Source organism: Gordonia malaquae NBRC 108250 (assembly GCF_000344135.1).
Taxonomy (GTDB): domain Bacteria; phylum Actinomycetota; class Actinomycetes; order Mycobacteriales; family Mycobacteriaceae; genus Gordonia; species Gordonia malaquae.
In genome coordinates, this window is record NZ_BAOP01000026.1 from 1 (window position 1) to 56,171 (window position 56,171).

General features: G+C 66.6%; 56 protein-coding genes and 1 tRNA gene (1 of these 57 running past the window's edge). 26 read left to right on the forward strand and 31 right to left on the reverse strand.

Annotated elements, in window-relative coordinates; all coding sequences use genetic code 11:
- Window positions 1-94: 94 nt before the first annotated feature.
- The 3 genes from GM1_RS15885 to GM1_RS15895 all read right to left on the reverse strand — a co-directional run bounded on the left by GM1_RS15885 (window position 95) and on the right by GM1_RS15895 (window position 3,504).
- Window positions 95-1,468 (reverse strand): MFS transporter, encoded by a 1,374-nt coding sequence (locus tag GM1_RS15885; protein WP_008380487.1) that lies wholly within the window; start codon window positions 1,466-1,468, stop codon window positions 95-97.
- Window positions 1,469-1,687: 219 nt separating this feature from the next.
- A complete protein-coding gene (locus GM1_RS15890) occupies window positions 1,688-2,929 on the reverse strand; it encodes an oxidoreductase (protein ID WP_008380489.1) in 1,242 nt (413 codons plus the stop codon).
- Entirely contained in the window at window positions 2,926-3,504 is a 579-nt protein-coding gene (locus GM1_RS15895) for a TetR/AcrR family transcriptional regulator (RefSeq protein ID WP_008380491.1), read from the reverse strand. The genes GM1_RS15890 and GM1_RS15895 overlap by 4 nt, the downstream gene beginning before the upstream one ends.
- An 81-nt stretch (window positions 3,505-3,585) precedes the next feature.
- Between GM1_RS15895 and lpdA the strand changes: the two genes are divergently transcribed.
- Window positions 3,586-4,992 carry a dihydrolipoyl dehydrogenase gene (gene lpdA / locus GM1_RS15900; protein WP_081604302.1) on the forward strand — a complete coding sequence of 469 codons (1,407 nt, stop codon included), beginning with the start codon at window positions 3,586-3,588 and terminating at the stop codon, window positions 4,990-4,992.
- A gap of 73 nt (window positions 4,993-5,065) precedes the next feature.
- Here lpdA and GM1_RS15905 read toward each other — a convergent pair whose 3' ends face one another.
- Window positions 5,066-6,310, reverse strand: coding sequence for an NAD(P)/FAD-dependent oxidoreductase (locus GM1_RS15905; protein WP_008380494.1), 1,245 nt, complete (start codon window positions 6,308-6,310; stop codon window positions 5,066-5,068).
- A complete protein-coding gene (locus GM1_RS15910) occupies window positions 6,307-7,674 on the reverse strand; it encodes an amino acid permease (protein ID WP_052005440.1) in 1,368 nt (455 codons plus the stop codon). The genes GM1_RS15905 and GM1_RS15910 overlap by 4 nt, the downstream gene beginning before the upstream one ends.
- 300 nt (window positions 7,675-7,974) lie before the next feature.
- Between GM1_RS15910 and GM1_RS15915 the strand changes: the two genes are divergently transcribed.
- The 3 genes from GM1_RS15915 (at window position 7,975) to GM1_RS15925 (ending at window position 11,568) form a co-directional block, all read left to right on the forward strand.
- Window positions 7,975-8,559 carry a TetR/AcrR family transcriptional regulator gene (locus GM1_RS15915; RefSeq protein WP_008380497.1) on the forward strand — a complete coding sequence of 195 codons (585 nt, stop codon included), beginning with the start codon at window positions 7,975-7,977 and terminating at the stop codon, window positions 8,557-8,559.
- A gap of 143 nt (window positions 8,560-8,702) precedes the next feature.
- Window positions 8,703-9,926 (forward strand): Glu/Leu/Phe/Val dehydrogenase dimerization domain-containing protein, encoded by a 1,224-nt coding sequence (locus tag GM1_RS15920; protein ID WP_008380498.1) that lies wholly within the window; start codon window positions 8,703-8,705, stop codon window positions 9,924-9,926.
- 43 nt (window positions 9,927-9,969) lie between these two features.
- Window positions 9,970-11,568: a thiamine pyrophosphate-binding protein gene (locus GM1_RS15925; RefSeq protein WP_008380499.1), complete on the forward strand. Its 1,599-nt coding sequence runs from the start codon at window positions 9,970-9,972 to the stop codon at window positions 11,566-11,568.
- A gap of 292 nt (window positions 11,569-11,860) precedes the next feature.
- Here GM1_RS15925 and GM1_RS15930 read toward each other — a convergent pair whose 3' ends face one another.
- Window positions 11,861-13,339 carry a cytosine permease gene (locus tag GM1_RS15930; RefSeq protein ID WP_008380501.1) on the reverse strand — a complete coding sequence of 493 codons (1,479 nt, stop codon included), beginning with the start codon at window positions 13,337-13,339 and terminating at the stop codon, window positions 11,861-11,863.
- On the reverse strand, window positions 13,339-13,503 hold the full coding sequence (locus GM1_RS22640) for a hypothetical protein (RefSeq protein WP_008380502.1): 165 nt from the start codon (window positions 13,501-13,503) through the stop codon (window positions 13,339-13,341). Before GM1_RS22640 ends, GM1_RS15930 begins: the two co-directional genes overlap by 1 nt.
- A 125-nt stretch (window positions 13,504-13,628) precedes the next feature.
- On the opposite strand from GM1_RS22640, the gene GM1_RS15940 reads away from it, so the two are divergent.
- The gene (locus GM1_RS15940; protein ID WP_008380504.1) at window positions 13,629-15,017 is read left to right on the forward strand and encodes a flavin monoamine oxidase family protein; all 1,389 of its coding nucleotides are present in this window, start codon (window positions 13,629-13,631) and stop codon (window positions 15,015-15,017) included.
- A gap of 355 nt (window positions 15,018-15,372) precedes the next feature.
- On the opposite strand, the gene GM1_RS15945 is transcribed toward GM1_RS15940, so the two are convergent.
- The 4 genes from GM1_RS15945 to GM1_RS15960 form a co-directional block, all read right to left on the reverse strand.
- Window positions 15,373-15,966, reverse strand: a complete 594-nt coding sequence (locus tag GM1_RS15945; RefSeq protein WP_008380506.1) for a TetR/AcrR family transcriptional regulator — start codon at window positions 15,964-15,966, stop codon at window positions 15,373-15,375.
- Window positions 15,967-16,091: 125 nt separating this feature from the next.
- Window positions 16,092-17,252: an acyl-CoA dehydrogenase family protein gene (locus GM1_RS15950; protein ID WP_008380509.1), complete on the reverse strand. Its 1,161-nt coding sequence runs from the start codon at window positions 17,250-17,252 to the stop codon at window positions 16,092-16,094.
- Between the two features lie 33 nt (window positions 17,253-17,285).
- Window positions 17,286-18,722: an aldehyde dehydrogenase family protein gene (locus GM1_RS15955; RefSeq protein WP_008380510.1), complete on the reverse strand. Its 1,437-nt coding sequence runs from the start codon at window positions 18,720-18,722 to the stop codon at window positions 17,286-17,288.
- A 28-nt stretch (window positions 18,723-18,750) separates the two neighbouring features.
- Window positions 18,751-20,793 carry an acetate--CoA ligase family protein gene (locus tag GM1_RS15960; protein ID WP_008380512.1) on the reverse strand — a complete coding sequence of 681 codons (2,043 nt, stop codon included), beginning with the start codon at window positions 20,791-20,793 and terminating at the stop codon, window positions 18,751-18,753.
- A 206-nt stretch (window positions 20,794-20,999) separates the two neighbouring features.
- Here GM1_RS15960 and GM1_RS15965 point away from each other — a divergent pair, with 206 nt between their 5' ends.
- Entirely contained in the window at window positions 21,000-21,875 is an 876-nt protein-coding gene (locus GM1_RS15965) for a DNA-3-methyladenine glycosylase family protein (RefSeq protein WP_008380514.1), read from the forward strand.
- Window positions 21,876-21,925: 50 nt separating this feature from the next.
- On the opposite strand, the gene GM1_RS15970 is transcribed toward GM1_RS15965, so the two are convergent.
- From GM1_RS15970 to ramB, 8 genes are all read right to left on the reverse strand, one after another.
- Window positions 21,926-22,555, reverse strand: coding sequence for a helix-turn-helix domain-containing protein (locus GM1_RS15970; RefSeq protein ID WP_008380515.1), 630 nt, complete (start codon window positions 22,553-22,555; stop codon window positions 21,926-21,928).
- A 162-nt stretch (window positions 22,556-22,717) separates the two neighbouring features.
- Window positions 22,718-23,353: a helix-turn-helix domain-containing protein gene (locus GM1_RS15975; protein WP_008380516.1), complete on the reverse strand. Its 636-nt coding sequence runs from the start codon at window positions 23,351-23,353 to the stop codon at window positions 22,718-22,720.
- Window positions 23,354-23,365: 12 nt separating this feature from the next.
- Window positions 23,366-23,689, reverse strand: a complete 324-nt coding sequence (locus tag GM1_RS15980) for a cupin domain-containing protein (RefSeq protein ID WP_008380517.1) — start codon at window positions 23,687-23,689, stop codon at window positions 23,366-23,368.
- Entirely contained in the window at window positions 23,686-24,480 is a 795-nt protein-coding gene (locus tag GM1_RS15985; protein WP_008380518.1) for a class I SAM-dependent methyltransferase, read from the reverse strand. The genes GM1_RS15980 and GM1_RS15985 overlap by 4 nt, the downstream gene beginning before the upstream one ends.
- Window positions 24,481-24,542: 62 nt before the next feature.
- Window positions 24,543-25,199 carry a class I SAM-dependent methyltransferase gene (locus GM1_RS15990; protein WP_008380520.1) on the reverse strand — a complete coding sequence of 219 codons (657 nt, stop codon included), beginning with the start codon at window positions 25,197-25,199 and terminating at the stop codon, window positions 24,543-24,545.
- On the reverse strand, window positions 25,199-25,732 hold the full coding sequence (locus GM1_RS15995) for a carboxymuconolactone decarboxylase family protein (RefSeq protein ID WP_008380522.1): 534 nt from the start codon (window positions 25,730-25,732) through the stop codon (window positions 25,199-25,201). Before GM1_RS15995 ends, GM1_RS15990 begins: the two co-directional genes overlap by 1 nt.
- A 34-nt stretch (window positions 25,733-25,766) precedes the next feature.
- Window positions 25,767-26,705 carry an alpha/beta hydrolase gene (locus GM1_RS16000; RefSeq protein WP_008380523.1) on the reverse strand — a complete coding sequence of 313 codons (939 nt, stop codon included), beginning with the start codon at window positions 26,703-26,705 and terminating at the stop codon, window positions 25,767-25,769.
- A gap of 51 nt (window positions 26,706-26,756) precedes the next feature.
- On the reverse strand, window positions 26,757-28,181 hold the full coding sequence (gene ramB, locus GM1_RS16005; RefSeq protein ID WP_008380524.1) for an acetate metabolism transcriptional regulator RamB: 1,425 nt from the start codon (window positions 28,179-28,181) through the stop codon (window positions 26,757-26,759).
- A 79-nt stretch (window positions 28,182-28,260) separates the two neighbouring features.
- Here ramB and GM1_RS16010 point away from each other — a divergent pair, with 79 nt between their 5' ends.
- From GM1_RS16010 to GM1_RS16025, 4 genes are all read left to right on the forward strand, one after another.
- Entirely contained in the window at window positions 28,261-29,031 is a 771-nt protein-coding gene (locus tag GM1_RS16010; RefSeq protein ID WP_040520411.1) for a hypothetical protein, read from the forward strand.
- Between the two features lie 366 nt (window positions 29,032-29,397).
- Window positions 29,398-30,690 (forward strand): isocitrate lyase, encoded by a 1,293-nt coding sequence (gene aceA, locus GM1_RS16015; RefSeq protein ID WP_008380526.1) that lies wholly within the window; start codon window positions 29,398-29,400, stop codon window positions 30,688-30,690.
- Between the two features lie 125 nt (window positions 30,691-30,815).
- The gene (locus GM1_RS16020) at window positions 30,816-31,703 is read left to right on the forward strand and encodes a 3-hydroxybutyryl-CoA dehydrogenase (protein WP_008380528.1); all 888 of its coding nucleotides are present in this window, start codon (window positions 30,816-30,818) and stop codon (window positions 31,701-31,703) included.
- 231 nt (window positions 31,704-31,934) lie between these two features.
- Complete coding sequence (locus tag GM1_RS16025; protein WP_008380530.1) at window positions 31,935-32,687, forward strand: hypothetical protein; 753 nt, start codon at window positions 31,935-31,937, stop codon at window positions 32,685-32,687.
- Between the two features lie 289 nt (window positions 32,688-32,976).
- Here GM1_RS16025 and GM1_RS16030 read toward each other — a convergent pair whose 3' ends face one another.
- On the reverse strand, window positions 32,977-33,819 hold the full coding sequence (locus GM1_RS16030; protein ID WP_008380531.1) for a polyphosphate kinase 2 family protein: 843 nt from the start codon (window positions 33,817-33,819) through the stop codon (window positions 32,977-32,979).
- Window positions 33,816-34,589, reverse strand: coding sequence for a TetR/AcrR family transcriptional regulator (locus GM1_RS16035; RefSeq protein WP_157436107.1), 774 nt, complete (start codon window positions 34,587-34,589; stop codon window positions 33,816-33,818). Before GM1_RS16035 ends, GM1_RS16030 begins: the two co-directional genes overlap by 4 nt.
- Window positions 34,590-34,728: 139 nt before the next feature.
- Between GM1_RS16035 and GM1_RS16040 the strand changes: the two genes are divergently transcribed.
- The 5 genes from GM1_RS16040 (at window position 34,729) to GM1_RS16060 (ending at window position 38,689) form a co-directional block, all read left to right on the forward strand.
- A complete protein-coding gene (locus GM1_RS16040; RefSeq protein WP_008380534.1) occupies window positions 34,729-35,946 on the forward strand; it encodes a DUF445 domain-containing protein in 1,218 nt (405 codons plus the stop codon).
- Between the two features lie 90 nt (window positions 35,947-36,036).
- Window positions 36,037-36,489 carry a helix-turn-helix domain-containing protein gene (locus tag GM1_RS16045; protein WP_008380535.1) on the forward strand — a complete coding sequence of 151 codons (453 nt, stop codon included), beginning with the start codon at window positions 36,037-36,039 and terminating at the stop codon, window positions 36,487-36,489.
- Window positions 36,490-36,498: 9 nt separating this feature from the next.
- Complete coding sequence (locus tag GM1_RS16050) at window positions 36,499-36,825, forward strand: DUF2516 family protein (protein WP_008380537.1); 327 nt, start codon at window positions 36,499-36,501, stop codon at window positions 36,823-36,825.
- A 19-nt stretch (window positions 36,826-36,844) separates the two neighbouring features.
- Complete coding sequence (locus GM1_RS16055; protein WP_008380540.1) at window positions 36,845-37,591, forward strand: MerR family transcriptional regulator; 747 nt, start codon at window positions 36,845-36,847, stop codon at window positions 37,589-37,591.
- Window positions 37,592-37,615: 24 nt separating this feature from the next.
- On the forward strand, window positions 37,616-38,689 hold the full coding sequence (locus GM1_RS16060; RefSeq protein WP_008380541.1) for an alpha/beta fold hydrolase: 1,074 nt from the start codon (window positions 37,616-37,618) through the stop codon (window positions 38,687-38,689).
- Here GM1_RS16060 and GM1_RS16065 read toward each other — a convergent pair.
- Window positions 38,667-39,731 (reverse strand): UDP-N-acetylmuramate dehydrogenase, encoded by a 1,065-nt coding sequence (locus GM1_RS16065; RefSeq protein WP_008380543.1) that lies wholly within the window; start codon window positions 39,729-39,731, stop codon window positions 38,667-38,669. The genes GM1_RS16060 and GM1_RS16065 overlap by 23 nt on opposite strands.
- Window positions 39,732-39,755: 24 nt before the next feature.
- On the opposite strand from GM1_RS16065, the gene GM1_RS16070 reads away from it, so the two are divergent.
- The 6 genes from GM1_RS16070 to GM1_RS16095 all read left to right on the forward strand — a co-directional run bounded on the left by GM1_RS16070 (window position 39,756) and on the right by GM1_RS16095 (window position 44,458).
- Entirely contained in the window at window positions 39,756-40,244 is a 489-nt protein-coding gene (locus tag GM1_RS16070) for a DUF2505 domain-containing protein (RefSeq protein ID WP_008380545.1), read from the forward strand.
- A 22-nt stretch (window positions 40,245-40,266) separates the two neighbouring features.
- Window positions 40,267-40,779 carry a DUF2505 domain-containing protein gene (locus tag GM1_RS16075; RefSeq protein WP_008380547.1) on the forward strand — a complete coding sequence of 171 codons (513 nt, stop codon included), beginning with the start codon at window positions 40,267-40,269 and terminating at the stop codon, window positions 40,777-40,779.
- Window positions 40,776-41,561 carry a class I SAM-dependent methyltransferase gene (locus tag GM1_RS16080; RefSeq protein WP_008380548.1) on the forward strand — a complete coding sequence of 262 codons (786 nt, stop codon included), beginning with the start codon at window positions 40,776-40,778 and terminating at the stop codon, window positions 41,559-41,561. The genes GM1_RS16075 and GM1_RS16080 overlap by 4 nt, the downstream gene beginning before the upstream one ends.
- Before the next feature lie 64 nt (window positions 41,562-41,625).
- Complete coding sequence (locus GM1_RS16085; RefSeq protein ID WP_157436099.1) at window positions 41,626-42,513, forward strand: hypothetical protein; 888 nt, start codon at window positions 41,626-41,628, stop codon at window positions 42,511-42,513.
- A gap of 29 nt (window positions 42,514-42,542) precedes the next feature.
- Complete coding sequence (locus GM1_RS16090) at window positions 42,543-43,361, forward strand: carbon-nitrogen hydrolase family protein (protein WP_008380550.1); 819 nt, start codon at window positions 42,543-42,545, stop codon at window positions 43,359-43,361.
- Window positions 43,358-44,458, forward strand: coding sequence for an LmeA family phospholipid-binding protein (locus tag GM1_RS16095; RefSeq protein ID WP_008380551.1), 1,101 nt, complete (start codon window positions 43,358-43,360; stop codon window positions 44,456-44,458). Before GM1_RS16090 ends, GM1_RS16095 begins: the two co-directional genes overlap by 4 nt.
- Before the next feature lie 41 nt (window positions 44,459-44,499).
- On the opposite strand, the gene GM1_RS16100 is transcribed toward GM1_RS16095, so the two are convergent.
- Window positions 44,500-45,351: a DUF559 domain-containing protein gene (locus GM1_RS16100; RefSeq protein WP_040520413.1), complete on the reverse strand. Its 852-nt coding sequence runs from the start codon at window positions 45,349-45,351 to the stop codon at window positions 44,500-44,502.
- A 117-nt stretch (window positions 45,352-45,468) separates the two neighbouring features.
- Window positions 45,469-46,359: a formyltetrahydrofolate deformylase gene (gene purU, locus GM1_RS16105; protein WP_008380554.1), complete on the reverse strand. Its 891-nt coding sequence runs from the start codon at window positions 46,357-46,359 to the stop codon at window positions 45,469-45,471.
- A gap of 27 nt (window positions 46,360-46,386) precedes the next feature.
- On the opposite strand from purU, the gene deoC reads away from it, so the two are divergent.
- Window positions 46,387-47,064, forward strand: coding sequence for a deoxyribose-phosphate aldolase (gene deoC / locus GM1_RS22985; protein WP_008380556.1), 678 nt, complete (start codon window positions 46,387-46,389; stop codon window positions 47,062-47,064).
- Here the strand turns inward: deoC and GM1_RS16115 are convergent.
- Window positions 47,061-48,188, reverse strand: coding sequence for an ROK family transcriptional regulator (locus GM1_RS16115; RefSeq protein ID WP_008380557.1), 1,128 nt, complete (start codon window positions 48,186-48,188; stop codon window positions 47,061-47,063). The genes deoC and GM1_RS16115 overlap by 4 nt on opposite strands.
- Before the next feature lie 41 nt (window positions 48,189-48,229).
- Between GM1_RS16115 and GM1_RS16120 the strand changes: the two genes are divergently transcribed.
- A complete protein-coding gene (locus GM1_RS16120) occupies window positions 48,230-48,985 on the forward strand; it encodes an SDR family NAD(P)-dependent oxidoreductase (RefSeq protein WP_008380559.1) in 756 nt (251 codons plus the stop codon).
- Here GM1_RS16120 and otsB read toward each other — a convergent pair.
- Genes otsB through GM1_RS16140 form a run of 5 tightly spaced genes read right to left on the reverse strand, consistent with a single transcriptional unit; the run spans window position 48,972 to window position 53,632 of the window.
- Window positions 48,972-49,730 carry a trehalose-phosphatase gene (gene otsB, locus GM1_RS16125; protein WP_008380561.1) on the reverse strand — a complete coding sequence of 253 codons (759 nt, stop codon included), beginning with the start codon at window positions 49,728-49,730 and terminating at the stop codon, window positions 48,972-48,974. The genes GM1_RS16120 and otsB overlap by 14 nt on opposite strands.
- Window positions 49,727-51,193, reverse strand: a complete 1,467-nt coding sequence (locus tag GM1_RS16130; protein ID WP_008380563.1) for an alpha,alpha-trehalose-phosphate synthase (UDP-forming) — start codon at window positions 51,191-51,193, stop codon at window positions 49,727-49,729. The genes otsB and GM1_RS16130 overlap by 4 nt, the downstream gene beginning before the upstream one ends.
- A 6-nt stretch (window positions 51,194-51,199) precedes the next feature.
- Window positions 51,200-51,361, reverse strand: coding sequence for a hypothetical protein (locus GM1_RS22645; protein WP_008380565.1), 162 nt, complete (start codon window positions 51,359-51,361; stop codon window positions 51,200-51,202).
- A 10-nt stretch (window positions 51,362-51,371) separates the two neighbouring features.
- Complete coding sequence (locus tag GM1_RS16135; RefSeq protein WP_008380567.1) at window positions 51,372-52,148, reverse strand: MerR family transcriptional regulator; 777 nt, start codon at window positions 52,146-52,148, stop codon at window positions 51,372-51,374.
- Between the two features lie 41 nt (window positions 52,149-52,189).
- The gene (locus GM1_RS16140; RefSeq protein ID WP_008380569.1) at window positions 52,190-53,632 is read right to left on the reverse strand and encodes a threonine/serine exporter family protein; all 1,443 of its coding nucleotides are present in this window, start codon (window positions 53,630-53,632) and stop codon (window positions 52,190-52,192) included.
- Between the two features lie 80 nt (window positions 53,633-53,712).
- On the opposite strand from GM1_RS16140, the gene GM1_RS16145 reads away from it, so the two are divergent.
- Window positions 53,713-53,787, forward strand: a tRNA-Thr gene (locus GM1_RS16145).
- Between the two features lie 165 nt (window positions 53,788-53,952).
- The gene (locus tag GM1_RS16150) at window positions 53,953-55,200 is read left to right on the forward strand and encodes an MFS transporter (RefSeq protein ID WP_008380571.1); all 1,248 of its coding nucleotides are present in this window, start codon (window positions 53,953-53,955) and stop codon (window positions 55,198-55,200) included.
- Here GM1_RS16150 and GM1_RS16155 read toward each other — a convergent pair.
- Window positions 55,118-55,966 (reverse strand): helix-turn-helix domain-containing protein, encoded by an 849-nt coding sequence (locus tag GM1_RS16155; protein ID WP_008380573.1) that lies wholly within the window; start codon window positions 55,964-55,966, stop codon window positions 55,118-55,120. The genes GM1_RS16150 and GM1_RS16155 overlap by 83 nt on opposite strands.
- An 85-nt stretch (window positions 55,967-56,051) precedes the next feature.
- Here GM1_RS16155 and dprE1 point away from each other — a divergent pair, with 85 nt between their 5' ends.
- Window positions 56,052-56,171: the 5' end (the start) of a decaprenylphosphoryl-beta-D-ribose oxidase gene (gene dprE1 / locus GM1_RS16160; protein WP_008380574.1), read on the forward strand. It continues 1,299 nt past the right edge of the window; only the first 120 of its 1,419 coding nucleotides appear in the window; it begins with the start codon at window positions 56,052-56,054; its stop codon lies off the right edge, out of view.

Genomic DNA, 56,171 nt, shown 5'->3' on the forward strand with positions numbered 1-56,171 from the left:
TATTGCGGCCAAGGACCTTTCGACTCGCAAGCTCGCTCAAGGAGCAGTGAGAGGCCGTGCTCGGGAGCGGGGAACTGTGCGCGAAGAGCAGTGGTCAGCGGGAGGGGAGGGCGGGCTCCGGGACGTCGTCGACCTCAGCGTCGGGCTCTGCGCTGGGGATGTCGGTGCCGCGGAGGGAGGCTCCCGCAGTCTCCTTCAGGAAGTACAGGGCGACCATTCCGATCACACAGGCGGCCATCATGTACGCGGCGGGGAAGAGGTGCCAGCCGGTGTCGCCGACCACCCAGTCGTTCACCAGGGGAGCGGTGCCACCGAAGGCGGCCGTCGACACGTTGTACGAGATCGCAAAACCCGCGTAGCGAACGTGGGTCGGGAACATGGCGGGGAACGTCGCCGAGATCGTCGCCAGCTGCGGGATGTAGAGCAGTCCGAGCACCACGAAGCCGACGATCGCCCACGCGAAACCCTGCCCCATCAGCCAGTACATCGGCAACGCGAACACGAACAACCCGATCAGCGACGCCCACCACATGGGTTTGCGGCCCGTCGAGTCCGACCAGCGGCCGAACACGGGGATCATCAGCATCATGAGGACCTGGCCGATGAGGACCACCCACGAACCGCCCGACTCCGACAGCCCGATCGTGTTCTTCAAATAGTCCGGTTGGTACGCGAGCAGCGTGTAATTGGCGACGTTCAACGCCACGACCATGCCGAACATGATGAGGATCGGACGCCAGTAGCCGACGATCGCCGTCTTCAAGAGTTCAAGGCCCGATGGTTCGCGCTTGCGCTTGCGATCCACTTCGGCGAAGACCGGCGGATCGTCCAACTGCGACCGCAGGTAGAGGCCGACGAGGCCGAGCGGGAGGGCGACGAGGAACGGAATGCGCCAGCCCCACGACGCCATCTGGTCCTCGTCGAGGATCGAGTTCAACAGCAGGACGAACGCGGTGCCGGCCGAGAGGCCCGCCATCGTGCCGAACTCGAGGAAACTGCCGAAACGGCCGCGCTTGCGGTCGGGCGCATACTCGGCCATGAACGTCGCGGCCCCGCCGTATTCGCCGCCTGTCGAGAATCCCTGAATCACGCGAAGCAGGATGAGGAGGGCGGGCGCCCAGACGCCGATCGACGCGTGCGTCGGAAGCAGGCCGATCAATGCGGTGGCAAGGGAGATCAGCAGGATCGTCAATGCGAGGACGTGTTTGCGTCCCACCTTGTCGCCGATCGGCCCCCACACGAAACCGCCGAGCGGTCGGAGAAGGAACGAGACGGCGAAACCGAGCATCGTGCCCGTCGTTCCCCACGCTCCGGGAAAGAACGCCTGGGTGAGATATGTGGTGGTGGCGGCGTAGACGCCGTAGTCGTACCACTCGGTCGCATTGCCGATCGCGGATGCGGCGATCGCTTTGCGGACCATGGTGGCCGGTGGTGCTCCGAAGTCCTTGGTGGACGGCGAGTCTGTCATTCTGGTTCGTCGATTCGTGCTCGAGGAGTCGATGTCTCCGGGTCAGGTGGACTCAGGTCTCGCGGCCGCGCGCGGCACGGCGGTTACCACTTCCTGACGGTCCTCGAGGGACGGTTGACAGACGGAGCGTGTACTCCGAACGGACTACATCCACACCTAGCATGTCTGTTCGACGATGGGAAACCCGCTGTCGACCGTCCGGCCCCGCTAACAGGCGGTTCACGCAGGTGAGAAGGTGTCTGGCACCTCTCCTTCGCGGATCGGGCAACGGGTCTCGGAGTAGATCGTCGGCATGCACAGATTGCAGTGCACACAGCGCGAAACCGTCGAAGCGTCCTCCTGGATCCGCAGCGGCAGATCTGGCTCGCGGAGCAGTGCGCGTCCCATCGCGACGAACTCGAATCCGGAGTCGAGCGCCGTCTGCATCGAGGCTCGATCGGTGATGCCGCCGAGAAGGATCAGCGGGAGCGACACCGACTTGCGGAGCTCTGCGGCCAGTGGGAGCAGGTAGGCGTCCCGATAGGGGTAGTGCTTCAAGAACACCGGGCCGACGGCCTTCATGCCGGTTCGGATGGGTCCCTTCATGGCGTCGGCGAACTCGGCCAGCGGCGGTTTCCCGTGGAACAGGTACATCGGGTTGAGCAGCGAGCTGCCCGCCGTCGGCTCGATGGCGTCGATGAAGCCGTCGGCTTCGAAGAGCTGAGCCGTCTCGCATGCCTGGTCGACGTTGAAGCCGCTCCAGGGGCGGCCGCCTCGACCGCGGCCGGGCTTGCCGACGCCGTCGAACATGTTCAACTTGGCCCAGACCGCGGCTTCGTCGCCGACGGCGCCGCGCACGGCTTCGAGGACTTCACGGGCCAGGCGTGCTCGATTGACCACCGAGCCGCCGTATCCGTCGCGGCGGTGATTCAGCAGCGGGGACAGGAACGAGCTGATCAGGTAGTTGTGGCCGCAGTGCACCTCGAGTGCGTCGAACCCGCAGTCGACGGCGAGACGTGCGGCGTCGACGAAGTTCTGCGTGACGCGTTTGATGTCGTCGGCGTCGACCTTCGCCGTGGCCGACATGCCCATCGGCGCCGGGATGCGGCCGGGGCCGAGTGCCTTGGCCCGGTTGGAGATGGAGTTCGCGACGGGACCCGCGTGGCCGAGCTGTGCCGCGGCGAGAGCGCCCTCGGAGTGGATTGCATCAGTGAGACGTCGCAGGCCGTCGGCCGCTTCGGGGACCATCAGGATCTGATGCCTGTCGGTCCGCCCCTCCGGCGCTACAGCGCAGTACGCGACCGTGCTGATGCCGACCCCGCCCGCAGCGGTCTCGCGATGGAACTCGATCAGTTCGTCGGTCACCAGGGCGTCGGGTGTGCGCCCTTCGAAGGTCGCGCACTTGATCAGCCTGTTGCGCGGGGTGATCGGGCCGAGCTGCGCCGGTGCGAACGGGTCGACGGTGGAGAGGTCGAGGGTCATCGGGGTCCTTCGGTCGAAGTGGGGGCGGGGCCGGACAGGCCCGCGGTCAGGAAGTCGGCGAGTGCGGCGACTGTCGCGGTGCTCACCGGTGTGGGGTTGGACAGTTCGGTGATCAAGACGGTGAAGGCGAACCGCCACCGGCGTCGCGCGGTGGCCTCGTCGACGTCGACGACTCGTCGCAGGAGCGCCACCCACACCTCGGTGCGGAACCAAGTGTCGGTCCAGTCGAGGTCACCGTGCGTGAGGACGAACCTTCCGAGCAATCGGAGGTGTCGGGCCAGTGCGGGATCCTCGGCCAGGCGCGTCACCGGTTCGAGAATCCTGTCGACGATCTCCCCGACGGAGGTGTCTCGAGTGCTCAGCTCGGTGAGAGGGTCGGCCCAGACCGGCCCGAGACGCTCCTGCAGCAGGGTGGTGACCAATCCCTCACGTGAACCGAAGTGGTAGTGGACTGCCGCCGGGTTCACTCCGGCCTCAGAGCACACCGCACGTACTTTGAGCTGCTCGTACGGTGTGCTCTCGAGGATTCGCTCGGCCGCGTCGAGCAGTCGGGTGCGTGTCACGTCAGTGGCCATGAGGTGCAGTACATCACGTTTCAATCAACGTTTCAATCATTGATTGAAAGTTCCTCGGTGGAGCGACGACGCGACTGGTCGATGCGCGTTAGGCTGGACGCCGTGGCTGAACATTTTCAAACAGTTGTCCTGGGAGCCGGCCCCGGTGGGTACGTGGCCGCGATCCGGTCCGCCCAGCTGGGCATGAAGACCGCCGTCATCGAAGAGAAGTGGTGGGGCGGTGTCTGTCTGAACGTCGGATGCATCCCCTCCAAGGCGCTGCTCCGCAACGCTGAACTCGCTCACGTCTTCAATCACGAAGCCAAGACCTTCGGGATCAGCGGAGAGGTGTCGTTCGACTTCGGCGCCGCCTTCGACCGCTCCCGCCAGGTGTCCGACGGCATCGTCAAGGGCGTCCACTTCCTCATGAAGAAGAACGGCATCACCGAGATCGACGGCTACGGCGTGTTCACCGACGCCAAGACCATCAAGGTCGGCGACCGCGAGATCACGTTCGACAACGTCATCATCGACACAGGTTCCACTGTCCGCCTCCTGCCGGGCGTGGAGCTCAGCGAGAACGTCGTCACCTACGAGACGCAGATCCTCACCCGCGACCTCCCGAAGTCGATCGTCATCGTCGGCGCGGGCGCGATCGGCATGGAGTTCGGCTACGTCCTCGCCAACTACGGCGTCGACGTCACCATCGTCGAGTTCATGCCGCGCATCCTCCCGAACGAAGACGCCGATGTCTCCAAGGAGATGACGAAGGCATACAAGAAGCTCGGCGTGAAGATCATGACCGGCACCGGCGTCCAGACCGTGGACGATCAGGGTAGCCAGGTCGTCGTCACATACAAGGACGCCAAGGGCAATGACGGCAGCCTGACCGTCGACAAGGTCCTCATGTCCGTCGGCTTCGCGCCGCGAGTCGAGGGCTTCGGTCTCGAGACCACCGGCGTGGCACTGACCGACCGCGGCGCCATCGCGATCGACGACCACATGCGCACCAACGTCGAAGGTATCTACGCGATCGGCGATGTGACCGCGAAGCTGCAGCTCGCGCACGTCGCCGAGGCCCAGGGCGTGGTCGCCGCCGAGACGATGGCCGGAGCTGAGACCATGACACTCGGCGACTACCGCATGATGCCGCGCGCCACGTTCTGCCAGCCGCAGGTCGCGTCGTTCGGTCTCACCGAGGAGCAGGCCAAGGCCGAAGGGTATGACGTCAAGGTCACCAAGTTCCCGTTCAGCGCCAACGGCAAGGCGCAGGGCCTCGCCGCGCCGGCAGGCTTCGTCAAGCTGATCACCGACGGGACCAACGACGAACTGATCGGCGGTCACCTGGTCGGCGACAACGTCTCCGAGATGCTGCCCGAGCTCACTCTCGCGCAGAAGTGGGACCTGACCGCCAAGGAACTCGCCCGCAACGTCCACACGCATCCGACGATGAGTGAGGCCCTGCAGGAGACCTTCCACGGCGCGATCGGCCACATGATCAACCTGTAGCGCACAGCGCTGAAACGACGTCGGCACTCGTACCGGGCTCAGAGCCCAGTACGAGTGCCGACGTCGTTTCAGATCAGCGGAGTGGGTCGAAACCGGTGAGCGCCGAGGGGGTGACTCCCGTGCAGATGGTCTCCGCGAGGAGGCGGCCAGTGGCCGGACCGAGGGTCATGCCCTCCATCGCGTGGCCGCCCGCGACGAACACCCGGGGCGAGCGGGTGCGGCCGACGATCGGCAGACCGTCCTGTGTGCACGGCCGTGAACCGACCCATTCCTCGCGACGGTCGTCGAGCGATACACCCCGCAGCAGGGGACGGACCGATTCGACGATCGCCCCGATACGGCGCTGGTCGACGGGATCTCCATGTCGACCGAACTCCATCATCCCGGCGATCCGCATGCGGTCGCCGAGCGGAGTGCAGACCACGGACGACCCCGGGAAGTACACCGGACCCGGGGGCAGGTCGTCGACGTCCACTGCGAAGCTGTAACCGCGACCTGCACGGACGCGGGTGGTGACGCCGTACTGCTTGGTGAGGGCGGGGAGTCCGACGCCGGTCGCCACGACGACCGAGTCGAACGACTCGTCCATCGTCGGTCCGGCGATCCGGACTCGCACACCACGATCGTCGACGCTGGTGATCGTGGTCCCGGTGCGGAGAGTGCCCCCACGGGCGACGAACGAGTCGGCGACAGCGGCGACGTAATCCGGCGGGTTCAAGAACCGCTGGCCGCGGAGCACCAACGCACCGCGAATCTTCTCGGTCAGCATGGGCGCGCGGGCGCGGGCCTCGTCGGCCGAGATGAGGTCGATGTCGACCTGCTGGCCGAGCGAGGTGATCTTCCGTCCCTCGTCGACCATGCCCTGCGGTCCTGCCGGGTCGGTGTAGGCGAACAGGAAGTCGTCTGCGGCCTCGATGGGGCCGTCGACGCCGCCGTCGGCCATCGCGTCGAATGCGTCGAGGGCCTCCCGGTTGATCTCGGCGAGAGCACGCACCCCGGCCTTCCACCGAGCGGTGGTGCTGTTGCGCGCCATCCGGGCGAGGAACCCGAAGAGCTTCGGGTCGGGCCGCGGCGGGATGTACAACGGCGACGTCGGGCTGAGCAGGCTGCGAAGTCCGTAGGTCAGCATCGACGGATCGGTGAGCGGAGTGGAGAGCGTCGGGGTGATCCATCCGGCGTTGCCCCAGGAGGCGCCTGCCGCCGGGCCGACGGAGTCGACGACTGTCACGTCGACTCCGTGATCCTGGAGGAACCACGCTGTGGACAGGCCGACCATCCCGGCGCCGACGACGGCGACGGATGTGGGCGCGGCGGTCACTGCTTCGCGTCCGCGGTTGCGCGGGCCGCGATGCGCGGCTTGATGCCCCAGTGGTAGATCGCGTAGAACACGGGCACGCAGCCGAGTCCGAGGATCAACGACAGTCGTTGGGTGGCGTCGAACGCCATGGACACGAACACGACGCCGTTCATGAGAATCACGAGTATCGGGGTCAGCGGGAACATCGGAGCGGCGTAGGGGAGATCCTTCACGTCGCCGCCGTTCTTCACGTACTGCCGACGGAACCGGTACTGCGACAGGGCGATCGTCATCCAGCACAGGGCGCCGCCGACGCCGCTGACGGAGATCAGGAAGACGAACACGGTGTCCGCGGCCACGAACTCGGTCATGAGCGACAGCAGACCGAACAACAGTGTGAAGAGCAGGCCCCACACAGGGATGCCGCGCTTGGTGGTGACGCCGAAGACGCGGGGCGCGGCCTTCTCCTGGGCGAGGGACCACAGGATGCGCGTGCACATGTACAGGCCGGTGTTGCCGACCGACAGGATGGCCACCAGGATGACGAAATTCATGATGCCCGCGGCGTAGGGGATGCCGATGGCCTTGAAGACGGTGACGAACGGACTCTCGTCGAGGCCGAGCTGCTCCCACGGGATGAGGGCGATCAGGATGAGGATCGAGCCCAGGTAGAGGAACACCAGGCGGAAGACGATGGTGCGGACGGCCTTCGGGATCGCCTTGCGCGGATTCTCAGTCTCGCCTGCGACGACGCCCATCACTTCGGAGCCCATGAAGGTGTAGACGACGGTCATCATGGCGGCGAAGACGGCGCCGAACCCGACCGGGAAGAACCCGCCGTGTGCAGTGAAGTTGGTGAGGCCGGGAGCCTCGATGCCGTCCATCTTGATGACGCCGAAGATGGCCAGGAGGCCGAGGACGATGAAGGTGCCGACGGCGAGGACCTTGATGGCGGCCAGCGCGTACTCGGTTTCGGCGAACGACCGGGCGGTGAAGCAGTTCACGAGGAACAGCACGGCGATGAAGACGGCGGACCACACCCACGTCGGGGTGTCCGGGAACCAGAACTTCATGGTGATGCCGGCGGCAGTGAACTCGAGGCCGATGAACGAGGCCCAGCTGATCCAGTACACCCAGCCGATGGTGAAGCCGGTGCCGGGACCGATGTACTTGGTGGCGTGCGCCTGGAACGAACCGCTGACGGGCATGACCGCGGACATCTCGCCGAGGCAGACCATCGTCAGGTAGAGGAGGACGCCGCCGACGATGTACGCGACGATTGTTCCACCGGGGCCGGCGGAGCTGATGACCTCGCCCGTTCCGAGAAACAGGCCGGTGCCGATCACGCCGGCGAGGGTGATCATGAAGAGGTGGCGGCTCTTCATGACGCGTTTGAGGGCTGGACCTTCGGGCGTGTAGAACGGTTCGTTCACAGGTGAGCTCGGGGAGGGAGTCGCCGGTTCGTCTGAACCGGTCGTCGGGGCTATGGACACGGGGAATGTCTCCTGAAGTGTATGCGGGGGCCGTGCACGTTCGATGTGGTCTGGCAGCTACGCAAGTAGCTGACTATGTACTCAGTCAGCTATTAGAGAATGCGATGGCGGTCACATGTTTGTCAAGGCTTGCCGGGTGTCACATTTCGTGGCTGCGCATATCGGGCCCGTAGCATTGCCTGCGTGGCACGTATGACGAGAGACTCTGCCGAGCGGCGCGAAGGGATCCTCAGGGCGACCCTCGACATGATCAAAGAGGGTGGGATCGATCGTGTCCGCGGCGCCGACGTGGCCAAGCGGGTCGGCGTCAGCGTCGGACTGGTGTTCTACCACTTCGACAATCTGGAGACGTTGATCGTCGAGGCTCTGACCTACGCCGCCAATCGGGACATCGAGCATCGGGACGCGGCGCTGGCTGCGTCCTCGTCGGACGTGACCGAGCGGTTGCACACGATGCTTCGCGAATACGGCCCCTCGGGATCGGAGTTCGGGTGGCGTCTCTGGGTGCAGGCGTGGTCGGCGAGTCTGCGCGACCCGACGCTCCGTCGGGTGGTTCACGATCTCGATGAGGGGTGGCGCGCGGTGATCGTCGGCATCATCGACGAGGGCGTCGAGCAGGGTGTCTTCGCCTGTCCCGATCCGGTCGCCGCAACGTGGCGCCTCACCTCGATGCTCGACGGCCTAGCGGTTCAGCACGTGGTGTTCGACGACACCGTCACCGTCGCGCAGATCCGCGACTGGACTCAGGTGGCGTTGAGTCGCGAACTCGGCATCTGACGTCGTCTCGGCGATGGGGGTTGCGTCACCGCTGTGATCGGTGCCATACTGACTAAGTACTCAGTCAAGCGTTGGTTCCATGCAGTCACGAACTGTTCCGAGTCGACGTCACCGTCGACCCCCGTCACGCCCAGGAGCGATACATGTCCCTGACACTCCCCAATGCGATCGACGCCTCCGCAGGCGCTCGCGACGACAACGCCTTCTTCGAGATCGTCTGGCACGACACCGAGAGTGACGCCACCGGCTATGTGGTCATCGACCAGCTGGTGCGCGGTGTCTCCTCCGGCGGTCTGCGCATGCGCGCCGGCTGCACCCTCGACGAGGTGCGCGGCCTGGCTCGCGGCATGACCCTCAAGGAGGGCGTCCACTACGAGCCCGGAGCCCGCTACGTTCCGCTCGGCGGCGCCAAAGGCGGAATCGACTTCGATCCGTACAGCCCCGAGGCGGACGGCGTCCTCCGCCGCTTCCTGCAGGCCACTGCACCGATCATCGACACCCGGTGGACCATGGGCGAAGACTTCGGCGTCCAGCAGACCACCATCGACCGCCTCCTCCCCGAGGTGGGACTTCGCAGCTCGATTCAGGCCGCCGAGCGGGTCGTCGGCGATCCCGAAGCCGCGCGCGGCCGCATGGCCACGGCGTTCAACAGCGTCGTCGACGGCGTGAGCCTCGACGAGTTGGTCGGCGGCTACGGCGTGGCCAAAGCCGCCCTCGCCGCGATGGCCCGTCGCGACATGGCGCCCGCCGACACCACCGCGGTGATCCAGGGCTTCGGCTCGATGGGCGGCGCGACGGCTCGTTACCTCGCCGAGGTCGGCGTCCGTGTCGTGGGCATCGTCGACGTCGAAGGCGTGGTCTACAACGAAGCCGGCCTCGACGTGGAAGAACTGCTCCTCACACGCAGCGCCAAGGGCAACGTCGACCGCACCAAGCTCCGCGACGGCGACCGCTGCCTGGACTCGTCGGAGTGGCTCTCGATCGACGCCGACGTGCTCGTCCCCGCCGCCATCTCGTACTGCATCAACGACGGCAACCAGGATCAGATCCGCGCCCGCCTCGTGGTCGAAGCGGCGAACATGCCGGTCACTCCGGAAGCCGAGGAACTCCTCCGAGCGCGCGGCGTCGAGGTCTCGCCCGACTTCGTCGCCAACTCGGCGACCAACGCCTGGTGGTGGTGGGTCTTCTTCGGCGACGTCGACGGCACTCCCGAGCAGTCGTTCGTCAAGATCAACAGCCGCATCACCGCGCTGAGCGACGAGATGTTCGACATCGCCGACACCGAGGGAGTCTCCCTCCGCGCCGCCGCGTTCGAGATGGCCTCGCGCAAGCTGTCGGCGATCTCCGACGAGTTCCCGATCTACTGAGCCGGCTCCCCGGTCTCCGACTTCACAGAGAGTTCAGATATCCATGTCAGCTAGTGTTCTCCGCTCGGGAGGCGGCGCCGTCGTCGACGCGCTGGTCGCTCACGGTGTCGACACCGTCTTCGGCATCCCCGGCACGCACAACCTCGCGATCTACGCTGCGCTCGAGGCGTCGTCGATCAAGCACGTCACTCCCCGCCACGAGCAGGGAGCCGGTTACGCGGCCGACGGCTATGCACGACTGTCCGGCCGACCGGGCGTAGTCGTGACGACCACCGGCCCGGCGATCCTCAACGCGTCGGCTGCTGCGGCGCAGGCGTACTCGGACTCGGTCCCGGTCCTGTTCATCGCGCCCGGCATGCCGTCGGATCATCCGAGCGGATACAACGGCCTGCTGCACGAGGTGCGCAGCCAGATCGACGCGATGTCGGCAGTCGTCGCACACGCGCAGCGCGTGACCAGCGTCGCGGAGATCCCGCACGCCGTCGCGCAGTGCTTCGCCGCGATGACCACCGGGCGTCCGCGTCCGGCATACCTGGAGATCCCGCTCGACCTGCTCGAAGCGCAGGCAGAGGTCGTGGCGGAGGCTCCGGTCGTCGTGCCGTCGATCGTCCCGGCGGAGTCGGTCGTCGCCGCTGCAGCCGAGGTGATCGCGTCCGCGCAGCGCCCGTTGATCGTTGCGGGCGGCGGCGCGAGCCGTGCTACCGCGGAAGTGTTGGCCTTCGCCGAGAAGCTCGACGCGCCGGTCGTCACGACGGCCAACGGCAAGGCGGTCGTCCGTGAGGACCACCCGCTGGCACTGGGCGCGGGTGTGCCGCTCGAGGTGACTCTCGATCTGGTCCGCGACTGCGACGTCGTCGTCGCCGTCGGCACCGAACTGGCGCCGGCCGACTGGTGGTGGGGCCCGATGCCTGCGACCCGTCTGGTTCGCATCGACATCGATCCGCTTGCGGTCGCGACCAACGCGATCCCCGAGGTGGCAGTGGTCGGCGACGCCGCGGCGGTCCTCGCCGATCTCACCGAGCGGCTCGCCCCGGTGACCGGCAGGGCTGACAGCGGCGCCGACCGCGCGGCCGCGTGGCGTCCCAGGCTCATCGAGGACGCACGCACCATCGGTGCGGCGTACGTCGGACTCGCCGAGTCGCTCGCGGAGGTCCTCGACGACGACGCCGTGATCGTCGCCGATCAGACGATGTCGTGCTACTACGGCCTGATGGGCAACTTGCCGCGCTACGCGCCGCGGTCGTTCATGTACCCGTCGGGTCTCGGCACCCTCGGGTACTCGCTTCCCGCGGGCATCGGTGCGATGGTGTCGACGCCCGGTCGACAGGTGGTCGCGGTGATCGGCGACGGCGGCGTGATGTTCTCGCTGCCCGAGCTCGCAACCGCGGCCCAGGCGGGAATCGCCCTGCCCGTGGTGGTCGTCGACAACGGCGGATATGGAGAGATCCGCAACGAGATGGTGGACCGGGACGAGACGCCGATCGCGGTGGACCTTCCGACGCCGGACTTCGCCGGTGTCGCTCGGGCCCTGGGCTGTCACGGTGTCGACGCCGCGTCGTACGCGGAGGTCGGCCCGGCCGTCCGCGCCGCCTTCGCCGCCGACCGCCCGACGCTGATCTACGTGCGCGAGCCCGCCATCTGATCGGCTCGACAACAGGCCCGGAACCTCGTGGGAGGTTCCGGGCCTTTCGTGTACCCGGCGGCACGCTTCGACTCACTCCGTTCGCTCAACGAGCAGTGGGCGGAGTCTCGCGGGCGCGCTTCGACTCACTGAATGAGGCGGGGTGTTTCCCTGCTCCTTGAGCGAACGGAGTGAGTCGAAAGGTCGCTCGCCGCTGATCTGCTCCCGGGAGCCGTCGGTCTGGTCGGCTCAAAACCTCAAGGCCCGGAACCTCGTCATGAGGTTCCGGGCCTTTCGCGTGAGGACGTGCAGGTCACACGTCGGCAGTGGAGGTCCGGACCGCGGGCGAGTAGAGCCCGAGCCCGGCCGGGATCACCACCGCGCGCGTCAGGACGTAGTGCGTCAGCCCTGCGACGATGAATGACGGTACAGACGCCGTCGTGTACTTGAAGATGCTCGCCGGCTCGTACGTGATCGGGTTGAGGAGCATGCAGTACACCAGAACGCCGAGTCCGACCGATGCGAAGGCGCAGATGTTCACGCCGCGCCAATAGCCGTATCCCGAGTCCCGCGTGTCAGCGTAGAGCTGGCGGACATCCAGGCGACCCCGCCGCAGGACGAAGTAGTCGACGATCTGGACCCCGCACAGCGGCGCGAGGAACAGTGCGCCCCACGACAGGAACTGGCTGTAGTTGTCGTAGACCGCCTGGGGGAAGAAGACGAGGATCACGGCTGGGCCGAGGATCACGGTGATGAGCACTGGCCAGGAGATACCGCGCAGGAGTCGGCCTCCGCCGCCGCGGAGGGCGACCATCGAGGCGTAACCCTGGGACAGGATGGCGGTGATGTTCGCGAGCGCGACGACGAAGAGCGCAAGCACGCCGAATGTGCTGCCGATGAGAGGGATCATCCACTCCGTCGGGTCTTCCAACTTGAGGGTCAGTGCTGCGAAGACGCCGACCACCGCCGAGACGACGGACGCGCCGAAGATGCCGAGGAAGTTCGGCCAGAAGGCAGACCGAGACGTCCTTGTGAGACGTGCGAGATTGCCCATGTTCGGCCACCATGCGAACCCTCCAGCGATGTTGATCTCGATGGCCAGCATGAAACTGACGTGTGAGTCCTCCGCCGGTTCGAGCGGTGCGAGGGACGCGATGTGGTCCCAGGTGTCGCGGCGCAGCACCATGATGAGGATCGCGATGATGATCAGGATGAGCAGCGGTGCGATCACCTGACAGACGCGTTCGACCGAGACCGGGCCCCGCGACAGGATGAGCCACGAGACCACGACGGCGCCGACCGCGATGATCGACAGCGCCGTGCTCGAATCTGACAGTTGCCACCCGAACATGTGACTGAGTGCGTTGACCATTCCGTGGCCGAGCATGATGGCGAGGACGGCGGACCACGCGGCTGCGAGCAGAGTGGACATGAAGACCATGACCACTCGGGCGCCGACGCTGCCGAAAACACTGCGCAGCCCGATGAATTGCTCCACCCCGTACTTGGCCGAGGGCAGGCACGGTGCCAACGCTACGAAGAAGACGGCGATTCCGTAACCGATCGCGATCGTCGCAATGGCCTGCTTCGCGCCGACGTAGTAGGCGACCGCCGCGCCCTGCAGGAACGCCCAGGTTGCGACGGCGAGGCCGATGTTCACGACTGAGTAGTCCCAGAATCCCCAGATGCGCTCCCGTCGAGTCAACGGCAGCTCGTTCAGAGTCGCGTCGTCGACGTCGGGCCGGTTCTCGGTGATGACAGTGTCCTCGGTGACGGCTTTTCGAGAGCGCATCAGAGGCACCACCAGAGGAGGAGAAGGGTGCCGGCTGCAAGTCCGACCGCGCACAGCACGATGTCGCGCAGCGGAAGGTCGGGGAGGATCATCCCGTTGTCCTCAGGGGACTCCAAGAGTTGGAGGCGGCGCTCGAGCTCGGTGTCGAATGCATCGGTTGACATAGACGGCCTTTCTGACTGACGAACCAGTTAAGACACTTTGTGCTTCACCTCACATGCTTGTCAAGACTGGATCCAGGTCACGAATTTGATTGACTGGTCCGTCAGTTAATGCGACGATGGGGCCCATGTCATACTCCGAAAGCGTTCACGCAGACGTCGTCGCCAAGGTTGAGGTCGCTATCATCGGCGCAGGTTACGCGGGATTGTCGGCCGCGCTGAGTCTCGTCGACGCGGGCATCGAGACGATCGTTCTCGAAGGCTCGGATCGAGTCGGTGGTCGCACGTTGTCCGAGGTTCGCCCCACCGGAGTAGTCGTTGACCACGGCGGCCAGTGGGTGGGCCCTACACAGACTCGGTTGCTCGCGCTCGCGAATCGATTCGGTGTCGAGACGTTCCCGACCTACTGGGCCGGTGATCACCTGGAGATATGGGCGGACAGTCGAGTGAATCGCTACCGCGGTGCAGGTCCGGACGAAGGTGACGGGCTGCATGAGTACGAGGAGCACATCACAGTGCTCGACGCGCTTGCGTCGACCATCGATCTGCAGAATCCCCCGGCGTCGCCCGGAGCGGATCTGCTCGACGACGAGTCCGTCGCGTCGTACCTACGCCGCGAGGTGCCGAACGAAGGAGCGCGTCGCCGTTTCGCTCTTGCGGTGGAAGGTGTCTGGGCATGCGAGCCGGGGCATGTCTCGATGCTTCACTTCCTCTTCTACATCGCAGCCGCGGGCAGCTTCGACGAACTGATGGAGACCGACGGATGCGCGCAGGACTCCCGGTTCGTCGGTGGCGCTCAGGCGCCGGCGATCGCCGCGGCAGCGTACCTCGGTGATCGGGTCCGTCTCGGTCACCGAGCGGATCGAGTGGTCGTTCACGATGACGGTGTGCTCATCGAGACGACTGGAGGCGTCGTGCGGGCCGACCGGCTGATCGTCACTCTGCCTCCGCAGGCTGCAGGAGCGCTCCGGTTCGACCCGCCGCTGCCGCCGGCGAAGGCGAGGTTCGTCGATCGGAGTGTGATGGGTGACGTCGCGAAGGTCCACGTGACGTACCCGGAGCCGTTCTGGCGTGCGGAGGGACTCAGCGGTCAGGCGACAATCTATGACGAGCGGGAGACCGGCGTCGTCTTCGACAACTCCCCCAATGATGCGAGCTCGGGTGTGCTCGTCGCGTTCGTTTACGGTCGTCGCGTGGACCCGTGGGCGACGCTCGACGCCGACGCGCGACGGGCGTCGATTCTGGCCACGCTCACCGAACTGTTCGGCGCACGCGCGCAGGAACCGATCGACTACGTCGAAAAGATCTGGTCGATCGATCCGTGGATCCGCGGCGCGTACGCGGCCAACCCGACACCGGGCGCGTGGACAGCGTACGGAGAGAAGGGATGGCGACGTCCCACCGGTCGCATCCACTGGGCGGGGTCGGAGACGTCGAGTGTCTGGAACGGATACATCGATGGAGCGATCGCGTCTGGGCAGCGAGCTGCGCAGGAGATCCTCGACCGCCGCGCGTAGGCGGCACGCTTCGACTCACTTCGTTCGCTCAACGAGCAGTAATGGAGCTCCGTTCGCTCAATGGGCAGAAGGAGCTCCGTTCGCAAAGCCGGCAGGAGCCCTGCTTGTTGCGCGAACGGAGGCGTTCCCCTGCTCCTTGAGCGAACGGAGGTGTTCCCCCTGCTCCTTGAGCGAACGGAGTGAGTCGAAAGGTCGTTCGCTGCTGGTCGTCTGATGTGGGTCGGTGTTGTATTCGGCGGCACGCTTCGACTCACTTCGTTCGCTCAACGAGCAGTGGGGCGGCACGCTTCGACTCACTCCGTTTCGCTCAACGAGCAGGGGGCGGAGCCGGTGAGTCGAAAGGTCCTTCGCCTGACTACAAAGTGATCGCGTCGAGGTAGGAGTCGATGCGCGCGATCATCCGGTCGAGAGGCATCTCGGGGGAGTGCATGAGGTTCTGGATGCTCATGCCGTCGATCATCGACACGAGAACGTCGGCGAACACGTCGGCGTCGCCCTCGATGATCTGACCGCGCTCCTGGCCGTGGACGACGAGGTCGCGCACGAGATCGCGCCACTGTCCGTACAGTCGGGCGTTGATCTCCTGAAGAGTCTCATCCCGCATGCCCTCGGCCCACAGCTCGGCCCACACGCGCCATGCACGGATCGACGCTTCGGTCACGGGCAGATTGCTGTGGGCCAGTGCCCGCAGGGTTGCCAGGGAGTCGGTCTGATCGCCTGCGAGCATCGCACGACGTCCTTCGATGGACCGCTCGTAGTTCAGCTCGAACGCAGCGTTGATCACGTCGCGTTTCGTGTCGAAGTAGTAGTGCACGGTGCCGGACGACACGCCGGCCCTCTTGGCGACGTCGGAGAGACGCAACGACTGCATTCCGCGGTCGGCGATCACTTCGCACGCCGCGGACAGGATCTGCTCGCGGCGCTCGGCCTCCACACTGGGACGTGCCACTGGTTACTCCTCAATCGAGCCGTCGTCGATGAATCCGACCCTACCCAAGATGATCGGTGCGCCGATCAAGAAAAAGAACCGCGGCGCCGCCGGACGGCGACACCGCGGTTCTTCGTGCCGTGTGATCAGTCGAGGTTGCGCGAGATGACGAGCTTCATGATGTCCGAGGTGCCTTCTTCGATCTCCTCGAGCTTCACGTCGCGCATCCACTGCTCGACGGGGAACTCGCGGGAGTAGCCCCAGCCGCCGAGCGTCTGGACGGCCGCGTGGGTGACGAACATGGCGGTCTCGGACGCCTGCAGCTTGCACATCGCGGCGAGACCGGTGGCGCGCTGGCCGCTGTCGATCACGCGGGCGGCGTGGTGGACCAGCAGACGGGCCGACTCGATGCGGGTCGCCATCTCGGCGAGACGGAACGCGACGGCCTGGTGCTCGATGATCGGGACACCGAACTGCTTGCGCTCGCGGGCGTAGTTCAGGGCGTACTCGTACGCTGCGCGTGCGGCGCCGACGGCGGCGGCGCCGAGGACCACGCGCGAGATGTCGAAGGTGCCCATGAGGCCGTAGAAGCCCTGGCCCTCTTCACCGAGACGATCCTCGTCGGGCACGAACATGTCGTCGAAGAACACCTCGCGGCAGACGATGGCGCGCTGGCCCATCTTCTTCATTGGCTCGCCGAACGAGACGCCGGGGGTGTCCTTCTTGAACATGAAGGCGGTGACGCCGGCCGACCGCTTGGTCTTGTCGGTCTTGGCGAAGACGACGTACTGCTCAGCGGCGCCCGCGTTGGAGATCCACGCCTTCTGGCCGTTGATCTTGTATCCGCCGTCGACCTTGGTGGCGGTGGTGATGATCGACGCCGCATCCGAACCCGAACCGGGCTCGGTGGTGGCCAGCGAGGTCATGATCGCGTCGGGGCCGGTGGTCGGCGGCAGCCACTTGCGCTTCTGCTCCTCGGTGCCGAGCACCATGAGCGGGTCGGAGAAGAATCCGTTCGAGCAGACGAGGTTGCCGATGCCGGGATCGCCCCAGCACAGCTCCTCCTGGACGAGGCACTGGGTGAAGACGTCGGTCATGCCGCCGCCGCCGTACTCGGTGGGGATCATGAAGTCGGCGATGCCGACCTGCGCGGCCTTGCGGAAGATGTCGACCGGGGTCACGGTGTCGGCCTCGTCGACCTCACGGCCGCGCGGGCGGATCTCCTTCTCCGCGAAATCGTGGCAGAGCTCGATGATCTGCTTCTGCTCGTCGGTCAACGGGAATGCGGGGATGTTCACGGTGCTCATGGGATGCCTTTCTGGAGGTGGTCGAGGGAGGGGCTACAACTGGATGCTGGTGATCTCGGTGAACTCTTCGAGTCCGACGGGACCGAGTTCTCGGCCGAGTCCGGAGGCCTTCCAGCCGCCGAACGGTGCACGCGGATTGAACGGCGCGCCGTTCACGTCCACCTGACCGGTGTCGATGCGCGACGCCACGGCGATCGCGCGGTCGGTGTCGCCGGACCAGACGGCTCCGGCTAGGCCGTACTCGCTGTCGTTGGCGAGTTGCACGGCGTGGTCGTCGCCGTCGTGCGGAAGCACAACGATGACCGGACCGAAGATCTCGTCGCGTACCGCCGGGTCGTCGGCCTGCAGGTCGGCGAGGACGGTGGGTGCGACGAAGTGTCCTCCCGGGAACTCCGGCAGGGGATCGGGGCCGCCGCACACGAGGCGGGCACCCCGGGCGAGGGCGCCGTCGATCGCGGAGACGATCGACGTGCGCTGGGCGGCGGAGATGACGGGTCCGAGGTCGGTGGACTCGTCGGTGGGGTCGCCGACGCGCATGGCGGCGACGGCGTCGGCGGCGATCGTCAAGGCGTCCTCGTACCGGCTGCGGGGGACCAGCAGTCGGGACCAGGCGCTGCACGTCTGACCTGAGTTCAACAGGCCCGCGGCGACGCTCGTGCGGACCGCCTCGTCCAGGTCGGCGTCGTCGAGGATCACGCTGGCCGATTTGCCGCCGAGTTCGAGGCATGCGCGCTTGATGTTCTGGGCGGCAGCCACGGCGATGGTCTTGCCGACGCCAGTGGAGCCGGTGAACGACACGACGTCGACGCCGGGATGCTCGGCGAGAGCCGAACCCACCACGCGTCCGGCGCCGGGAACCAGGGAGAACACACCGGCCGGAACGCCTGCGGCCACGGCCGCATCGGCGAAGAGGTACGTCGACAGGGGAGTCAGCTCCGCGGGCTTCACCACGATCGGGCAGCCCGCGGCGAGAGCGGCGCCCGCCTTCGCGACCAGCTGATAAAACGGGTAGTTCCACGGCGTGATGGCGGCGACGACACCGGCGGCCCGACGCAGGACGCGTGAGTTTCCGATCGTCGTCTGCCATTCGAAGGTCCGGGCCAGGCCTGCGAAGTCGGCCATGATCTCGATGCCGAGGTCGATGTGGGCCTCGCGGGCCACGGCGACCGGGGCACCGACTTCGGCGACGGTCGCGGCGACAAGATCGTCGCGCCGGTTGCGCAGCTCGGCGACCAGCGCGTCCAGGACGTCGGCGCGTGCCTCCGGCGATGCGGTGCTCCACGCAGGGAGTGCGGCGCGCGCGGCGGCGACTGCGTCGTCGACGTCGATCGCGGTGGATGACGCCGAGGTGCCGATCGTGGCGCCTGTCGCGGGGGCGTGGACGTCGACGGTCTCGGCCACGGTGCGCCATGCGCCGTCGATGAGCGCTGCGTCGCGCTGCCACAGTGCGACTGTCGTGGTGGCGGTCATGTGCTTGTCCTTCCTGGGTGAGTGCTGGTCAGTTGTCGGTGACGATGAGAGCGTCGAGGGCGTGGACACCGTCGGGGGCCACGCGCACGGGGTTCAGCTCGATCTCGGTGATCCGCGAATCGGTTGCCGCCAGGCGAGAAACGGCGGCGACGACATCGGCCAGAGCCGCGACGTCGGTGGCGGGCTTGCCGCGCCATCCTGCGAGCAGTTTGTGAGCCCGCAGGCGCGAGATCATGTCGGTCGCGGTCGCAGCGTCGACCGGAGCCGATTCCATGACGACGTCGGCGTACACCTCGGTCGCCACGCCGCCGGTTCCGACGGTGACGGTGACTCCGAGGTCGGGGTGCCGCTGGCAGCCGATCAGGACCTCGACTCCGTCCGGGCGGGTGTCCATCTGCTCCAGCACGTAGTCGCCGTCGCCGAGTCGGGTGTGCATGTCGGTGAACACCGCCGCCACGTCGTCGCGGGTCAGACCGACCTTCACGCCGCCGACCTCGCTCTTGTGCTCGAGCCATGCGGCTTTGAGGACGAGCGGGGCGGTGAGGTCGGCCGCCGCGGTGACCGCTTCGTCCACGGTGGTGACGACGGCGCCCGCGGGGAAGGACACGCCTTCGTCGAGCAGCAGAGCGCGGGCGTTCCAGTACCCCGCGGTGGGAGCGACACCGGCGGACGGCGCGACCGCGACGTCGCGGGCGGGCTCGCGGTAGACGGCGGTGCCCGACAGAGCGCGCAGCAACGGTTCGACAGTCCCGAAGGTGGGGACGCCTGCTGCCCACAGGGCATCGGCGACGGGTCCGGCGGCCTCCATGGAGTGCACGTACAGCGGCTTGCCCGCGGTGCGTGCAGCGTCCGCGAGCCGCTGCGCGAGGGCGAGCTCGTCGTCGATCAGCCCGGGGTTGTCGGCGCCGTAGCAACCGAAATACCCGGTGAGCACCGCGGAGTCGACATCGGGATCCGCCAGTGCGAGGGCGACGGCGTTCACGTAGTTGGCGAGGTCGGCTTCTCCGGCGCCCGCCAGGTCGACGGGGTTCGACGTGGCCGCGCCCGCGGGAAGCAGATCGGTGAGGGCAGCGTCGGCCACATCGCCGAGCGGCGGGACGGACAGTCCGTGCGCGGCTGCCTGGTCGGCCGCGATGCCGCACTGACCGCCGCTGTCGCCGACGATCACCGTGCGACGGCCCGCGGGCGCGGCACCCGCGATCACACTGCGCGCCACGTCGATCACCTCGCCGGGCGACTGAGCCCGCAGGACGCCTGCCGCGCGGCACGCCGCGTCGACGATGTCGACGGGCGCGGTCAGCGAGCCGGTGTGCGAACGGGCGAGACGGCTGCCCGCGGCGCTGGCGCCGACCGTCAACAGGATCACAGGCTTGCCCGCGGCGCGCAGTGCGGCGATCGAGTCGAACAGCTCGGCGCCGCCGGTGAACGATTCGAGGTAGACGACCACGACGCGGGTCGCCTCGTGGTCGACGAGGTCGGCGAGGAGTTCGGCCGCCGTCACGTCGGTCTGGTTGCCGATCGACACGAAGCGCGAAACGCCGATGCCGTTGTGCTGGCCGAGGCGAGCGAGTTCGCTGCCGAGCTGACCCGACTGGGAGACGATCGCCATCGGACCCGCGGTGAAGTTGCCCCAGCTCAGGTCGAGTTCGCCTGCGGCGTCGTAGATTCCGAGGCTGTTGGCGCCGACGAGGCGGGCGCCGGCGGCGCGGATGCGCTCGGCGATCTCGCCCTCGTCCTCGATGCCCGCGGTGATGCCGAGGAAGCCCCGGGTGCCCATCGCGAGAGCCTCGTCGACAACGGCGCCGACCATCGGTCCGGGGACGCACAACGCGACGAGTTCGGGCGCCTCGTCGAGGGCGGCGAGAGAGGTGACGCAGGCGTGGCCGAGGACATCGCCGCCGCGTGCGTTCACGAGGTGGACGTCGCGTCGGTGCGCCCCGGCGATTGCACCGGCCGCCAGCCAGTAGCCCCACTTGGTGCGGTTCGACGACGCGCCGACCACGGCGACCGAGCGGGGGGTGCTGAACACGGACAGTCCGTTGTGGAGGGAGTTCAGGACCGGGCTGTTCATGGGTGGTGCACCTCACTGATTCGGGGGGGGAGTGTCAATAACTGACTGGCGGCTCAGTCAATAATTGTGAAGGCTGCCGGATCGTGTGTCAAGTCACATTTGAAAGTGGATGTGCCGAGATCATGCAGCGAGCGAGACGTCCCAGGTGGGAGGCCTCGGCCGAAGTGGTGGCGGCAGCCGCGGCGTACGGCCACTATGGACAGGCGATGACTGGCGAACGTATGTGGACGGTGGACGAGCCGTACGACCTCGATGCGATTCTCGGCGTCCATCGACGCGGAGCGCACGATCCCGCGTACCGGCGGGCGCCCGACGGGTCGATCTGGCGTGCAGTGCACACACCGGACGGTCCGGGAACTCTCACAGTCGTGTCGCACGGGGGCTCGATGACCGCTCGGGCGTGGGGACCCGGTGCGGAATGGCTCCTGGAGGCGGCGCCCGACATGGTCGGAGTGAACGATCAACCGGACGACCTCACGCCGGTGGATCCGGTTGTTCGCAGACTCGTCTCTGGTGCTCCCGGGCTGCGCATCGGACGCAGCGGTCGGGTGTGGGAAGCGCTCGTCGGCAACGTCATGGAGCAGAAGGTGGTCGGCAGCGAGGCGTATCGCGGATGGCGCTACCTGCTACGACGCTACGGAGTGCCCGCACCCGGGCCCGTGCCGCCGGACATGCGGGTCCCGCCGCCCCGGTCGGTGTGGCGCGACATCACCGAAGTCGACTGGCATCGCAGCGGACTCGAGCCCGTACGCATGCGGACCATTCGAGCAGCTGCGGCGGTCGACGTCGAGCGGCACGCGGACGCGCTGACCGCGCTTCGGGGAATCGGGCCGTGGACTGCGGCCCATACCCGAATCCGAGCGCTGGGAGACCCCGACGCGGTGCCGGTCGGCGACTATCACACCCCCTCGATCGTGGGGACCACGCTGATCGGGGAGAGAATCGACGACGCGCGCATGCTCGAACTCCTCGAGCCGTACCGAGGGCAGCGGTACCGCGTGGTTCGACTGTGCGAAGTCACGGGGACCGCGCCCGAGCGCCGCGGCGCCCGCATGTCGGTCCGCGACTACCGCGACATCTGACGGCCGTCTGTTCGTCGAGCGGAAACCTTGCTCGACGAACGGTGGAGCGGTCAGCCGGACAGCACCACGATCAGTGTGCAGTCGTTGTCGGGGTCGGGCTCGATCGATGCGGTGACGTCACTGATCAGGAGGTCGGTTGCGCCTTGGAGAGCTTCGTCCACGGCTCCGCGGAGGGCTCCGCGCGCCACTTCGGGGAGTCCGGGCGCGAGGTCGTCGAGCTCGCACGCGCACACTGTCAGCAGATGGCGGCCGAGCTCGGAGGCCACTGATCTCACCTCCACGCCCAGTCTCGTCAGTGTCGACTCGACGGCGATCACGGGGTCGGGAAGCGACGTCTGCGGTGCCGGCGCGAGCTGCCGGGCCCACTCGCGTCCGACGTCGGACGCGGCGTCTTCTCGTGCTTCGGGTGTGTCCCCGAGTCTCATCAACAGCAATCGGGTGAGACGGGCGGCGGCCGCCGGCGGTGCGATCCGATACGCCACGCGGGGGCGTCCGACACCTTCCGGCGGCAATTGGACCGTGACGGCGTCGCCGTCGGTGACCAGGTTGATCAGGTGGAATCGGGCGGTCGTCGAGTGGATGCTCAGCGCTCGCGCCACCTCGTGAGCGTCAAGGCCCGACTCCGACTCGGCGAGCAGATCGCGCACCCGGTCGCGCGGCTTGCCGATCACGTCAGTCATCGTCGGTCGTTCCCCTGTGGTCGGCTGGATGCGTGGCAGAACTGACAAGTGTGCCAGCACCGAACCCGGTGCGTACCACCCGGCCGCCGACATGCCGTCCCGGTCGGTGCTCCGCCGTGGATCATCACGAGGTCCACGGACAACGGTCTCAGCGTCGGCCGGTCAGGTGAGGATCAGCGTCAGTGAGCAGTTGCCGCTTGCGTCGGGTTCCACGTGAACGGCGTAGGTGCGGTCGAGGATCGGTGACGCTGCCGCAAGCGATTCCTCGACTGCGCCGCGGACCACTCCGCGGGCGATCTCGGGAACTGTGCCCGCGAGATGTTTCAGGGGGCACGAGCAGACGTTCACCCTGTGACGGCCGAACTCTGACAGTGCTCCCGTCACGCGAAACCCGAGGCGGGTGAGGGCGGCCTCGACGGCGATCACGGGATCCGGCGGCAGCGCCTGTGGCGGCGCGGTATGCATACGTGCCCAGTCGCGGCCGGCGACGGCGGCCGCGTCCTCCCTCTGCTGCGAGGTGGCGCCCAACTGCATCAGGAGGAGCGAACCGAGTTCGTCTGCGGCGGGCTGCGGCGCGATACGGTAGGCGACTCGTGGTCGTCCGACGCCTTCGGGCGCCAACTGAACTGTGACAGCGGTGCCCTCGTCGACGAGGTTCTTCAAATGGAATCGAGCCGTGGTGACGTGGACGTCGAGGGCCCGGCCCACTTCGTGCGCGTCGAGGCCGTCCGCCGCGTCGGTGAGGAGAGCACGAACCCGTTCCCGTGGTTTCGCGGTGATCACGTTGTCATCAGCCATCGCCGGCGACTTCTACTTTCCGTGGACGACGACGAGGGCGACAGCCCCCGCCTCGACGGCCTTCAGCGAATGGGGGACGCGGGCGTCCACGCGGATCGCAGTGCCGGGTCGAAGCTGCACGGTTGTGCCTTCGACGGTGAAGTCGATGACACCCGACTGGCCCATGACGACGATCGGGTGGACTGCCACGTGTTCGCGCATCTCCTGGCCGTCGGCGAACGCGATCCGCACGATCGTCTCGCTCTCGCTGAGATGCAGACGCTTCACCGTCGCGCGGTCCCCGGCGGCGTCACCCGGTGCGTTAAGGCCGTCAAGGTAGGTGAAGTGGTCGCTCATGACGGCTTCACTGCGATCATCTCGATGGCTGCCATCTCCTTGCGGTACTTGCGGAACACCTTGCGCATAGCCAGGATCCGGCCGCGTGCCGCACTGTTGCCCGCGATGTTCCAGACGATGCGCAGGGTCTGAGCCATGCCTTCGTCGGCGATCATGCGACGCGGCTGCAGCAGTGCCATCGGAGCGAAGCCGACCTCTTCGATGACGAACCCGGCCTCTTCGAGGAGTGCGCGCCATTCGGCTTCGGTGAGGGGACGGGCGTTGACCTTGATCGACTTGGCGAGGGCCCTGCGGATCTCGGTCTTCTCCGCGTCGTCGAGGGTGTCGGGGTGCAGCGCCAGCTCGTGGATCGCGTAGCGGCCGCCCGGTCGCAGGACGCGGAACGCCTCGGCGACGATCTCGTTCTTGCCGCGATCACCCTGCATCGTCAGCATGGCTTCGCCGACCATGACGTCGGCCGATTGGGCGTCGAGTCCCGTCTGATTCGCCTCGGCGAGCCGGACCGTGCCGCTCGTCCCGATGGCGTCGGCCGTGAGGTCGACGGCTTGGCGGTCGGCTTCGATTCCGATGTAACTGGCGGGCTTGCGGTGCAAGATGTCGACGGCGGTCTTGCCGAGTCCGGGTGCGAGTTCCACGACGTCGGCGTCGGTGACACGGGCGTCATCGAGGAGACGTTCGGTGAGTTCCTGACCGCCGGGACGCAGCACGCGTTTGCCCATGCGGGCGAGGAGCCAGTGGCCGGGCATGTCGTCGTCCTTGCGGGCGGCGAGGGGGAGTTCGGAACTGGACATGGTGCCTCCCGAGAATAGTTTGAATGAACTTTTCTCATTTAAATAGGCAACCCTTGCTTTGGTCAAGCGTGTGGCGGCTCACTCGCCTTGTGAGCGTGGATGTACTGTCCGACGCCGGTGATCGTCTGCTCCAGGTGGACGGCGCCTAGTCGTGAGAACCGCATCAGCAGTTCGTCACGCCCGAAGATCCGCAGGCCCGACAGGCCCGCGACCTGACGTGCTCCGGGAAGCGCAGCGATCGATGCCTCGACGGAGGTGAAAACAATGACCTCGCCGCCGGGCGCGCAGACGCGCATCATCTCGTCGAGCACGGGCAGTGGATCCGGAATCAGATACAGCGCCGCCAGGCAGAGGACGGTGTCGAAGGAGTCGTCCGGGAACGGCAGTTTGTGAGCGTCGCCCCTCACGTACGTCACCCGGCTGCCACGATTGTCCCGTGCAGCTTGTGCGAGCATCGACGCCGAGAAGTCGACGCCGACGTACCTGCCGTCACCCGTCAGACCCTTCGACGCGTCGCCGCTGTAATTGCCGGGGCCGCAGGCGATGTCGAGGACGTGACGATCGCCTGGCTGGGCGAGACGTGCGCGGAGGGCGCGGTCGTAGTCGGCGGTCCCTGAACCGCCGAGGCTGAATCCGCGCGTGAACAGCGGTCGCCACGCGCGTTCGTACACCTGCGAGAACACCGGGGCGGCCATCAAACGCTGGGCGATGGACACCATCAGAAGGTGTCCCGTTGCACGCGGAGCACACCGATGGTGGTGGCCAGGGAGTCGTACTGTCCGACGAGGAGCGTGAACGCGATCGCCTGGCGTTCGGTGAGGTGGCGACGAAGCGCGTCCCACGTCTGATCGGAGACATCCCGATCGGCGACGATCTCTCCGACGGCGAGCAGCAGGCTGCGTTCACGGTCGCCCCACTCGGCGTCCGGGCCCTCGATGATGCGGTCGAAGGCGTCGGCGCTGATTCCGGCCTTGGCGCCGAGGCGGCGATGGTGGTCGAGTTCGTAGTCGCATCCACGCAGGTGAGCCACGCGGATGATGATCATCTCCGTCTCCCGGCGGGAGAGTTCGCCGAAGGGCATCATGCGCGACGAGAAGTGCAGCCAGCCTCGGAACAGGCCCTTGCTTCGTCCCAGCGTCGCGAAGATGTGCGCGTTGTCGGTGCCGGTCGCGAGCGACATCGCGCGCACCACCATCCAGTTGATCGGTCCGAGATCGCCGAAGCCGCCCGGGCTCACACGAGGTGTGGTCATGACCACACCGTAGTCCGTGTGCTCGGGTCCGGTGTCAGCGGTGGAGGGCGGGAGCGAGGGTGCGCCAGCTGTCTTTGAGTTCGCGATAGAACAGGCCCCACGTGTGAGCGCCCGTGGAGAACACCCGATAGGTGTGTCGGACGCCCGCCCCCATGAGCGCGCTGCGCATCTGAGAGGTGCAGTCTCGGACGATCGTCTCGACCTGAGTCGGGCCGACGATGAGCCCCGGGTAGCCGAGGACCGGGCCGTCGAACCGGCCGGGGACGCCGCTGCCGACGCCCAGGTACACGGCTTTGCCCGCGAGGCGGAGAGGATTGCGCGCCGGATCGTGATCGACCCAACCGGGAGCACCGGGCGCACCGAACACCGCGAACGGGTTCTGTCCGCCGCTGGCCATCGTCGCGACGACCGCGGTGGTCCCCAGCGGGGACGTGATCGCCGGGCAGCCGCTGTACGACGCCGCTGCGACGAATCGGCGATCGCGACCGGCGACGTCGAGCGCGGACGAGGCGCTGTGCGACAGACCCGCGATGCCCGCCCTGCCCGTCGTCGGGAAGCGGGCGTCGATCGCATTCGGGAGCTCGTGTGTGAGGTAGCGCTGCCACCCCGGGGTCGAGTACCAGGTGTAGCCGCCGCCGACCGGCGACACCACGGTGACACGTTTGCCCGCGAAGAACTTCCGGTACCGCGTCTTGCGCAGCCAGCTGTCGCCGTCGACGCCGCCGGACTTCCCGTTCAGGAGGTAGAACACCGGAGTCGCGCCGGGGCCTCCGGGCAGCAGCACCTGGTTGGTGATCGTTGCGCGGAGCGCTGGGGAGTAGACCCGGACGAGCGCGAGCTGGCCGTCGACCCGATGAACACTAACGACGCGTGCAGTAGCGGCATCGGCGGTGCCGGGTTGCCCGGCCAACGTGGCGACGATCGCCGCGACAACTGCCAGCAGTGTGAGTTTCGTCCGTAGTCCTGAGGTCACAGGGACTGATGGTGCCGGACGGACATCACGAAACGATAATCGGGCTAGCCCTCACGTTGTGGTGTACGGCGAGACCGTGCTGCGGTGCTCTTCGATGTCGAGCGTCGATCCGAGCGGCGGGAACGCTCGCTGCGGACAGTTCTTTCGATCGCAGACACGGCAGCCCGCGCCGATCGGCGTGGCCCGCGCGTCCGCGCCGATCCCGACGCCGTCGGAGTAGACGACACGATTCGCATGGCGCAGTTCGCAGCCCATGCCGATCGCGAACGTCTTGCCAGGCTGCCCGTACCGGGCGGCGCGACGTTCCACAGTTCTCGACACCCAGAAGTACTCGCGGCCGTCGGGCATCTCGGTGATCTGAGTGAGGATCTTCCCCGGTGAGGTGAACGACTCGTACACGTTCCAGAGCGGGCAGGTGCCGCCGCTCGAGGAGAAGTTGAATCCGGTCGCCGACTGCCGCTTCGACATGTTGCCTGCGCGGTCGACGCGAACGAACGTCCACGGCACCCCGCGCAGATTCGGCCGCTGCAGCGTCGACAGTCGGTGGCAGACGGTCTCGTAGGAGACGGCGTAGAACGCGGAAAGCCGTTCGATGTCGTACCGGTAGTCCTCGGCCGCGCCGTGGAATTGGGCGTACGGCAGCACCGCAGCCGCGGCGAAGTAACTCGCGAGCCCCTGCCGCGCGAGGGCCGTCGCGTCGTCGGTGGAGAACCCGCCCTCGGCGACCAGCGACGTGATGAGATCGCCGAACTCCAAGTACGCGAGCTCTGCCGCGACCTTGAACGCACGCTGCCCGGGGGACAGCGCTGCGGAGAACTCGATCAGTCGTTGGTCCTTGTCGAAGCGGTGCAGCACATTGTCGCCGAGGTCGACGCGCCGTGCGATCCGGACGCCGTGCACGTCCTCGATGCGCGAGGTCAGACCGGCTCGGACGTCTGCCGAGTGCATGCGCATGCGTGAGGTGAGGCTTTCGGCGGCCTCGTCCAACTCGTGGATGTAGTTGCGCCGTTGATAGAAGAAGTTCCTCACCTCTTCGTGTGGTGCACTGATCGCGCCGCGGCCGCCGGGCTCACCGCGGCCCGCGGTGGCGGCGGCGAGTTGTTCGGACACCACGCGGTATCGGCTGTACATGCCGACCAGTGCCTCGGCGATCGCCCGGTGCGAGCCGACCATCGCCGACACCTCGTTGGCGTCGCTCGCCGCCGGATCGAAATCTAGGTCCTCGTCGAGCAGTGCCTCGCGGAGTTCGGCGACGAGCCGGACATCGTCCTGGGGATCGAAGAACCCGATGTCGATGCCGAAGATCTCGGTGATCTTCGCCAGCACCGGTGCGGTCAGGGGTCGGGTGTCGTGCTCGATCTGATTCAGGTACGACGCCGAGATCCCCAGGGTCGACGCCATCGTCAGCTGTGACAGCCCTCGCTCACCGCGGAGTCGGCGCAGACGCGCGCCGACGTACATCTTCTTGCCACTCATCGAGTGCGGGATCCTCCCTGCCACGCAGCGCGCGGATCGAATCGGGTGCCGACATCGACCGTCGGGGTACCGTGACCGCGTGCGATCACGACTCTCGGGTACGTCCATCATCACTGTTTCGACTGCGGTTGTCGCGGCGATGCTCCTGACCTCGTGTGGATCATCCGAACCGGCCGATCCCGGCTCGGACCTCCCGTCGCGACTGCTTCCGGGCGACTCGGTGCCGCAGGGCTTCACCGTGGTCCCGCAGTCGGTCGGCGAGCTGATAGCGGCCAATCGCAGCACGCTCGAATCGGCGTCGACCGTCGGGTTCGTTCCGGCCGAGTGCAAGCCGACGGCCGATGCCAAGTTCAACCCGCAGCTCACAGAGGACAACACAGTCCTGCTCGTGGCGCAGTCGGAGACCGGCACGTTCAGTGAACTCCTCACCACGGTGCGGCGTGACGTCGATGCCGACCGCCGTGACACCAGCGGGCCGTGCGCTTCGGTGACTGCGACCCCGTCGACCGGTTCCCTCGCGGGAATACCGATCGTCAACACGTCGGTCGAACTCCCCGCACTGCGCGGCGACGACATCGTCGTCTCGTATCTGGTCCGGACCGACTCGGTGAAACGGCCCGCGGGCGCCAACCCGCGCTCGCGGACCGCGCTGCTCGCCAACGTGCTCGTGAAGCGGCCCGGAGGGCAGGTCGTGACAATCCAGATGGGTGTCTCCGGAACCGAGGTCGAAGTGACGCCGGAGGTCGCCGCGGGCGCCGTGCCGGGGGCTCCGCTGACCCAGCCGCCGCTCGACGAGGCCGCGTTCACCGACCTCGTGAAGGCTGCGGTGGAGCGCGCTGCCGCAGAGTAGGCGACATCGCTCGTCACGCACAGTGTGGTGATGTCACTCACACGCACGAATTCTTGTGTGAGCCACCGCGCATGTGTAGACGCTGAGCGTCACGTGAGGGCGGGAGTGGGCCGCCCGGCGTTTTCCCAGTACGCGCGTACTTTTTTGTTGAGAGGCCCTCCGTGAGGGCCTCTGGATCTTCACAACATTTGCAAAAACGGGATGAGTGCTGTTCGAAGTTTGCATCGGCAGGGGCTAGACCAGGACGTTTGATCTGTGGCAACCTTGCGTCAGGCATCGCCTCCAGGTGCACTCCGGTTCGCAATCGGGGAGTACCGAGATCCAAGAAGACACTGCGAATCAGCAGTTCTAACGAAAGCGAAGGCTATGAGCAACGTCGGAAAGCCGCGTACCGCCGCCGAGATCCAGCAGGATTGGGACACCAACCCGCGCTGGAACGGCATCACCCGTGACTACACCGCAGAGCAGGTCGTGCAGCTGCAGGGTTCGGTCGTCGAGGAGAACACCCTCGCCCGCCGCGGCGCCGAGATCCTGTGGGACGGCGTCACCAAGGGTGACGGCAGCTACATCAACGCCCTGGGCGCGCTGACCGGCAACATGGCCGTCCAGCAGGTCCGTGCAGGCCTCAAGGCCATCTACCTGTCGGGCTGGCAGGTTGCGGGCGACGCGAACCTCTCGGGCCACACCTACCCGGACCAGTCGCTGTACCCGGCCAACTCGGTCCCCGCCGTCGTTCGTCGCATCAACAACGCGATGCTGCGCGCCGACGAGATCGCCGCAGTCGAGGGTGACAACTCGGTCGACAACTGGGTCGTCCCGATCGTCGCCGACGGCGAAGCAGGCTTCGGTGGCGCACTCAACGTGTACGAGCTCCAGAAGGCCATGATCTCGGCCGGCGCCGCAGGCACCCACTGGGAGGACCAGCTCGCCTCGGAGAAGAAGTGCGGCCACCTCGGCGGCAAGGTGCTCATCCCCACCCAGCAGCACATCCGTACGCTCACCTCGGCTCGCCTCGCAGCCGACGTCGCGAACACCCCCACCGTCGTCATCGCCCGCACCGATGCTGAGGCCGCAACCCTGCTGACCTCGGACGTCGACGAGCGTGACCGCCCGTTCCTGGACGGCACCCGCACCGCCGAAGGCTTCTACGGCATCAAGAACGGCATCGAGCCCTGCATCGCCCGCGCCAAGGCATACGCCCCTTACGCGGACATGATCTGGATGGAGACCGGCAAGCCCGACCTCGAGCTCGCCAAGCAGTTCGCCGAGGCTGTCAAGGCAGACTTCCCGGACCAGCTCCTCTCGTACAACTGCTCGCCTTCCTTCAACTGGAAGCAGCACCTGGACGACGACACCATCGCCAAGTTCCAGAACGAGCTCGGCGCGATGGGCTTCACCTTCCAGTTCATCACCCTCGCAGGCTTCCACGCCCTCAACTACTCGATGTTCGACCTGGCTCACGGCTACGCCCGCAACCAGATGTCGGCATACGTCGACCTGCAGGAGCGCGAGTTCGCTGCTGAGGAGCGCGGCTACACCGCCACCAAGCACCAGCGTGAGGTCGGCGCAGGCTACTTCGACAAGATCGCCACCACGGTCGATCCCAACACCTCGACTGCAGCCCTCAAGGGCTCGACCGAAGAGGGCCAGTTCCACTAAGCCCTTCGACTGCGCTCAGGATGCTGGGTGCACGGTTGACGCCTTGACGATCCCGGGTCAGGCGGGGCCTCCGGCCCCGCTCGGCCCGGGATTGTTGCTACCTACCCCTGGAGCGCGGAACTACCATGGCAAGCGAGAAGATCTCCCGCGTCGGCGTTGTCGGCGCAGGTCAGATGGGCTCCGGTATCGCCGAAGTATGTGCCCGCGCAGGAGTCGACGTCCTCGTCTACGAGTCGAGCAGAGATCTTGTCATCGCGGGCCGAGCGCGCATCCTCGGATCTCTCGACCACGGTGTGTCCACCGGAACGCTCACTGAACGTGAGCGTGAACAGGCGTCGTGGCGGCTGCGCTTCACATCTGACCTCGCCGATTTCGCCGATCGCCAACTGGTCGTCGAAGCCGTGATCGAGGACGAAGGCGTCAAGACCGCGATTTTCAGCGAGCTCGACGGCGTTGTCGTCGATCCTGACGCGGTTCTCGCCTCCAACACGTCGTCGATCCAGATTCGCACGCTCGGCTCGGCGACGCGGCGCCCTTCCCGCGTGGTCGGCCTCCACTTCTTCAATCCGGTTCCCGTGCTCCCGCTGGTGGAACTGGTCACCACCGAGGCCGCAGGCGTCGACGTGATCGCTCGCGCCGAGACCTTCGCCCACGATGTCCTGGGCAAGCAGGTGATCCGCTCCGACGATCGATCCGGGTTCGTCGTCAACGCGCTCCTGGTCCCGTACCTCTTGTCCGCGATGCGGATGGTCGAGAGCGGTTTCGCGACTGTGGACGACGTCGACAATGCGATGGTCCTCGGGTGCGCCCATCCGATGGGGCCGCTCAAACTGGCCGACCTCGTCGGCCTCGACACCGTGAAGGCGATCGCGGAGAAGATGTTCGACGAGTTCAACGAACCGTTGTATGCGCCGCCCGCGGTGCTCGTGGAGAAGGTGGCCGCGGGGAGTCTGGGAAAGAAGTCGGGTTGCGGCTTCTATGAGTACTCCGACCGCGTCGCTGTCGCCTCGTAGTAGAGACCCGCGCTCCGCACTCATTTTGCTAGCAGTGAGCTGAAGTCTCGGATCCGCGTGGAGCAGAGGCTTCCGATTAGTAACTCTGCAGGTCAACCTGGTGAAAACTCGTGGTTTCAGATGTTTTACCTTCTGGTGATCCTTGCCACGTTCGCTAGCACAGTGCTTGCTCTAGTTAGCAGATTGCGTGATACTCGAAGAGTCAAGCAACAACGTGAACTAGGAGTTCCCATGAGCACCGCCGAACGCACCCTCCCCACCCCGGTCTTCGCTGTCGTCGGCGCAGGCGACGCCGCCGTCCAGGAAGTCAAGGACGCCCTCGCCGACCTGCGTACCCGCGCAGAAGCCCGCCGCGAAGCGACCCAGACCCGCATCGAGAGCGCCCGCACCCGCCTCGAGTCCACCCGCACCCGCATCGAGGAGCTCCCCACCGAGTTCCCGAGCATCGACGAGCTCCGCGAGAAGCTGACCGCAGAAGAGCTCCGCAAGGTCGCCGATCCCTACGTCGAGCGCGCCACCAGCCTGTACAACTCGCTCGCTGAGCGCGGCGAGACCGCCGTTGCCCGCATCCGTGAGAACGCTGTCGTGTCGGAGAACCTGACCCGCGTCGAGAAGGCCTACAACGACGCCGTCGACCTCACCGAGGACGCCCTGGGCGCCGTGTCGTCGCAGACCCGCGCGGTCGGCGAGCGTGCCGCCGGACTCGTCGGCCTCGCAGCCGACAAGGTCGAAGACGCAGCCGTCGACCTCTCTGAGGCTTCGACCAAGGTCGAAGAAGCGGCCGTCAAGGTTGAGCAGGCCGCCGCCAAGGTCAAGGCCGACACCAACGCCGCAGCCAACAAGGTCGCAGGCGCCGCCGGCACCGTCGAGGCCAAGGCTCGCACCGCCGCCGCGTCGCCCGCCAAGAAGGTCGCCGCTGCCAAGAAGGCCGCAGCACCGGCTAAGAAGGCCGCCCCGGCCAAGAAGGCTCCGGCCGCCAAGTAAGGTTTACTCGAAAGACCCCGTCACCTCTCTCTGCAGGTGGCGGGGTCTTTCGCGTTCCCCTGCTCATTGAGCCGCCTCCCGGCCCCTTGGTCAGGATGGTTCCCCTGCTCATTGAGCCGCCTCCGAGGCGCTAGCCGAGGTGGCGTGTCGAAGTGTGATGCCAGTTGCGCCGAGGGGCGAGAACAGCGGTCGCGCAGTCCTCGCCGGCTCGGCTGGCGCCTCGCGGGCTGCGGAGTAGCGCGACCACTGTTCTCGCCCCTCGGCTCCGCTGCCCGCGTCCGTCGCCGTACTAGTCCAGCGAAGCGACTCGTGCCTTCTCCGCTTCGACATCGAACGTGGCGGGAGGCCAGGCGAGGTCGAGTGACTCCAGCGCGTCGAGAAGCAGTTGGGCGACAGACAGGCGCGCGAACCACTTGCGGTCAGCCGGAATGAGGTGCCACGGCGCGGCATCGGTGTCGGTGAGATCCAGAACATCCTGGTAAGCGGCGAGATAGTCGTCCCACAGGGCGCGTTCGTCGATGTCGTTCGGATCGTACTTCCAGTACTTGTCCGGTCGATCCAAGCGCTCGGCGAGACGGTTGCGCTGCTCATCCTTCGACACCGTCAGCAGACACTTCACAATCGTCACACCCGATTCGGTCAACTCCTTCTCGAAGGTGTTGATCTGCTCGAACCTCGGACGCCATACGCTCTCGGGGACCACGTTGTGGACACGAACAGGAAGCACGTCCTCGTAGTGCGAGCGATCGAACATCCCGATCCTGCCTGGTCTGGGCAGGGCATTGCGGATCCGCCACAGGAAGTCGTGCGCGAGTTCTTCGTCGGTGGGCTTCCCGAAGCCGGCCACGGTGAGCCCTTGGGGATCGAACAAGCCGCCGACGTGCCGGACGATGCCGCCCTTGCCCGCGGTGTCCATGCCCTGCAGGACCAACAGGACAGAGCGTGTCCCACCGGAACGTCCTTCGGCGTAGAGCATCTCCTGCAACGATGCGAGCCGTTCCCCGATGACGGCCAACTCGGCAGTCCCCGATGTCTTGTCGCCGTTGTATCCGGGAGTCGACGACGCGTCGAACGTGGCGATCGGGCCGACGGAACGAGCCCGGAGAGCCGACGTCTGAACCTTGTCCGTCACTGGTCCTCAGTCTCGATCGGCGGCATGGGGAGCGGATCGGCAGCGAACGCGGCGGGATCGCCGTTGCGTGTCACGATGCCGACGATTCCGCCCCACACCAGCATCGTCAATTCGTCCACCAACTGCGCAGATGAGCCGTCTCCATGCGCGAGAACATCGTCGACCGCGCGGATGATGGCACCGACGATCGCAGCGGCCCACGTCCGAGAACCGGAGGTCAAAGCTCCTCGTGCCGACAATCGAGCCTCAAGCGTCGACGCGACGGCTCCGGTGAAGATTCGTTCGGTGTGGGCGATCGACAGGCTGCCCGCCGTCCGTCCGGTGGTGAAGAGATACAGGTTGGGGTCCTCGGCGACGGTCTCGACATATGCGCCGATCACCGCGCGGACCAGGTCGTAGTCGACCAGATCGTCCGTCAGGGCGACAGTCACCTTCGGCAGCAGAGTCGACTCCATGTAGGTGACGGTGACCGCTGCGGCGAGGTCGTTCTTGTCCGCGAAGTACCGGTACAGCACGGTCTTCGACACTCCGATGTGCGACGCGATCTCGTCCATCCCGGCTTCGGCGCCGAGATCGCGGAGCGCCTCGATCGTCCCCCACGTGAGCTCGGCGCGCCGCTCCTGCTTGTGTTTCTCCCACCGTTGCTTGCGGCCGTCCGACGTGACAGCCTCGACCGCAGGCACCAGTATGCGCTGCTCCAGCTCACGTGTGAGGGTGCGCGCGGCGTTCACGGCCACCGAGGCGGACGACAGCGGATTGAGGTTCGGCATCACCTGGCAACACTAGTGCGTGTTCGGGAAGACTGGTGGCGTGTCGACAACCTTGGGACAGCAGCCACAGCTGCCGAGATCGACGCCCGCAGGTCTAGACGTCGCGGGCGACGAACAACGCGCACGTGACCTCCGCAAGATGAAGATCGTCGCGACAGGCATGCTCCTCGGGGCGGCGGCGGTGTACTTCGTGATGCGCTGGATCGAGCACCGGGACGGTGCAGACACCGCAGCATGGGTCGGCTTCGTTCGTGCGGCCTCGGAGGCGGGAATGGTCGGCGCCCTCGCCGACTGGTTCGCCGTCACCGCGCTGTTCCGGCAGCCGCTCGGCATCCCGATCCCGCACACGGCGCTGATCCCCCGCAAGAAGGATCAGATCGGCGACCAGCTCGGCGAGTTCGTCGAGCAGAACTTCATGACGCCCGAGGTGATAGTCGATCGTGCGGTCTCCCTCGACCTGCCGCGCCGTGTATCCGGGTGGGTCGCCGACCCCGCGAACGCAGGACGCGTCAACGACGAAGTGTCGCGTGCGATCAAGCTCGGTTCCGAGATGCTGCGCGATGAAGACGTCGAGAAGTTCATTCAGGCAGTGCTCAAGTGGGCCGCCGAACCGCTGTGGGCTCCGCCGCTCGGTCGCATCCTCGAACAACTCGTCGACGAGGATCGGGTGGAGCCGATCGTTCAGATGCTCTGCGACCGCGCCCACGAATGGGCGCTCGGCAGCAGTGAGCTCATCGACCGCGTCGTCGACCGGGACGGTCCAGCGTGGGTGCCGAACTTCGTGAACAACCTCGTCGGCGACAAGATCTACAAGGAACTGACCGAGTTCACCTACAAGGTGAGGGCGGATCCGTCCCACGACGTCCGTCGAGCGATGCACGACTTCGTCAAAGACTTCGCGTACGAGCTGCAACACGATGAGGCGACGATCGCCAAGTTCGAAGGCATCAAGGCCGAACTCCTCGGGCGCGACGAGGTGAACGGCGCCGCGTCGACGGCCTGGCAGGCGGGTAAGGACGTCATCGAGCAGATGCTCGACGACCCGTCGTCGACCCTCCGCACATCGATCGTCGACGCAGTGGTCCGGCTCGGCGTCCGGATCCGTGACGATCAGCCGCTGCAGGACAAGATGAACACGTGGATCGCGCGGATCGCCCGCCACGTCGCGGAGAACTACTCGACCGAGATCATCTCCGTCATCACCGACACCGTTCGGGGCTGGGACGCCGAGGAGACCAGTCGCAAGATCGAACTGCAGGTGGGTCGCGATCTCCAGTTCATCCGCATCAACGGCACTGTGGTCGGCTCCCTCGCAGGTCTCGCGATCTACACGATTTCCGTGCTCGTGTTCGGCTGACCTCTCGCAGTCGAGGGGACGGCCGGTGCTTGCACTTGTTAGCACTCGTTCGGCACACTGGACTTCTAGAGAGAAGCAGGTTGATCGAACGTGAGCAGTCACAGTAAGAAGTCCGATGCCGAGCAGTGCGACGACGCGAGCACCGCGGACGCGGTTGCGGCGGCAGCGCAGGACATAGGCGCATTCATCCGCACGCAGCGGCTCTCGGCGCAGGTGTCTCTTCGCCAGCTCGCCGAACGGGCCGGGGTGAGCAATCCCTACCTGTCGCAGATCGAACGGGGACTCCGGAAGCCGTCGGCGGACGTCCTCGCGCAGATCGCCAAGGGCCTGCGCGTCTCGGCGGAGGTCTTGTACGTCCGCGCCGGGATCCTCGAGGAGCGTCCGGCCAGTCCGGTCCGCGACGCGCTGCTCGTCGACGACTCGATCAGCGAACGCCAGAAGCAGATGCTCCTCGAGATCTACGACTCGTTCCGACGTGAGAACGCGCAGACAGAGGACGGCGCAGACGACGCGGCGTCCAACGTTGACAACGCTCGTGGGTAAGGTGGCCTGGTGACTGTTCAAGACGTGGTACTCAACGCCCGGTTGTACCTGGTGCTTGCGCTCGGTGTCATCGCCGGAGTGTCGGCGCTGGCGGCGCTCGTGCATGCGGTGAGCACACGGGCCGACGCGTTCACCGCGGTGGACGCGCAGTCGAAGACGTTCTGGGTCGCGCTCCTCGCCGGCTCCAACGTGCTGATCTGGCTGTTCGTGATCGGCGGACTCGGGATGATGGTGCTGTTCCTGGTGGGCGTGGTCGCGTCGATGGTGTACATCGTCGACGTCCGTGTCCGCGTCGATGAGATCCTGAACCGCAACTGGTTCCGGAAGCTCGGATGACGCTCGTCAGGGCCGACGCATGACCGAATACCGCATCAACGACCTCGCCCAGGTGTCGGGCGTCAGTGTCCGCAACATCCGCGTCTACCAGGACCGCGGATTGTTGCCCGCACCCACCATCCGCGGCCGCACCGGATGGTACTCCGACGAGCACCTCGTCCGGCTCAACCTGATCTCCCGCATGCTCGAGCGCGGCTACACGTTCGCCACGATCAGCGAGCTTCTGCACGCGGCGCATTACGGCATGAAGGTGGAGCACGTACTGCGCGCGTCGCCGAAGACCAACCGGTTGATGAGCATCAAACGGGCCGCCACCATCACCATCACGGAGCTGCGGAAGTCGCTCGGAGCGTCGGATCGGGCGATCGGTATCAGTCAGAAGCTCGGGCTCCTCACGAAAGACGGCGCGCACTACGCGGTGCGCAACCCAGAAGTACTCGGTAGTGCTGAAGCCCTGGTCAAAGCGGGTATTGACATCGACGTGCTGCTCGACATGTGGGTGCGAGTGGAGCAGGATCTGGCCGACGTCGCGCACAGCTTCGTCTCGTTGATCACTGACAAGTACTTCGACGAGAATCTGCCGGAGCTGGGAGACCAGACATTCACGCGGATCGCTGAACTCATCCAGACTGTGCGTCCCATGGCGCACGAGATCGTCGAGTCGGCGTTCTCGAAAGCACTTGACGACGAGATCTCCCGCGCAGTCGGCGAGGCGAGCTCGATCTTCGACAAGTCGAAAGGCCCCGCGGCGTCGTCGGGTGACTGACGCCGTGCACTGAGAGGAACACTCATGGTTGACGTGAACTGGCGTGGTCTAGGCAAGGGCGCGCTGATCGGCGCGGGAGTAGTCGGAGGTGTCATCGCCGCCGAACTGGGGACTGTCGGAGCGCTCATTCTGCGCGAGGCGTTCAAGTACCCGACCCCCGTCCAGGACGGTCCGGACCCGCGGGTCGAGCCGCCGGCAAAGGCGCCCCGCTCGTCCGTCGTGGGAACGCCGGACGGTGCACTGCTCCACGTCGCGACACTCGGCGACGTCGACGCCGCAGACGAGGTGATCGTCCTCATTCACGGATGGACGTGCAACACCGGATTCTGGAATCCGCAGTTCCATCACTTCGCGGACAGCCGCGCAGTCATCGCGTATGACCATCGAGGGCACGGACTGTCCGAGCTGGGCTCGGTCCGGCCGTCCGTCGAACTCCTCGGTCAGGACCTGCAGACCGTCCTGGAGGAGATGGTCCCAGAGGGCAAACGAGCCGTGCTGGTCGGGCATTCCATGGGCGGGATGACGATCATGTCGTGGGCAGCGCAGTTCGGTTCGGGGATGGAGGAGAAGATCTCGGCCATCGTCCTGACGTCGACGGCTGCGAAGGACGTCGTTCAGCGTCAGCAGCTCGTTCCCGAACTTCCGCGTTTCCTCCGTCCGGCCGAACCGGTGGTGGAGCGTGCGTTCGTCTCTCTGCCGCTTCCTCTTGCGAGCAACGACTTGAGCGCCAGGATCGCGCACTACGTCGCTCTCGGCCCGGTCGCGCGGCAGGCGCATGTCGACTTCACCGACAAGCAACTCGCCGCGTGTTCGCCGTCGGCGCGCGGCGCATGGGGAACGGCCATGTACAGCCTCGACGTGACCGCGGGCCTCGAACGGATCTCCGTTCCGACCGCTGTTGTCGTCGGCGCGAAGGATCGCTTGACGAAGGTGGAGCATTCACGGGAGATGGCCGACGTGCTCCGAGCCAACGGGGTGCTGCACTCGTACACGGAGTTCCCGGGCGCGGGTCACATGGTGCCGTTCGAGCGCGCCGACGCGTTCAACGCAGTGCTCGACACCGTCCTCGGCGATGTCAGCGAGGCAGTGAACAGCTGACGAACACGGGCTCGGGGTGCAGGACGACGCCGAACGCGTCGCGCACCCCGTCCCGCACGTCGGCGGCCAACGTCACCAGGTCGGCGGTGGTCGCGGCACCACGATTCGTCAACGCCAGAGTGTGCTTGGTGGACAGTCGCGCGGGAGCGTCCTCGGCGGGGTAGCCGCGAGTGAAGCCTGCCCGTTCGATGAGCCAGCCCGCCGACAGTTTCGATCCGCCGTCGGACGGAAAGCAGGGGATCTTCACATCGTCGCCGACCTTCGCGACGATCGCCGCCATCACCTCGTCGATCCGGTCGTCGCCGACCACCGGGTTGGTGAAGAACGATCCCGCACTCCACGTGTCGTGGTCGTCGGCGTCGAGCACCATGCCCTTGCCCGCCCGCAGGCCGAGCACCACATCTCTCACCTGGGCGGCGGGAGCCGACGAGCCTTCGTCCACGCCGAGACGCTGAGCCAACTCTCGGTAGGCGATCGGCTGCGAGACTCCGCCCGGATTGAGCCGGAAGCTGACCGTGAGGACCACGTGTGTGTCGGTGCCCTTGAGCTTCGACGTCCGGTATGCCAACTCGAGGGCCGACGGTGCGACCCACTCGGCTCGGCCGGTGGCCCGGTCGAGCAGTTCGACGCCGCGCAGCAGGTCGCCGACCTCTACCCCGTACGCGCCGACGTTCTGCACCGGCGTGGTGCCTGCGGCGCCGGGGATGCCGGAGAGGCATTCGAGTCCACCGAAGCCTGCGTCGACGGTCGCGGCGACCAGCGTGTCCCAGTCGGTTCCGGCAGCGGCGGTGACGAACGGTCCGTCGTCGTCCGAGTCGAAGGTGATGCCGGTGCTGCGGACGATGACCGCGGTGCCCGCGAAGCCGTCGTCGCCGATCACCAGGTTCGATCCACCACCGATCAACAGGACCGGTTCGTCGGCCCGGTCGAGTCGGGTCACCGTCGCCACGAGCGACGCCGTGTCCGTGCACTCGACGACGGCTCGCGCGGGTCCGCCGAGACGCAGCGTGGTGTACGCGGACAGGAGCTGTGCGTGGGTCATGCGGGTAACGGTAACCTCTCCTTCATGGCGAGCAACTTCGAGCATTCGGTGTCGTACCCGTTCTCTGTGGCAGAGCTGTGGTCTCTGCTCAGCAGTGAGCAGTACTGGCGTGATCTGCTGAAGGCGACCAACGCCGATCACGGTGTCCTCGAATCGTTCACCGTCGACGGCGACTCGGTGACCGTCGTGACCAAGCAGGGCATCGCCGCGGCGAACCTGCCGAAGGCCGTCACCGCGGTGCGCCCGGGCGATCTGGAGATCCCTCGCACCTGCGTGTTCACCCGAAACGGCGACACGATCACGGGCCGGATGGACGCATCGGTGACGGGTGCTCCGGCCAAGATCTTCGGTGACATCACGATCGCGGGCGATCAGGCTGTGGCGAAGTACGCCGGCAGCATCGACGTTCCGATCCCGTTTGTCGGCGGAAAGATCGAACGCGCCGTCGCCGAGCAGGTCGTCATCCTTCTGGACGCGGAGCGCGACGCAACGCTCGATTTCCAGCAGAGTTAATTTCCCAGTTACCCTGGGGTCCATGGCACGACGGCTCAGTTACTCCGCCCGCTACGAGCACCCGGCGGAGAAGATCTACCAGGCGCAGATGCAGCGGGAGTACTGGGACGCGCTGATGGTGCAGTTCCGGGAACTGACGCCCATCTCGAACGTCGAAGAGTTCGAGTCCGGTGACGACGGCATGCGAGTGGTCCTCAAGCAGACGATCACACGCGACATGCTCCCGCCGGTCGCTCAGACCGTGATGAAGAAGGACATGGTCATCACGCGGGTGGAGACGCTCGGCGCGTTCGTCGCCGACAAGACGCCCGGCACCTATACTGCGTCGATCCCCGCCGGTCCGGGCTCGTTGAACGGCGAGCAGGTGCTGTTTCCGACGGAGACCGGCTGCACCGTCCGCAAGACGACCGAGGTGAAGGTCTTCCTTCCGTTCATCAACGGCAAACTCGAACAGCTGATGCTGATCAACCTGGTGGACCTGTTCCGCGGTGAGGCCGAGTTCACGGCCGAATGGGTGAGCAAGAACCTCGCATGACCCGATCCGGACGGGCGGGCCGACCGCTCGGACGGATCACCCGTGGCACCACCAACATCAACCGACTGCGCCGCGTCGACCGCGCGATGGCGGGCGACCGTCGGGTGCGGGCAGCACTGGACGTGCCGCAGCCGCTCGCCGTCGACCTCGGGTACGGCGGACGCCCGGACACCGCCGTCGAGATGGCTCACCGCCTCCGTGCCGTCGTCCCAGGACTGAGCCTGGTCGGTCTCGAGATCGATCCGGACCGGATCGTGGAACCTCGTGACGGTGTCCGCTTTGCGCTCGGCGGGTTTGAACTCGCCGGACTGAGACCCAATCTGGTCCGCGCCTTCAACGTCCTCCGGCAGTACGACGAGGCCGAAGTCGACGAGGCGTGGGCGCAGATGCGATCGGCGCTCGCGCCGGGCGGGCTGATCGTCGAGGGCACGTGCGATGAGATCGGGCGTAGACACTGCTGGGTGCTGCTCGACGCCGACGGGCCCGTCGAACTGACTCTGTGCTGGTCGCCGACCCACTCGGATCGGCCATCTGATCTTGCGCCGCGACTGCCGAAGGCGCTGATTCACCGCAACGTGCCGGGCGAACTCGTCCACGACCTGCTCGTCGCCGCCGACCGAGCGTGGGATCGAGCGGCCGGACAGGCAGCTTTCGGGCCACGTGACCGGTGGAGGGTGGCGCTGGGAATGCTCGCCGACGACGGAGTGCCGGTCGTCGTCCCGCGTGGTCGGCGGGTGGACAACATGCTCACCGTGCCCTGGTCGGCGGTTCACCCGTCCTGACACTAGGGTGATCTGAACGGACGATGCTCTCAGCACAGGCATTCGACGCGACTACCATGAGCGCATGTCGACGCCAGGATCGCCCGATGGGCAGCAGCCAGGGGTGAATCATTTCGCGGAGACGGTGCAGCGTGACATCGGGTCGGACCGCGTATCGCTCGACAAGGGATCAACCGAGCAGTTCGCCAACCCCGGTCTCCCGCAGGACCAGGACGCCTACGGCTACCCCGCTTCCCAGCTCGAACCCCAATACCCCGGCCCCCAGTACCCCGGCCCCCAGTACCCCGGCCCCCAGTACCCCGGCGCGCAGTATCCCGCGGGCCAGTATCCTTCCGGCCAGTATCCGATGACCGGGTATCCGCAGCCCTACGGTCGGTCCGGGCAGTCTGCCGCGCGCGGCGTGATCCTGGGTTTGGCGATCGCCTGTGTCATCGCGTTGGTGATCGGGTGCGTCGTGGTCTGGAAGAAGGTGTCGGACTCGTCGGACTCGACGGTCGAGACGACCACGGCGCAGGTCGGGAATCCACAACCGGGCCCGACGACCACCACGACGGTTGTCGATCCGGAGGCGAAGGCTGCGCGCGACCTGGCCTCGTCCTCGGCGTCGGACACCACGTACATGCGGTCGAACTCCGACAACCGGTGGGCCGCGCAGGTGAGTGCAAAATGGCCGGGCCTGTACGCCGAAGGACGGACTTGGGACAACGCCTCGATCTACAGCGAGTACCTTTCAATGAAGCAGCGATATCCGAACGTACGGCTGCTCCGCTCAGCTGATTGGCCCGTCTTCACCGAGAAGCACTGGTGGGTCATCGTCTCAGCGCAGCAGTTCTCGACACCGTCCTCAGCGTTGTCGTGGTGCGTGAGTCAATCGCTCGACAAGGATCACTGTTTCGCCAAGTTCATCAGTTCGACAAGCGGCCCGGACGGTTCCACGCTGTACCAACGCTGATCGTCGAGCACAACAGCGAGGAGTACCGCGTGCGGCTGGCGATGGCCCAGATCTCGACCGGAACCGACCCCCACACCAACCTGACGCGCATCATCGACGAAATGCGGCGGGCCGCATCCGGCGGCGCGGACCTGATCGTGTTCCCAGAAGCCGCAATGTGCCGTTTCGGGGTGTCGCTGACCGACGTCGCGCAGCCGCTCGACGGGCCGTGGGCGTCACGGATCGCCGACGTCGCGACCGAGGTCGGGATCAGTGTCGTCGCAGGCATGTTCACGCCGTCCGACGACGGCCGGATCCACAACACCCTGCTGGTGGCACGTCCCGGGCTGCCGCCGATCGGCTACGACAAGATTCACTTGTTCGACGCGTTCGGCTTCAGCGAATCGGCGACGATCGCGCCGGGGGACCGGACCGTGATCGCCGAGATCGCGGGACACGCGGTCGGGTTCGCGACCTGCTACGACATCCGGTTCCCCGAACTGTTCACCGAACTCGCACGTCGGGGTGCAGAACTGATCGTGGTACCCGCATCGTGGGGTGCCGGTCCGGGCAAACAGGAGCAGTGGGAACTCCTCGTATCGGCGCGGGCCCTCGATTCCGCGACACACGTCGTCGCCGTGGGGCAGGCGTCGCCGACCGATCCGGCGGCTCGGAAATCGTCAGCTCCCACTGGGGTGGGCCATAGCCGAATCTCAGATCCGTTCGGTAGCGTGATCGCCGACTATGACTCCGGTGAACGGGTCGATCTGCACGACATCGACCTGACCCGGACCGACAAGGCGCGAGCGGCGCTGGCGATCGGCGCCAATCGCCGTGACATCCGCAGCCTGGATGGGACCCGAGCATGACCGACGACAGCACTCCGAGCGGGGATACTCCCGACAACAGCCCACCCGTCGAAGATGCCGCTGCCGCGACGCCTTCGGCGGACCCGGCTCAGCCGGAACCGGCGGGCCCCGCAGAGTCGACGGACGCGGCTGACGACACCCCGACCGGGGAAGTGATCACCGGACCGATCGACCCGACCCGCCGCCCGGCAGAGCCCGCGACGCACGCCTACTCACAGGCGTCGCGCCCTCCGACCCGTCAGATGGAAGCACTCGGCACCGGTGCGTTCGATGCGCCGAGCAACCCGGGCATCCCCGTCGCGAGCTCCAGCCCGGAGATCCCCGTGACGAAGTCCGCGCCGGCGGCGAACAAGCACGGCCGCAGGCGCACCATCGCCCTGATCTCCGCAGCCGTGGTGCTGCTGCTCGTCATCGCGGGCGTGGGCTCCGAGCTGTACATGCGCAGCAAGGTCACTGACTGCATCTCGAACGCATTCGGCGGGCTGACCGGCGCGTCCACCGACGTGTCGGTGTCGCGAAAGCCGATGCTGCTCGCAGTGTTCGGCAGTGAAGTGCCGTGGGTCCAGGTGGACACCAACGACGGCGACGCCGCCGACATGCGGCTCCACGCGCGTGCCGAAGGAATCAGCACAGACGGCGGCACAGTCCGATCGCTCAAAGGCTCGGGTTACCTGCCGTACAAGCGGATCACCGAACTGAGCAACGAGAGCCAGCAGAGCGGCGGCGCGACGATCAAGTCGATCTCGGCCGACGCGAACGCAGGCACCATCAAGCTCGAGACCGAGGTTCCGATCGCGATCCTGAGCATCCCCGCGACAGTGACGCTGAAGCCGACCGTGAGCAACGGGACAGTGAAGTTCGAGGTCAAGGATGCGACCGCTCTCATGTTCGGGCTGCCCTCCGACTTCGCGCAGCCGATCGTCGACCAGGTGACGACGTCGATGTTCGGACCGCTGTTCAAGCAGATCAAGGTCAGCGACCTCAAGGTGACCGGATCGGGCATCGACTTCGCGTTCTCCGGTTCCGACGTCAACCTGAAGGCAGCCTCCGAGGGGCAGTCCGCCGCGGGCGAATCGTCCGGCAGCTGCTCGATCTGAACCACCGTGTGAAATGTGTACCTGAGCGGACGTACTACCCCTTATAGCTCGGTGTAGAAGCGCTCACGTGCACATTTCACACGACGTGACGGCCGCTGATGGACTCCGGCTGCGATCGCCTCCATGATCGAGGTCGTCACATACTCCCACTCGTACAGAACTTGATCCCTGCTGAAGCGCAGCGTCGTGTAGCCGAGCGCAGACGCGGCCACATCGCGGGCGCGATCTTCATCGAAGCGTTCGAGGTGGAACTCCCGGCCGTCGGTCTCGATGATCAAGTGTTTTCCCACCAAGAGGTCGACCTGACCGACAGTGTCGATCTGCACTTGGATGCGGACCTTGACATGCTTGCCCTCGAGAAAGAAGCGGATCATCGACTCGGGGCCGGACATCGCCCTGCCGTCGCATCGGTCGAGCAGGGCGAGAATTCGCTTCGGTGCGTTGCGGAACTGGTAGTCGATCTGCTCGCCGGTCATGAACCCGAGATTCATCACGGAGTCGCATACTGCGACGAACTCCCCGCGATCCAGGCAACGCGCCGCATATTGCACTGCTGTCGGGGTGTCGTCTATCGCGGCACAGGCCGGGTCGTCCCGACCGAACCGCTGACAGAACCTGCTGTCCGGGATGCGGGCCGCGCGGCCACTGGTTCGGATGTGGACATCGGGCTGCTCGGGTACCCACACGCCGTGCTTCTCCAGCGCTGACACACAACTCAGAACTCCGCCCCGGTGAACAGCGGTCACCAGATCCTGGGGCGGGTCGCCGATTGCATACCAACCGCGGCGGATCTTCCGCGCGATGCCGTTCTTGATGCACTCGGCGAAACCCGCACGGCCCAACCGCCTGATCAGGTGCTGCGCGGAGTACACCCCGGTGCGTATCGGATTCATGCCGCAAGGATCGCCGACATCTTCTGGGTCGCTTCGGGTTCGTCACGAGAAGTCGACATCTGTGGACAACGCGTGCGTCATCCACAGATCGACCTGTGGTGATGCGTCTCCGCGGCACTAGGTGAAGACGACGGTCTTTCGGCCGTAGACCAGGACGCGGTCCTCCAGATGCCAGCGGACTCCGCGAGACAGGACGAGGGTCTCGATGTCGCGGCCCTGGCGGACCATGTCGGCCGTCGTGTAGTCGTGATTGATGCGACTGACGTCCTGCTCGATGATCGGACCGGCGTCCAGATCGGCCGTCACATAGTGGCAGGTGGCGCCGATGAGCTTCACGCCACGGTCGAAAGCCTGGTGGTAGGGCCGGGCGCCGACGAAGCTCGGCAGGAAGCTGTGGTGGATGTTGATCGCACGTCCGGCCCAGGCCTCGCAGAGGTCGGCGGGCAGGATCTGCATGAAGCGCGCCAGCACGATGGCGTCGGGCTGGTAGCCGTCGACGATGCGCCGCACTTCGGCGAACGCCCCGGTCTTTCCGTCCTTGGGGAACGGGACATGGTGGAACGGGACGCCGAAACGTGTTGTGAGTTCCTCGAGGTCGCGATGGTTGCCGATGACGGCAGCGATCGTCGCCGGGAACTCGCCGCGCTCGGCGCGGGAGAGCAGATCGGTGAGGCAGTGACTGTCCTTGCTGACCAAGAGCACCGCGGTCTTCTCGACCGACGTGTCGGTGAGCGTCCACTCAGTCTCCGGGCCCATGTCTGCTGCGATTCGAGCGAATCGCGCACGAACGTCGTCGACGTTGATCTCCGCGGAGTCGATGCGGACAGCCTGACGTGTGAAGAACCATCCTGTCGACTCGTCCGAGTGGTACGACGCCTCCGTGATCCATCCTCCGATATCGGAGATGAAGCCGGAGATGGCGGCGACGATGCCGGTGGTGTCGGGGCATCCGAGGGTGAGAACGAGACGTCGTGCGTCGTCGCTTGCAGGGCGCTGTGCGGTGGTCACGGGTCTAAGTGTGCCAAGCTCGAACCTGTGACGAACAGCAACCTGAACCGAGCCGCCGTCGCGGCCCTCGTCGACCACACTCTCCTCAAGCCGGAAGCGACACGGGCCGATGCCGAAGCGGCGGTCGCCGAAGCCGTCGACCTGGGCGTTCATGCGGTCTGCCTGTCGCCGTCGATGCTGCCGATCGACACAGGCGCCGTGCGCAGCTGCGTCGTCGCAGGCTTCCCGTCGGGTAAACATCATTCCCTCGTGAAGGCTGCTGAGGCGCGGTTCGCTGTGGAGTCGGGAGCTCGCGAGATCGACATGGTGATCGACGTGGGCGCCGCCGTCGGCGGTCACTACGACGAAGTGTTCGCCGACGTGATGACTGTCCGGCAGGGCATCGGATCGGATGTCCTGCTGAAGGTGATCGTCGAGTCGGCGGTCCTGCTGGGGACCATCGGTGAGGACGGGTTGACGCAGGTCTGTCAGAAGGCAGTGCAGGCGGGCGCCGATTTCGTGAAGACGTCGACGGGATTCCACCCGGCCGGCGGTGCGAGCGTCCGCGCGGTCGAGGTGATGCGTGCGGCGGTCGGCCCCCATGTCGGGGTCAAGGCGAGTGGCGGCATCCGTACCGCCGAGTTCGCGGCTGAACTGATCGCCGCGGGCGCGAGCCGTCTGGGGTTGTCGGGATCGCGCGCGGTCCTCGAGGGATTCCCGCTCTAGACGACCGCGAGCGGGTCGACGTACACCGCCGACAGCGCGACGGCGATCGCGGCGGCCTCCGGGACACCGATCCCGAAGCACGTCGGGTTGATCTGCAAGGGTCGGTCGATCCGGGTTGCGGCGTCGAACGCCGCCTGGACCGGCGCGAGCCCCTGCGGGTGGGTCGCGAACGCGTCGCCGGCGACGATGATCTCGTCGGGATTGATCACATCGCGCATGGCGGCCACCGCTTCGCCGAGCACCCGAGCCTGGTGATCGGCGATCACACTGGCGTCCGGTTGCACGCCGAGGCGTGCCGCTACAGACGCGGTCGCCTCGGTTCCGATCACCGACTGCAGAGGGGCGATCGGCTCGGTCGACAGGATTCCGGGCGCCACGGGCAGCCCGGCGATGGTTCCGGCGCCGTGCATCGGTTGGTGGACTTCGCCCGCGAACGTCATCGCCATGCCCACGGTTTCGCGGGCGTAGAAGAACAGGCCCGACTGCCCGTGGTCCATCGACCCCGACAGGATCAGGTCGGCTGCGGCCATCGCCTGCACGTGCTCGGACACCGACACCGGGACACCGAGCGCCGCCGTCAGCTCCGGGCCGAGCGGCTGGCGATGCCAGTTCAGGATCGGATGGTCGACGATGCCGGTGTCGGCGTCGACTGCGCCACCGATCGCTGCACCGCCCCACAGCACACGACGGCCGGAGAACCGGTCGGCGAGCTCACGCAGCAGCCCGCACAGGCGACGCACCGCGTCGGACGCGTCGATTCCTGCGAACTCCTGGGTGCGGATGGCGTGCGAGTACAGCGTGCGACCGCGGAGGTCGGCCACCACCAGGGCGGTGCGCAGCGCGCCGACGTGCATGCCTGCCACGCAGTAGTGGTCCCGGTCGAGGGTCAACGGAATCTTCGGCCTGCCGATGGCTCCGGTGTCGACGAGGTCGGGTCGCTCGGTGATCAGTTTGGCTTCGAGCAACGCGTTGACCTGACGGTTCACCGTCGCCGCAGACAAATCGACTGCGGTCACGATCTGATCGCGAGTGACCGGGCCTCCGGCACGGACAGCGTGGAGAACCGCCGCTGCCGGTCCGGTTCCGACTCGTAGTCGTGCAGGGACGACGCCGCCTGAGCTCATGGCGTCAAAGCTAGCAGTCGACCCGGCTCTACTATGGCTGCATGAGCACCGCCGCATCTGACACGTCCCGCCGAGTCGCCGTCGTCACCGGAGCGAGCTCGGGGATCGGTGCCGCGACCGCCCGTGCACTGGCCGGCGACGGCTACGACGTGGTCCTCGGCGCTCGCCGGGTCGATCGGCTGGAAGCGCTCGCCGCAGAGATCGGCGGACGCGCGCGGCAATTGGACGTGACCGACCCCGAGTCGGTCGACAGGTTCGTCGCAGGTCTCGACCGCGTGGACGTCCTCGTCAACAATGCAGGCGGCGCGAAGGGCCTCGCGACGGTCGCCGACGCCGACCTGGACGACTGGCGGTGGATGTGGGAGACGAACGTCGTCGGCACCCTGCGCGTCACGAAAGCCCTTCTACCTGCGCTGGAGGCGTCCGGCGACGGGCTCATCGTGACGATCACCTCGCTCGCTGCGATCGAGCCGTACGACAACGGCGCCGGCTACACCTCGGCCAAACACGGGCAGGCGATGATCCATCGCACCCTCCGCCTCGAATTGTTGGGCAAGCCGATCCGCCTCACCGAGATCGCCCCTGGAATGGTCGAGACGGAGTTCTCCCTGGTCCGGTTCGACGGCGACGCAGACAAGGCCGACGCCGTCTACTCCGGACTCGAGCCGCTGGTGGCCGACGATGTGGCCGAAGTGATCTCGTTCGTCGCGTCACGCCCGCCGCACGTGAACATGGACCAGATCGTCCTCAAGCCGCGTGATCAGGCGAGTGCTCGACGCAACATCAAGACCGGCTAGCGACAACCGCTTCGAGAACGTCCGCGACGTCGTCCGGGCCGTCGATGCGGTACCGCGCCGACGTTGCGCCGTCGCCGACCTTCACACTCACGTCGCCGGGCAGGTTGAGACGCGCAAACGCCTTCTCGTCGGTGATGTCGTCGCCGATGTAGAGCACAGCCTGTGCATGGCCGATGTCGCGGAGACGATCAAGCGCGTGACCCTTGCTCGTCTCGATCACTGCCAGTTCGATGACCGCCTTGCCGTATGTCACGTGCACGCCTTCCCACGACGCGGGACCCTCGGCCGCGAGTGCGAGTGCCGCGTCCGCATCCTCTGGTGAAGCGTTTCGGACGTGCAGGGTGGTGCTTGCCGGTTTGATCTCGACCGATGTTCCGGGGAAACGGGCGGCGAGAGCCTCGAACTCGGTGATCACTCGATCGAGCAGCGCACGTTTCTCGGCGGTGACGGGGTCGGCGAAGCCGGTGTCGAACTCGGCGCCATGGCTCCCCACCAGGACCACCGGATCTCCGAGCCCAGACAGCGCGGCCAGGTCGGCGCGAGCTCGTCCGGACACCAGTGCGACATCCATGCCGGGCAGTGCGGCGGCAGCGGCGAGCGCTGCGACCGACCGGGGATCGGGTTTGGCGTCTTCCGGACGGGAGACGATCGGTGCGACACACCCGTCGTAGTCCGAGGCGAGCAACACCCGGTCGAGGTGGGCGAACTCGGCGATCGCATGACCGAGGGGGCCGTCGATCCTCACGCGATCTCCTCATTCGCCGCACCCGCACCCGCGAGGGACTGCAAGAAGCTGTTGGCCCACAGGTCGACGTCGAAGTCGCGCACCTGCTGGTGCAGAGCGGCCATCCGTGTCCGTTTCGCTGTCGGGTCGTCGGTGACGGCCGCTTCGATCACGTCCATCACGTTCTGGTCGTCGTAAGGATTGAGAAGGTAGGCGGCCTCACCCAACTCTGCGGCCGCTCCGGTGAACTCGCTGAGCACCAGCGCGCCTCCGTGGTCGGCACGACATGCTGCGTACTCCTTCGCCACGAGGTTCATACCGTCTCGGAGCGGTGTCACGAGGACGACGTCCGCCGCCATGAAGTACGCGAGAAGCTCGTCGCGGGGGACCGGCTGCAGCAGGTAGCGGACCGGCGGCGACGTGGTGGTCCCGTACGTGCCGTTGATGTGGGAGACGCTCCGCTCGATGCGATTGCGGACGGCGATGTAGCTGTCGACCTGTTCCCGGCTCGGGCTGGCGAGCTGCACGAACACGGTCTCCGCCGGGTCGAGACGGCCCGCGGCGAAGAGTCCTTCGAGGCCTTTCAGCCGGACGTCGATGCCCTTGGTGTAGTCGAGGCGGTCGACGCCGAGAAGGATCGTTCTCGGATCGCCGAGCTCGGCGCGGATCTGTGCCGCACGGTCGAGCGTCTTCGACGCCTGGTCGGCGACATCGGCAGCGTTGATGGAGATCGGGAACGACCCCACCCGCACGGTGCGCGTGCCGGTGGTGATGCTTCCGAGTCCGTCGCGGACGCCGACGGGGTCGCGGGAGGTGTCCAGGTCGAGGACCCGGCGGACGAGGGTCAGGAAGTTCTCCGCGCCGCCCGGCAGATGGAACCCGACGAGGTCGGCGCCGAGCAGCCCTTCGAGCAGTTCGCGGCGCCACGGGAGCCGGGTGAACAGTTCGTACGAGGGGAACGGGATATGGAGGAAGAACCCGATCCGCACGTCCGGGCGCAGTTCCCGCAGCATCGCGGGTACGAGTTGGAGCTGGTAGTCGTGCACCCAGACGGTGGCGCCCTGCGCAGCGGACGCGGCAGTCGCCTCGGCGAACCGCCGGTTCACCGTCACATAGGTGTCCCACCAGTCGTGCCGGAACACCGGCTCCACCAGCAGGTCGTGATACAGCGGCCAGAGGGTCGAGTTCGCGAAGCCCTCGTAGTAGTCGGCGATCTCGCCGCTGCTCAACGGCACCGAATGAATGTCGATCCCGTCCACCCGCGGTTGCTCGTCGAGCGGAGCTCCCTGCTCGTCGAGCGAAGTCGAGGCGGCTGCGCCGCTCCACCCGACCCACGCGGCTTCGCGGGTCGCGAGAGTCGGGGTGAGAGCCGTGACGAGACCTCCCGGTGCACGCTTCCACGTGACCGTCCCGTCGGGTTGAACACGCTTGTCGACGGGGAGCCGGTTGGCTACGACGACGAATTCAGCACCCGTGTCGGTCATCGACGATCAGGCGGACTCGTCGGTGGCGAGGCCCAGCATGGACAGGAGCATCCGGCATTCGTCGGCGTCCGCGGCATATGTGGCGACCACGCGGCGGGCCGAGATCGCCGTCTCGTCGGCGACCGGAGTCAGATCGTCTTCTGCGATGTCTTCTGTCTTGGCAGGCATGCAGGTGATTCTACGCGTGACCCCGGTGGACGTCCGAGTTGGCGACGATCGCATCCCGGACGTACTGCGCGAGACCGGGTTCGAGAGCGTTGTACGTTGCCGCGAACCGTTCGTCTGCGATGTACATCTCGCCGAGGCAGCGATGGAACTCGTGGTCGCAGTCGTAGAAGCGGTCGTTGATCTGCAGGCGAGCGCGTTCGGCAGCCGCGCGGGCTCGCTCTCCGTCGGCCGGCTCGCCGGACGTCATGGCGTCGACGAACTCGGCGTTCACCGCATCCTGCTCGGCCTTGACCTCCGCCCAGTCGGCTTTCGTGTAGGTCGACGTTCGGGCCGCGGACTGCGTCCACGCCTCCGTCTGGCCCCACCGTTCCTCGGCCTCTGCCTGGTATTCGTCAGAGAACCCGTCTCCGAACAGTTCTTTCAATTCCGCGTCTGTGGCGGGTCGGTTCGTCATCTCACGCTCCAATGCGTCGTCTATCGCGCTCACGAGCTCACTGAGTTCGTCGAGCCTGGCTGTGACGACGTCACGTTGTCGGCGGAGATGATCGACAGCGTCGTCGGCCCCGTCGAGCAGGTCGGCGATGTCGTCGAGAGACATCTCGAGCCGGCGATACACCACGATCTGCTGCAGGCGGAGCAGGTCAGCCTGCGTGTACAGCCGGTACCCGGCCGTTGATCGCTCGGTCGGGGACAACAGTCCGATCTCGTCGTAGTGGTGCAGTGTTCGCACCGTCACCCCGAAATGCTCTGCCAGTCGACCCACGGTCCACGTGTCGCCTCGTGTCATCGTCACTCCTGAAGATCGTGGTGCCTCACGCCGCGTGAGGGTCAAGGGTTTTCTCGTCGCGGCTTTCGGCGGGGGAAGTTCTCCGGGCGGACGGGGATCCGGACGAGGACTGCGGGAATGCTCGGTCGACGCAGCGAACGCGCGAGGAACTCGCCGAGCGTGACGCCCGCGGCGAGTGCACAACCGGTCGTCAGTGCGGCGGCGACCTGGCCGAATCCTTCGAGCGACTGCCCGCTCATGATTCCGTAGAGACCGCGGTAGATCGAGAGGCCGGGCAGCAGAGGTGTGATGCCCGCGACGGCGATGACCAGCGGCGGCGTCAATGCGCGACGAGCTGCCAGACCACCGACGAGTCCGACGACGACGGCCGCGGCGGCCGCGGCGACGATCGATCCGGCCTGAGTGAGCGCCAAGCCCAGCGATACGCCCGACGCGACGATGCCCGCACCGAACGCCACCGGGATCGCGCGACGCTCGGCGTAACTTCCGAGCGCGAACGCCCCGGCCGCGATCGCGGCACCGGTGATTCGAGCGAGGGTGTCGGCGGTGCCGAACGGCAACTGGGTTCCCAGGCCGGGCAGCGTCACGCCGAACCATTCGGTGACGCGCAGGGCCAGGGCGACTCCGGCGAGGATGCCGCCGGTCTGCAGGACCACTTCGGAGAACCGGGCGGTGCCGGTGATCGGGGCGCCGGTGATCGCGTCCTGCACCGAACCGACCAGGGACAAGCCGGACAGCAGAACCACGATGCCGGCCGCGATGATCTGCGACGGCAGAAAGTCGATGCCGATCTGCTCGCGCCAATGGAAAAGCGTCGCCGCAGGCATCACTGCGATGAAGCCGCCCGCGAACTGTTGGAAGAACACGGGGGTGCCGATCCGCGCCAGTCTGCGGTTCAGCGAGACGATCACCAGCGTGGTGATGAATGCGGTGAATCCGACGAAGAACGTGCCGCCCAGCAGGATCGAGATGCCCGCCGCCATCGCGCCCCACCCGAGCGTCGCCACCCAGTACGGATACGGGTGGTTTGCGGCGATGATCTCGTCGACGATCCGGTGCGCCGTCGTCGGGGTGATCGCCAGCTGGCGGATGCGTCGCACCAGCCGATCGACGTGCGCGAGACGAGTGAAGTCCAGCGATCGATAGTGGACGGTCCGCATCGCCATCACCGGGGGAAGTGAGTAACCACGTCGTGCACACACGACGATCGTGTTGAATGTGACGTCGATGTCGACGTCCTCCAAGCCATAGATGCCCGCGACGAACTCGATCTGTTTGCGAGTGTCGATGGCGCCGGTGCCGGAGTCGAGGAGGACCGCGCCGATCTTCGCCGCCAGGTCCAGGACCTCGGTGATCGCTGCTTCGTCGTCGAGCGCGATCGGTTTGCGAGGTGCAACGACGATGCTGCCCGGCTCGATCGTGTCGATCGTCGCCTGGGCATTTCCTAGGACCTTCTCGAGTCCCCGGCGGAAGAACGCGCGCACGGTGTGATGCCTCCTCGTCGTGCGATCGTGGTGCTGGTGGTGGGTGAACTACGGGCGGCGGATATACTTCTTCACCGCACGCCTCCTTAGCTCAGTGGTAGAGCACCGCTCTTGTAAAGCGAAGGTCGTCGGTTCAATCCCGACAGGGGGCTCCACCAGAGGGTCGGTGCGAGAAGACACTTCTCGCCCGGCCCTCTTCGTGTATCGCTGCGGCCGCCCCATGCGTGACAATTCTGCCACCGGAGATCCGTGGACGTTCGGTCCGATCCTGTGGAGTTTCGATCAAGTGGCGGAGCTGTCCGAGCCGGAGGATCGAAGACATGACACAACGCACCGCACCGTCGTCGACGGCCACCCAGTGGGCCTCGATCGTCGTGATGATGGCGACCAGCTTCGTCCTCGTCGTCGCCGAATTCCTTCCGCCCAGTCTCCTGCCCGCCATGGCCGAATCGTTGGGGGTGTCAGAAGGCAACGCCGGGCAGGCCGTCACCGTCACCGCATTCGTCGGTTTCTTGACGGCGCCGACGATCGGCATCCTCTTTCCGAGGCTGGACCGCAGGCTTCTGCTCGTGGGTCTGACGAGCGTGGCGGCGGTGTCGAATGTGCTGGTCGCGGTATCCGGAAGCATGTGGATGCTGCTGGTGGCCCGACTGCTGCTCGGTGCGTCGATCGGCGGTTTCTGGGCGATGTCGATCGCCGTGGCCTCGCGCCTTGCACAACCCGCACACCTCGGCCGCGCCATGATGCTCGTCAACACCGGCACGACCGTCGCAACAGTCGCCGGAGTCCCGCTCGGCACCTACCTGGGGGAGGTGTTTGACTGGCGCGCAGTGTTCGCGGGCGCCGCCGTCCTGTCTGCCGTGGTGGCCGTCGCACTCTGGCGAGTGCTCCCGTTCGTCGAGCCGTCTGCAGCTGCACGCGTCAGCTCGCTCACCGAGACTCTCCGTGTGCCGGGCCTGTCACTGGGCCTCACCGGGCACGTCCTGACAGTGTTCGGACACTTCGCGGCGTTCACCTACATTCGAGTGGCACTCGAACGGAATCCGGATCTGGATGCAACGACGATCGCGGCGATACTCGTCGTGTTCGGTGTCGGCGGGCTCGCGGGCAACTTCGCGGTCGGCATGGTCGTCGACCGCCACCTCGACATCGCCAGGTACGGAGTGCCTGCGCTGATCGCGTCGAGCATCGCGGTGGTCGCCGCGGCACCCGACAACGTCCCGCTGGTGGTCGCAGCAGTCGCTGTGTGGGGCTTCGGGTTCGGATCGTGGCTGATGGTGGTCTCGACCTGGATCGGCCGCCAGGCGCCCGATCGGATGGAGGCGGGCGGAGGGCTGTTGGTGGCAGGCTTCCAGATCGCGATCACCATCGGCGCCGCTGTCGGAGGAGCGTTGTCGGACACCGTCGGGATCACCGCTGCGCTCTGGATCGCGGTCGCCTCCGCGGTCGTCGGCGGAGTCTTGTTCGGCTCGGCGCGCGGCGACGTCAGCTCGCCGACGGCTGCGCCTGCCGATCCCGTCGCCATCGAGCCGGGGGATGTCCAGTGTGTCGGCGGAACGCGCGGCTGAAGCCTGCTTCGGATTCGTAGCCGAGCCGGTGTGCGGTCGCCGCCACCGGCTCGCCGTCGTTGAGCAGGCGCATGGCCTCCGCCATCCGAACGCCGGCCAGATACGACGCCGGTGATCGCCCGGTCAGTTCTCGGAAGCGTTCGGCGAACGCCGAGCGGGACATGGTCGCTGCTCTCGCCAACTCGTCCACCGTCCACGCTCGGCCGGGTTCGGCGTGCAGCGCATCGATGACTCGCGACAGGTCCGGCTCTGCCAGCCGGTCGGCCCACAGGTCTGGAGCGCAGCCGCGTTCCAGCCACGTCCGCATGACAACCGACACGATGGTGGAGGTGATTCTGTTGCAGATCACGACGTCGCCGGGCCTCGTCGCCCCGGGGCCGGTGCCAATGGTGTCGATGAGACCGGCAACGGCGGGCTCGGCGGCTCGGAATCCGCCGATCACCACGGCAGTGGGGAGGGTGTGCAGCCACCTGCTCGGCGCGAACACGACGCTCACCATGTCGACATCGGTGAGCGCGCGGAGGCGGCCGCACGATCCGTGCGGCCACAAGATGACGTCGCCTGCCGCGATCAGTCGCGTCGTTCCACAGTCGTCGATTTCGAGGGAGCCGTCCACCAGATACCGGAAGCCGGCGGTCGGACCGCCGTAGAGCCGATGCTCACCCGCTGACAACTGCTCGCGGCGTGACTCTTGAAGGGTCCATTCGAGGGCGGCGAGGGCCCGGTCGACGTTCTCGGCGTTGTTGGCCTGCGTGGGTGCACTCACTCCCTCTGCAAGCGCATCGCCGTCGCTCGTTATTCCTTGGGGAACTCGCAGGAGCCTCTCAGGGCGCGGCGGTACGTTCGCCGACGTGACTACGACTGCATACGACGTGGTGTCGACCAAGACCCTCAATGGCTGGTCGCGAACCAACAAGACCAGAGCCGCCGTTCTGGCGACACCGGATGTCGAGACGATCGCCCGCGCTGTC

Coding starts and splice junctions, on each gene's coding strand:
- GM1_RS16055 (WP_008380540.1), top strand. CDS start 36,845: ATGACCGAATACCGCATCAACGACCTCGCCCAGGTGTCGGGCGTCAGT.
- GM1_RS15910 (WP_052005440.1), bottom strand. CDS start 7,674: ATGAAGAGCCGCCACCTCTTCATGATCACCCTCGCCGGCGTGATCGGC.
- GM1_RS16100 (WP_040520413.1), bottom strand. CDS start 45,351: ATGAATCCGATACGCACCGGGGTGTACTCCGCGCAGCACCTGATCAGG.
- GM1_RS16120 (WP_008380559.1), top strand. CDS start 48,230: ATGAGCACCGCCGCATCTGACACGTCCCGCCGAGTCGCCGTCGTCACC.
- GM1_RS16115 (WP_008380557.1), bottom strand. CDS start 48,188: ATGAGCTCAGGCGGCGTCGTCCCTGCACGACTACGAGTCGGAACCGGA.
- GM1_RS16150 (WP_008380571.1), top strand. CDS start 53,953: ATGACACAACGCACCGCACCGTCGTCGACGGCCACCCAGTGGGCCTCG.
- GM1_RS16025 (WP_008380530.1), top strand. CDS start 31,935: ATGAGCACCGCCGAACGCACCCTCCCCACCCCGGTCTTCGCTGTCGTC.
- GM1_RS15960 (WP_008380512.1), bottom strand. CDS start 20,793: ATGAACAGCCCGGTCCTGAACTCCCTCCACAACGGACTGTCCGTGTTC.
- GM1_RS15990 (WP_008380520.1), bottom strand. CDS start 25,199: ATGGTGTCCATCGCCCAGCGTTTGATGGCCGCCCCGGTGTTCTCGCAG.
- GM1_RS16040 (WP_008380534.1), top strand. CDS start 34,729: ATGAAGATCGTCGCGACAGGCATGCTCCTCGGGGCGGCGGCGGTGTAC.
- GM1_RS16075 (WP_008380547.1), top strand. CDS start 40,267: ATGGCACGACGGCTCAGTTACTCCGCCCGCTACGAGCACCCGGCGGAG.
- GM1_RS16085 (WP_157436099.1), top strand. CDS start 41,626: ATGTCGACGCCAGGATCGCCCGATGGGCAGCAGCCAGGGGTGAATCAT.
- GM1_RS16130 (WP_008380563.1), bottom strand. CDS start 51,193: ATGACCGACACGGGTGCTGAATTCGTCGTCGTAGCCAACCGGCTCCCC.
- GM1_RS15975 (WP_008380516.1), bottom strand. CDS start 23,353: ATGGCTGATGACAACGTGATCACCGCGAAACCACGGGAACGGGTTCGT.
- GM1_RS16080 (WP_008380548.1), top strand. CDS start 40,776: ATGACCCGATCCGGACGGGCGGGCCGACCGCTCGGACGGATCACCCGT.
- GM1_RS16060 (WP_008380541.1), top strand. CDS start 37,616: ATGGTTGACGTGAACTGGCGTGGTCTAGGCAAGGGCGCGCTGATCGGC.
- GM1_RS16020 (WP_008380528.1), top strand. CDS start 30,816: ATGGCAAGCGAGAAGATCTCCCGCGTCGGCGTTGTCGGCGCAGGTCAG.
- GM1_RS22640 (WP_008380502.1), bottom strand. CDS start 13,503: ATGTCAACCGATGCATTCGACACCGAGCTCGAGCGCCGCCTCCAACTC.
- GM1_RS15925 (WP_008380499.1), top strand. CDS start 9,970: ATGTCAGCTAGTGTTCTCCGCTCGGGAGGCGGCGCCGTCGTCGACGCG.
- GM1_RS15950 (WP_008380509.1), bottom strand. CDS start 17,252: ATGAGCACCGTGAACATCCCCGCATTCCCGTTGACCGACGAGCAGAAG.
- lpdA (WP_081604302.1), top strand. CDS start 3,586: ATGCGCGTTAGGCTGGACGCCGTGGCTGAACATTTTCAAACAGTTGTC.
- aceA (WP_008380526.1), top strand. CDS start 29,398: ATGAGCAACGTCGGAAAGCCGCGTACCGCCGCCGAGATCCAGCAGGAT.
- GM1_RS15980 (WP_008380517.1), bottom strand. CDS start 23,689: ATGAGCGACCACTTCACCTACCTTGACGGCCTTAACGCACCGGGTGAC.
- GM1_RS15915 (WP_008380497.1), top strand. CDS start 7,975: ATGACGAGAGACTCTGCCGAGCGGCGCGAAGGGATCCTCAGGGCGACC.
- GM1_RS15995 (WP_008380522.1), bottom strand. CDS start 25,732: ATGACCACACCTCGTGTGAGCCCGGGCGGCTTCGGCGATCTCGGACCG.
- GM1_RS15955 (WP_008380510.1), bottom strand. CDS start 18,722: ATGACCGCCACCACGACAGTCGCACTGTGGCAGCGCGACGCAGCGCTC.
- GM1_RS15885 (WP_008380487.1), bottom strand. CDS start 1,468: ATGACAGACTCGCCGTCCACCAAGGACTTCGGAGCACCACCGGCCACC.
- GM1_RS15895 (WP_008380491.1), bottom strand. CDS start 3,504: ATGGCCACTGACGTGACACGCACCCGACTGCTCGACGCGGCCGAGCGA.
- GM1_RS16135 (WP_008380567.1), bottom strand. CDS start 52,148: ATGACACGAGGCGACACGTGGACCGTGGGTCGACTGGCAGAGCATTTC.
- GM1_RS15970 (WP_008380515.1), bottom strand. CDS start 22,555: ATGACTGACGTGATCGGCAAGCCGCGCGACCGGGTGCGCGATCTGCTC.
- GM1_RS15930 (WP_008380501.1), bottom strand. CDS start 13,339: ATGCGCTCTCGAAAAGCCGTCACCGAGGACACTGTCATCACCGAGAAC.
- GM1_RS16070 (WP_008380545.1), top strand. CDS start 39,756: ATGGCGAGCAACTTCGAGCATTCGGTGTCGTACCCGTTCTCTGTGGCA.
- GM1_RS16035 (WP_157436107.1), bottom strand. CDS start 34,589: ATGCCGAACCTCAATCCGCTGTCGTCCGCCTCGGTGGCCGTGAACGCC.
- GM1_RS15920 (WP_008380498.1), top strand. CDS start 8,703: ATGTCCCTGACACTCCCCAATGCGATCGACGCCTCCGCAGGCGCTCGC.
- GM1_RS22645 (WP_008380565.1), bottom strand. CDS start 51,361: ATGCCTGCCAAGACAGAAGACATCGCAGAAGACGATCTGACTCCGGTC.
- GM1_RS15965 (WP_008380514.1), top strand. CDS start 21,000: ATGACTGGCGAACGTATGTGGACGGTGGACGAGCCGTACGACCTCGAT.
- GM1_RS15890 (WP_008380489.1), bottom strand. CDS start 2,929: ATGACCCTCGACCTCTCCACCGTCGACCCGTTCGCACCGGCGCAGCTC.
- GM1_RS15940 (WP_008380504.1), top strand. CDS start 13,629: ATGTCATACTCCGAAAGCGTTCACGCAGACGTCGTCGCCAAGGTTGAG.
- GM1_RS15985 (WP_008380518.1), bottom strand. CDS start 24,480: ATGTCCAGTTCCGAACTCCCCCTCGCCGCCCGCAAGGACGACGACATG.
- ramB (WP_008380524.1), bottom strand. CDS start 28,181: ATGAGTGGCAAGAAGATGTACGTCGGCGCGCGTCTGCGCCGACTCCGC.
- GM1_RS16095 (WP_008380551.1), top strand. CDS start 43,358: ATGACCGACGACAGCACTCCGAGCGGGGATACTCCCGACAACAGCCCA.
- GM1_RS16065 (WP_008380543.1), bottom strand. CDS start 39,731: ATGACCCACGCACAGCTCCTGTCCGCGTACACCACGCTGCGTCTCGGC.